At 74.4% G+C, this 56,560-nt stretch carries 52 protein-coding genes (1 of these 52 running past the window's edge); 22 read left to right on the plus strand and 30 right to left on the minus strand.

Annotated elements, in window-relative coordinates; all coding sequences use genetic code 11:
* Positions 1-240 precede the first annotated feature (240 nt).
* The 6 genes from ACFYSC_RS02135 to ACFYSC_RS02160 all read right to left on the minus strand — a co-directional run bounded on the left by ACFYSC_RS02135 (position 241) and on the right by ACFYSC_RS02160 (position 7,308).
* Positions 241-1,248, minus strand: coding sequence for a hypothetical protein (locus ACFYSC_RS02135; protein WP_362928635.1), 1,008 nt, complete (start codon positions 1,246-1,248; stop codon positions 241-243).
* Between the two features lie 117 nt (positions 1,249-1,365).
* Entirely contained in the window at positions 1,366-1,638 is a 273-nt protein-coding gene (locus tag ACFYSC_RS02140) for a hypothetical protein (protein WP_389955366.1), read from the minus strand.
* A 143-nt stretch (positions 1,639-1,781) separates the two neighbouring features.
* On the minus strand, positions 1,782-2,576 hold the full coding sequence (locus ACFYSC_RS02145) for an SDR family NAD(P)-dependent oxidoreductase (protein WP_389955369.1): 795 nt from the start codon (positions 2,574-2,576) through the stop codon (positions 1,782-1,784).
* Positions 2,577-2,937: 361 nt separating this feature from the next.
* A complete protein-coding gene (locus ACFYSC_RS02150; protein WP_389955371.1) occupies positions 2,938-3,468 on the minus strand; it encodes a hypothetical protein in 531 nt (176 codons plus the stop codon).
* A gap of 141 nt (positions 3,469-3,609) precedes the next feature.
* Complete coding sequence (locus tag ACFYSC_RS02155) at positions 3,610-4,164, minus strand: TIGR02611 family protein (RefSeq protein ID WP_362928627.1); 555 nt, start codon at positions 4,162-4,164, stop codon at positions 3,610-3,612.
* A 183-nt stretch (positions 4,165-4,347) separates the two neighbouring features.
* Positions 4,348-7,308 (minus strand): cellulose binding domain-containing protein, encoded by a 2,961-nt coding sequence (locus ACFYSC_RS02160; RefSeq protein WP_389955375.1) that lies wholly within the window; start codon positions 7,306-7,308, stop codon positions 4,348-4,350.
* 219 nt (positions 7,309-7,527) lie between these two features.
* On the opposite strand from ACFYSC_RS02160, the gene ACFYSC_RS02165 reads away from it, so the two are divergent.
* Together ACFYSC_RS02165 and ACFYSC_RS02170 are read left to right on the plus strand one after the other, a co-directional pair.
* Positions 7,528-8,448: an aryldialkylphosphatase gene (locus ACFYSC_RS02165; protein ID WP_389955377.1), complete on the plus strand. Its 921-nt coding sequence runs from the start codon at positions 7,528-7,530 to the stop codon at positions 8,446-8,448.
* Between the two features lie 14 nt (positions 8,449-8,462).
* Positions 8,463-9,341, plus strand: a complete 879-nt coding sequence (locus ACFYSC_RS02170; protein ID WP_389955380.1) for a sugar phosphate isomerase/epimerase family protein — start codon at positions 8,463-8,465, stop codon at positions 9,339-9,341.
* A 140-nt stretch (positions 9,342-9,481) separates the two neighbouring features.
* On the opposite strand, the gene soxR is transcribed toward ACFYSC_RS02170, so the two are convergent.
* Positions 9,482-9,967, minus strand: coding sequence for a redox-sensitive transcriptional activator SoxR (gene soxR / locus ACFYSC_RS02175; RefSeq protein ID WP_362928619.1), 486 nt, complete (start codon positions 9,965-9,967; stop codon positions 9,482-9,484).
* A 130-nt stretch (positions 9,968-10,097) separates the two neighbouring features.
* Positions 10,098-11,099 (minus strand): LacI family DNA-binding transcriptional regulator, encoded by a 1,002-nt coding sequence (locus ACFYSC_RS02180; RefSeq protein WP_389955383.1) that lies wholly within the window; start codon positions 11,097-11,099, stop codon positions 10,098-10,100.
* 165 nt (positions 11,100-11,264) lie between these two features.
* On the opposite strand from ACFYSC_RS02180, the gene ACFYSC_RS02185 reads away from it, so the two are divergent.
* From ACFYSC_RS02185 to ACFYSC_RS02200, 4 genes are all read left to right on the plus strand, one after another.
* Positions 11,265-12,779 (plus strand): alpha-N-arabinofuranosidase, encoded by a 1,515-nt coding sequence (locus tag ACFYSC_RS02185; RefSeq protein WP_389955386.1) that lies wholly within the window; start codon positions 11,265-11,267, stop codon positions 12,777-12,779.
* Between the two features lie 2 nt (positions 12,780-12,781).
* Positions 12,782-14,122, plus strand: a complete 1,341-nt coding sequence (locus ACFYSC_RS02190) for an ABC transporter substrate-binding protein (RefSeq protein ID WP_389955388.1) — start codon at positions 12,782-12,784, stop codon at positions 14,120-14,122.
* Positions 14,119-15,060, plus strand: a complete 942-nt coding sequence (locus tag ACFYSC_RS02195; RefSeq protein WP_389955392.1) for a carbohydrate ABC transporter permease — start codon at positions 14,119-14,121, stop codon at positions 15,058-15,060. The genes ACFYSC_RS02190 and ACFYSC_RS02195 overlap by 4 nt, the downstream gene beginning before the upstream one ends.
* Positions 15,061-15,124: 64 nt before the next feature.
* Positions 15,125-15,961, plus strand: a complete 837-nt coding sequence (locus ACFYSC_RS02200; protein ID WP_362928608.1) for a carbohydrate ABC transporter permease — start codon at positions 15,125-15,127, stop codon at positions 15,959-15,961.
* Between the two features lie 102 nt (positions 15,962-16,063).
* On the opposite strand, the gene ACFYSC_RS02205 is transcribed toward ACFYSC_RS02200, so the two are convergent.
* Both ACFYSC_RS02205 and ACFYSC_RS02210 read right to left on the minus strand, forming a co-directional pair.
* Positions 16,064-16,720, minus strand: coding sequence for a neutral zinc metallopeptidase (locus ACFYSC_RS02205; protein ID WP_389955396.1), 657 nt, complete (start codon positions 16,718-16,720; stop codon positions 16,064-16,066).
* A gap of 223 nt (positions 16,721-16,943) precedes the next feature.
* Positions 16,944-17,165, minus strand: a complete 222-nt coding sequence (locus ACFYSC_RS02210; protein ID WP_389955398.1) for a DUF6158 family protein — start codon at positions 17,163-17,165, stop codon at positions 16,944-16,946.
* A 157-nt stretch (positions 17,166-17,322) separates the two neighbouring features.
* Between ACFYSC_RS02210 and ACFYSC_RS02215 the strand changes: the two genes are divergently transcribed.
* Positions 17,323-18,282 (plus strand): LysR family transcriptional regulator, encoded by a 960-nt coding sequence (locus ACFYSC_RS02215; RefSeq protein ID WP_389955401.1) that lies wholly within the window; start codon positions 17,323-17,325, stop codon positions 18,280-18,282.
* A gap of 44 nt (positions 18,283-18,326) precedes the next feature.
* Positions 18,327-19,766, plus strand: coding sequence for a hypothetical protein (locus ACFYSC_RS02220; protein ID WP_389955404.1), 1,440 nt, complete (start codon positions 18,327-18,329; stop codon positions 19,764-19,766).
* 114 nt (positions 19,767-19,880) lie between these two features.
* On the opposite strand, the gene ACFYSC_RS02225 is transcribed toward ACFYSC_RS02220, so the two are convergent.
* Positions 19,881-20,105 carry a hypothetical protein gene (locus ACFYSC_RS02225; protein ID WP_389955406.1) on the minus strand — a complete coding sequence of 75 codons (225 nt, stop codon included), beginning with the start codon at positions 20,103-20,105 and terminating at the stop codon, positions 19,881-19,883.
* Between the two features lie 450 nt (positions 20,106-20,555).
* On the opposite strand from ACFYSC_RS02225, the gene ACFYSC_RS02230 reads away from it, so the two are divergent.
* Positions 20,556-21,737: an ROK family protein gene (locus ACFYSC_RS02230; RefSeq protein WP_362928764.1), complete on the plus strand. Its 1,182-nt coding sequence runs from the start codon at positions 20,556-20,558 to the stop codon at positions 21,735-21,737.
* Positions 21,734-22,225, plus strand: a complete 492-nt coding sequence (locus tag ACFYSC_RS02235) for a GNAT family N-acetyltransferase (RefSeq protein ID WP_389955409.1) — start codon at positions 21,734-21,736, stop codon at positions 22,223-22,225. The genes ACFYSC_RS02230 and ACFYSC_RS02235 overlap by 4 nt, the downstream gene beginning before the upstream one ends.
* 6 nt (positions 22,226-22,231) lie before the next feature.
* On the opposite strand, the gene ACFYSC_RS02240 is transcribed toward ACFYSC_RS02235, so the two are convergent.
* From ACFYSC_RS02240 to ACFYSC_RS02305, 14 genes are all read right to left on the minus strand, one after another.
* On the minus strand, positions 22,232-22,504 hold the full coding sequence (locus tag ACFYSC_RS02240; protein ID WP_389955412.1) for a type II toxin-antitoxin system RelE/ParE family toxin: 273 nt from the start codon (positions 22,502-22,504) through the stop codon (positions 22,232-22,234).
* Positions 22,501-22,836: a type II toxin-antitoxin system Phd/YefM family antitoxin gene (locus ACFYSC_RS02245; RefSeq protein WP_389955416.1), complete on the minus strand. Its 336-nt coding sequence runs from the start codon at positions 22,834-22,836 to the stop codon at positions 22,501-22,503. Before ACFYSC_RS02245 ends, ACFYSC_RS02240 begins: the two co-directional genes overlap by 4 nt.
* A gap of 40 nt (positions 22,837-22,876) precedes the next feature.
* Positions 22,877-23,839 (minus strand): UDP-glucuronic acid decarboxylase family protein, encoded by a 963-nt coding sequence (locus ACFYSC_RS02250; RefSeq protein ID WP_389955419.1) that lies wholly within the window; start codon positions 23,837-23,839, stop codon positions 22,877-22,879.
* Entirely contained in the window at positions 23,836-24,831 is a 996-nt protein-coding gene (locus ACFYSC_RS02255) for a glycosyltransferase family 9 protein (protein ID WP_389955422.1), read from the minus strand. The genes ACFYSC_RS02250 and ACFYSC_RS02255 overlap by 4 nt, the downstream gene beginning before the upstream one ends.
* Positions 24,822-25,502 (minus strand): SDR family oxidoreductase, encoded by a 681-nt coding sequence (locus ACFYSC_RS02260; RefSeq protein WP_389955425.1) that lies wholly within the window; start codon positions 25,500-25,502, stop codon positions 24,822-24,824. The genes ACFYSC_RS02255 and ACFYSC_RS02260 overlap by 10 nt, the downstream gene beginning before the upstream one ends.
* A 16-nt stretch (positions 25,503-25,518) precedes the next feature.
* Positions 25,519-26,877, minus strand: coding sequence for a D-glycero-beta-D-manno-heptose 1-phosphate adenylyltransferase (gene rfaE2, locus ACFYSC_RS02265; protein ID WP_389955427.1), 1,359 nt, complete (start codon positions 26,875-26,877; stop codon positions 25,519-25,521).
* Positions 26,874-27,437: an SIS domain-containing protein gene (locus tag ACFYSC_RS02270; protein WP_389956312.1), complete on the minus strand. Its 564-nt coding sequence runs from the start codon at positions 27,435-27,437 to the stop codon at positions 26,874-26,876. The genes rfaE2 and ACFYSC_RS02270 overlap by 4 nt, the downstream gene beginning before the upstream one ends.
* Positions 27,438-27,439: 2 nt before the next feature.
* A complete protein-coding gene (locus tag ACFYSC_RS02275) occupies positions 27,440-28,633 on the minus strand; it encodes a glycosyltransferase (RefSeq protein ID WP_389955430.1) in 1,194 nt (397 codons plus the stop codon).
* A gap of 164 nt (positions 28,634-28,797) precedes the next feature.
* The gene (locus tag ACFYSC_RS02280; RefSeq protein WP_389956315.1) at positions 28,798-29,925 is read right to left on the minus strand and encodes a glycosyltransferase family 9 protein; all 1,128 of its coding nucleotides are present in this window, start codon (positions 29,923-29,925) and stop codon (positions 28,798-28,800) included.
* A gap of 98 nt (positions 29,926-30,023) precedes the next feature.
* Positions 30,024-31,154 carry a glycosyltransferase family 2 protein gene (locus tag ACFYSC_RS02285; RefSeq protein ID WP_389955433.1) on the minus strand — a complete coding sequence of 377 codons (1,131 nt, stop codon included), beginning with the start codon at positions 31,152-31,154 and terminating at the stop codon, positions 30,024-30,026.
* Entirely contained in the window at positions 31,151-32,791 is a 1,641-nt protein-coding gene (locus ACFYSC_RS02290; RefSeq protein ID WP_389955436.1) for a carbamoyltransferase, read from the minus strand. The genes ACFYSC_RS02285 and ACFYSC_RS02290 overlap by 4 nt, the downstream gene beginning before the upstream one ends.
* Positions 32,792-32,946: 155 nt before the next feature.
* The gene (locus ACFYSC_RS02295; protein ID WP_389955438.1) at positions 32,947-33,132 is read right to left on the minus strand and encodes a hypothetical protein; all 186 of its coding nucleotides are present in this window, start codon (positions 33,130-33,132) and stop codon (positions 32,947-32,949) included.
* Between the two features lie 94 nt (positions 33,133-33,226).
* Positions 33,227-33,508, minus strand: a complete 282-nt coding sequence (locus ACFYSC_RS02300) for a hypothetical protein (protein ID WP_389955441.1) — start codon at positions 33,506-33,508, stop codon at positions 33,227-33,229.
* 53 nt (positions 33,509-33,561) lie between these two features.
* The gene (locus ACFYSC_RS02305; RefSeq protein ID WP_389955444.1) at positions 33,562-33,963 is read right to left on the minus strand and encodes a DUF1622 domain-containing protein; all 402 of its coding nucleotides are present in this window, start codon (positions 33,961-33,963) and stop codon (positions 33,562-33,564) included.
* A 170-nt stretch (positions 33,964-34,133) separates the two neighbouring features.
* Here ACFYSC_RS02305 and ACFYSC_RS02310 point away from each other — a divergent pair, with 170 nt between their 5' ends.
* Positions 34,134-34,685, plus strand: a complete 552-nt coding sequence (locus ACFYSC_RS02310; protein ID WP_389955446.1) for a hypothetical protein — start codon at positions 34,134-34,136, stop codon at positions 34,683-34,685.
* An 88-nt stretch (positions 34,686-34,773) separates the two neighbouring features.
* Here ACFYSC_RS02310 and ACFYSC_RS02315 read toward each other — a convergent pair whose 3' ends face one another.
* The gene (locus ACFYSC_RS02315; RefSeq protein ID WP_389955449.1) at positions 34,774-35,517 is read right to left on the minus strand and encodes a maleylpyruvate isomerase family mycothiol-dependent enzyme; all 744 of its coding nucleotides are present in this window, start codon (positions 35,515-35,517) and stop codon (positions 34,774-34,776) included.
* A 213-nt stretch (positions 35,518-35,730) separates the two neighbouring features.
* Between ACFYSC_RS02315 and ACFYSC_RS02320 the strand changes: the two genes are divergently transcribed.
* Positions 35,731-37,044 carry an NAD(P)/FAD-dependent oxidoreductase gene (locus tag ACFYSC_RS02320; RefSeq protein ID WP_389955451.1) on the plus strand — a complete coding sequence of 438 codons (1,314 nt, stop codon included), beginning with the start codon at positions 35,731-35,733 and terminating at the stop codon, positions 37,042-37,044.
* A gap of 152 nt (positions 37,045-37,196) precedes the next feature.
* Positions 37,197-38,756 (plus strand): FAD-dependent oxidoreductase, encoded by a 1,560-nt coding sequence (locus ACFYSC_RS02325; RefSeq protein WP_389955453.1) that lies wholly within the window; start codon positions 37,197-37,199, stop codon positions 38,754-38,756.
* A 78-nt stretch (positions 38,757-38,834) separates the two neighbouring features.
* On the opposite strand, the gene ACFYSC_RS02330 is transcribed toward ACFYSC_RS02325, so the two are convergent.
* Positions 38,835-40,055 carry a globin domain-containing protein gene (locus tag ACFYSC_RS02330; protein ID WP_389955456.1) on the minus strand — a complete coding sequence of 407 codons (1,221 nt, stop codon included), beginning with the start codon at positions 40,053-40,055 and terminating at the stop codon, positions 38,835-38,837.
* Between the two features lie 146 nt (positions 40,056-40,201).
* Complete coding sequence (locus ACFYSC_RS02335) at positions 40,202-40,663, minus strand: RrF2 family transcriptional regulator (protein WP_389955458.1); 462 nt, start codon at positions 40,661-40,663, stop codon at positions 40,202-40,204.
* Positions 40,664-40,910: 247 nt separating this feature from the next.
* On the opposite strand from ACFYSC_RS02335, the gene ACFYSC_RS02340 reads away from it, so the two are divergent.
* Positions 40,911-41,327 (plus strand): DUF6223 family protein, encoded by a 417-nt coding sequence (locus ACFYSC_RS02340; RefSeq protein ID WP_389955461.1) that lies wholly within the window; start codon positions 40,911-40,913, stop codon positions 41,325-41,327.
* A gap of 183 nt (positions 41,328-41,510) precedes the next feature.
* Here the strand turns inward: ACFYSC_RS02340 and ACFYSC_RS02345 are convergent, their stop codons facing one another.
* Together ACFYSC_RS02345 and ACFYSC_RS02350 are read right to left on the minus strand one after the other, a co-directional pair.
* Positions 41,511-42,080 (minus strand): TOPRIM nucleotidyl transferase/hydrolase domain-containing protein, encoded by a 570-nt coding sequence (locus ACFYSC_RS02345; RefSeq protein WP_389955463.1) that lies wholly within the window; start codon positions 42,078-42,080, stop codon positions 41,511-41,513.
* 140 nt (positions 42,081-42,220) lie between these two features.
* Positions 42,221-43,132, minus strand: coding sequence for an NmrA family NAD(P)-binding protein (locus ACFYSC_RS02350; protein ID WP_389955465.1), 912 nt, complete (start codon positions 43,130-43,132; stop codon positions 42,221-42,223).
* A gap of 86 nt (positions 43,133-43,218) precedes the next feature.
* On the opposite strand from ACFYSC_RS02350, the gene ACFYSC_RS02355 reads away from it, so the two are divergent.
* The 8 genes from ACFYSC_RS02355 to ACFYSC_RS02390 form a co-directional block, all read left to right on the plus strand.
* Positions 43,219-43,968 (plus strand): TetR/AcrR family transcriptional regulator, encoded by a 750-nt coding sequence (locus tag ACFYSC_RS02355; protein ID WP_389955468.1) that lies wholly within the window; start codon positions 43,219-43,221, stop codon positions 43,966-43,968.
* Between the two features lie 181 nt (positions 43,969-44,149).
* The gene (locus ACFYSC_RS02360; RefSeq protein WP_389955470.1) at positions 44,150-45,082 is read left to right on the plus strand and encodes a TetR/AcrR family transcriptional regulator; all 933 of its coding nucleotides are present in this window, start codon (positions 44,150-44,152) and stop codon (positions 45,080-45,082) included.
* Positions 45,079-47,604, plus strand: coding sequence for a PEP/pyruvate-binding domain-containing protein (locus ACFYSC_RS02365; RefSeq protein WP_389955472.1), 2,526 nt, complete (start codon positions 45,079-45,081; stop codon positions 47,602-47,604). Before ACFYSC_RS02360 ends, ACFYSC_RS02365 begins: the two co-directional genes overlap by 4 nt.
* Before the next feature lie 37 nt (positions 47,605-47,641).
* Positions 47,642-48,562, plus strand: coding sequence for a neutral zinc metallopeptidase (locus ACFYSC_RS02370; protein WP_389955474.1), 921 nt, complete (start codon positions 47,642-47,644; stop codon positions 48,560-48,562).
* 178 nt (positions 48,563-48,740) lie between these two features.
* Positions 48,741-50,285 (plus strand): PucR family transcriptional regulator, encoded by a 1,545-nt coding sequence (locus ACFYSC_RS02375; protein ID WP_389955477.1) that lies wholly within the window; start codon positions 48,741-48,743, stop codon positions 50,283-50,285.
* A 323-nt stretch (positions 50,286-50,608) separates the two neighbouring features.
* Positions 50,609-51,859, plus strand: coding sequence for an NAD(P)/FAD-dependent oxidoreductase (locus ACFYSC_RS02380; protein ID WP_389955480.1), 1,251 nt, complete (start codon positions 50,609-50,611; stop codon positions 51,857-51,859).
* A gap of 296 nt (positions 51,860-52,155) precedes the next feature.
* Positions 52,156-53,373, plus strand: coding sequence for a nitrate/nitrite transporter (locus ACFYSC_RS02385; protein WP_389955482.1), 1,218 nt, complete (start codon positions 52,156-52,158; stop codon positions 53,371-53,373).
* An 82-nt stretch (positions 53,374-53,455) separates the two neighbouring features.
* Positions 53,456-56,560 carry the 5' portion of a nitrate reductase subunit alpha gene (locus tag ACFYSC_RS02390; protein ID WP_389955484.1) on the plus strand. It continues 633 nt past the right edge of the window, so the window shows 3,105 of its 3,738 coding nt (coding positions 1-3,105); the start codon lies at positions 53,456-53,458; its stop codon lies beyond the right edge, outside the window.

Here is a 56,560-nt window from a genome sequence, read left to right on the forward strand (position 1 = left end):
CATGAGCATTCGCCGCGACGTCGTCTGGACCTGATCCCAGGATCCCTTCCCCGTCCGAAACGAGAGGAGGTGTCCCATGAGCATTCGCCGCGACGTCATCTGGAACTGATCCGCGCGTGATCGTCCAGGTGTCATGATCACAGCCGGTCACACCGCCGTCGGCGGCGTGGCCCGCCGTACGAGGGGCCGGCGGCGAACCCTCCCGTCGCCGGCCCCTCCACGCACCGGCGAGGAGAACGGTCAGGGGCGGGTGTAGCTGAGGTAGACCTTGGCCTTCCAGTCGGCGGCGGGGATGTCGGCCAGCACCCGGGTGCTCCTCCCGGTGAGGTCGGCGACGACCGCCCGGTAGGCGCCGCCGGACGGGACGACGGCGATGAGGTGCCTGTCGTCCCACCAGCCCAGCAGGGCCTGGGCGCGGATGTTCACCCTGGCCGACAGCCTTCCCGTGGCGCGGTCCCGGACGCAGACGGGCTCGGTGTAGGTCAGCGGGCACCAGGTCAGGAAGTCCTTCCCGGAGGGCGAGAAGGCGTCCTCTCCCCCGGCGGGCGCGCCCGTCCCGGCGAAGGTGCGCCGGAGACCGCCGTCGAGGCCGTAGAAGCGGGTGCCGCCCTGGTGCCCGGTCACCACCTCGGTTCCGCCGGGCCCCCAGCGGAACCTGGCGGCCCTGTCCGCCCCCTGCACGGTCACCGCCCGCGCGGTCTTCGCGGCGGCGTCGACGACCGCGAACCCGACGGTGTCCCAGCTCGTGCCGTTCTTCCGCTGGACGGTCAGCACCGCCTTGGCGCCGTCGCGCGACCAGTGGGCGAACTTGGCGATGAGCGGCCTGGCGACGGTCTGCACCTTCGAGCCGGTGTTCGCGGTGAGATCGGCGAGGAGCACCGAGTCGTGGTCGTTGACGTAGGTGGTGGGCACCGCGACGGCCCTGCGCCCCTTCGGGGCGACCGTGATCTCCTGGTAGCCGGTCTGCTTGGCGAACCGGCCGTCGCGGCGGAGGTAGGCGACGTTGCCGAGGGTGTAGGAGGTCACCTTGACCGGGTCGGCCGCCTTCTCGTGGACGGTCACGCCCGTCCCGGTCAGCTTGACGTCGACCACCACCGCCGCCGCGGCCGGCGCCGCGTGCGCGGCGGGCGCGAGGACGGCGGCCGGAGCCACGGCGGCGGCCAGGGCGGCGGCATGGCGGGCCGTACGGCGGACCGTTCCGCGGGCCGTACGGCGGGTCGTTCGGCGGAGACCAGCGATCATGGGCACGGCCGCAGCCTAAGCCGGATACACCTCATACTTCGTGATCTATAACGGATCGGTTGGCGTGACAAGGGTCGTCTCAGCGCTCCTCCCCGCCCCTGTCGGCATCTCCCTCGGTGTCTCTCAGTGCTCCTCCCCCACGAGCTCCCCGCACCGGGCGCACCCGGCGGCCGGCGCCGCGCGGTGCCGCCGCTCCTCGTAGAACCGGTGCCCGAGGGCCGCGACGACGAGGACGACGCCGAGCAGCACGAGCATCACCGGCCCGAACCTGTCGTGCCCGATCAATCCGATGACGAGATGGGCCATCCCCGCGGCGACGATGATCGCGCCGACGTTGGTCAGTTCTCTGTTGAGCGTCCACCGGGAGGCGGATCGTCTCCGTTCCGTCTCACTCATGTCCTCAAGGCTCGGCGGCGCCGATTACGGGCCGTGACCGAGCCTGTCACCGACATGTAAAAGATGGCGTGCCTCCGAGCACCGGGGTCCGGCGTCTCCCGGGCGCCGGAACCGGGACTCAGGGCAGGGACTCAGATCGGGGCTCAGGGCAGGATCGCGTCGACGTAGCCGCCGTCCACCCTGAGCGCGCCGCCGGTGGTCGCGGACGCCTGGGGCGAGCTGAGGTAGACGACCATGTTGGCGACCTCCTCGGGCTCGATGAGCCGCTGCAGGAGCGACTGCGGGCGGTGCAGGCGCATGAACTCGCGCTGCGCCTCCTCCCAGGGCAGGCTCCGGTCCACCAGTTCGTAGACGAAGTCCTCCACTCCCCCGGTGTGGGTCGGCCCGACGATCACGGAGTTCACGGTGACGCCGGTCCCGGCGGCGGCCTTGGCGAACCCACGGGACACGGCGAGCAGCGAGGTCTTCGACATGCCGTACTGGATCATCTCCGCCGGGATGGCGACGGCGGAGTCGCTGGCGATGTTCTGCACCCTCCCCCAGCCCCGCTCCATCATCCCGGGCAGGTAGCGGCGGGTCAGCCGTACGGCGCTGAGGACGTTCACGTCGAAGTAGGCGCGCCACTCGGCGTCGGTGATCTCCAGGGGCGGGCGGGAGCCGTAGATGCCGAGGTTGTTGACGAGGATGTCGGCGTCCGGGACCGCGTCGGCCAGCGCGGCCGCGCCCTCCTCGGTGGCGAGGTCCCCGACGACCGTGACGATCCCGGCGTCCGGCACCGTGCCGCGCAGCCGTCCGGCCGCGTCCTCCAGGGAGGAGGCGCCGCGTCCGGTGAGGACGACCCGCGCGCCGGACCGGGCGAGGCCGGTGGCGATGGCGTGGCCGATGCCCTGTGAGGAGCCGGTGACGATCGCGGTCCTGCCGGTGAGGTCGATGCGCACTCTGCCGCCTTCCCTTCGCTCTCGCTCCTCCGGGGCGGCGTCCCCGGACCTCCAGGGTGGCATCCGGCCGGAACGAGCCCTGGCCGGGGGTGGTTTTTCTCCGGTACGGCGAAGCGGGCGGGCGCCTGTGCCCCCGGGTCACGAGCCGGGGCGTACGGCGGGGCGTACGGCGGGGCGTACGGCGGGGCGTACGGCGGGGCGTACGGCGGGGCGTACGGCGGGGCGGGGACGGCCGTGTCGGCCGTCCCCGCCCCGTTCAGGTGTCGCATCACCCGCGCCGTCCCGGAGACCGGTGCCCGGCGGCCGGGCGGACCGGCCGCCGGGCACCGGTCCCGGACGGCGCGGACGACGTGGGCGGCGGCTAGAAGTAGCCGATGCCCTTGATGACCGCCGGGGTCTGGCCGAGGTTCTTGACCTTGAAGCGCAGGCAGGACTGGGCCAGGCGGGCCCGGGTGTTCGCCTGGACGTCCCGCGAGGCCGTCCGGGAGGCGCCCTGGGTGTCCGTCTGGGTGGCGCCCTGGGTGTCGTCCGTCTGGGCGGGGCCGCTCTGGACGGCGTCGTCCCGGTCCGTGCGGGCCAGGCTCCGGACGGCGCGCCGGGAGAGGGTCGCGGCGACCCGCGGCGCGTGGTCGTTGGGAGCGATCTCCACCTTGCCGATGGAGCGGCCCCGGCAGTTGGCGACCCGCACCTCGGTGGGCACGTCGTTGTTCTCCAGCTTGACCAGCACGTTGCCGCGGTAGGCGGCCGTGGGCACGAGCTCAGGTGTGAGCATCACCTCCTGGCCGGGCATGACCCTGGCGCGCAGGTTGACCGAGTCGGCGTGGGCCGCGGTGCCGGTCACCGCGACGATTCCGGCCGCCGCCAGGGCGATCATCGAAGACAGGGCACGCATCGAGTGTCACTCTCCTTTGTGTCCTTGGGGATCAGACTCAGCGAGACTACGGAGTGTGACGCATTGGAATCGTTACGTGACCGTCGGTTCAGGGTAAAGGCTGCCGGGAGATTCGCCGTCGCCCCGGGACCCCGTGCCCGGTCAGCGGGCGAGCAGGCGGCGGGCCTCCTCGACCAGGTCGATGCCCACGCTCAGTTTGAGGCCGTAGTAGACGATGGCGGCGGCGGCGACGGCCGCGGCCAGGACGACGAGGATCCTGACCGTCCAGCCCCGGCGGCCGAGCCAGGCGGTCCACGCTGCGAGGGTCCGCCGGCCGAACGCCAGCAGCCTGCGGGCCCAGTGGAACTCGGTGGCCAGGACGGCGAGGCCTGCGAAGACCACCAGCCAGCCGGGGCCGGGGAACGGGACCATGATGAGGCCGCCGATGACCAGCACGGCGCCGACGACGCCGATGACGAACTTCAGCGTGAGGTGGCCGGTGCGGGTGGACCGGATGCCGTCGAGCCACCCCTGGAGGCCGGAGCGGCGGGCCGGCGCGTCCACGCCGGGGCCGGGGTCCTCGTCCCCGGCCCCGGACGGGGCGCCGGTCCCGCCGCGGAGGTCCGCGGCCCTCGGCGGGCGGGCGGCTCCGCCCCGGGCGTCAGGCGTTCCACCGGAGATCGTCACGTACTCCCCCGTACGGTCGGTTTCGTTCAAGGATAGGGGGAGCTCCTCCGGCCGGGTCGCGCCGTTTCCCGGCCGGAGGCGCGGGGCCGGCCCGCCGCGGCTCTCCGGCCGGTCACCGTCGCCTTCCGACCGGAGAACCCGGAGAACCCGGAGTCGGCCCGCCACGCCTCTCCGGCCGGTCACCATCGCGTTCCGGCCGGAGGGCGCGCGGGGTCAGCCCGTCGTGCAGGTGACGGTGGCGGGGACGCCGTTGGTCCCGGTCCAGGAGGCGCCGAACCCGAACGTGGTGGACGCGCCGCCCGCCAGGTTCGCGTTCCAGCCGGCGTCCTTGACGGTCACGTCCGCGCCGGTCTGGGTGTGGACTCCGCTCCAGAGCTGGGTGATCTTCTGGCCGTCGGGGAAGGTCCACTTGACCGTCCAGCCGTTGATCGCCGAGGTGCCGGTGTTCTTCACCGTGACCTCGCCCTGGAACCCGCCGGGCCAGGAGTTGGCGACCTTGTAGGCGGCGGTGCAGCCGCCGCCGGGCTGGCCGCCGCCGGGCGCCGTGGTGAACGTGACCGGGTCGGAGGCGGCGGAGACGTTGCCCGCCGCGTCCCGGGCGACCACGTAGTAGGTGTAGGAGGTCGCCGGGGACAGGCCGGTGAGGGTGAACGTCGCCGAGGACGGCGAGCCCGCCTTCACGTCGGTCGTCCCGGCCTCCCGGTAGACGTCGTATCCGGTGACGCCGGTGTCGTCGGTGGACGCCGTCCAGGTGAGCGTGGCGCCGGAGGAGGTGATCGACGAGGCGGCCGGCTTACCGGGCTTGGACGGCGGGGCGGTGTCGTCATCGGGCGGGACGGTCCCGGACGGGTCGGCGTACAGGACGCCCCGGCCGTTGGTGCCGAGGTAGACGCGCCCGTAGATCCGCGGGTCGCCGGTGATGGCGTCGCCCATGTTGCCGTACTGGTGCCGGTCGTCGTTGATCCGCACCCAGGTCGCGCCGGCGTCGTCGGAGCGGAACACCCCGGCGGTGCCGTCCACGGTGGCGGCGGTGTAGAGCGCCGGGTACGTCTTGCCCGGCGCGGCCTTGCCGAAGCCCACGCTGACGGCGTTCGTGACGGCGGAGAGCTTGGTGAAGGACGCGCCGCCGTTGACGGAGTGCCACAGGCCGCTCTCGCCGCCCGCGAGCCAGATGTCGCCCTTGACGCCCGGCAGGGCCTTGAACCTGACGTCGCCGGTGGCCGGCAGGCCGGTGGCGGCGGTGGCGGTGAAGGACGCGCCGCCGTTGACGCTGACGTAGAACTTCCCGGCGGCGAAGCCGTAGAAGGTGTTGGGATCCACCCGGTCGGACTCGACCACCGCGCCGGTGGGGATGCCGGTGGAGGCGGTCCAGGAGTTGCCGAAGCCCACCGAGTAGTGGACGGGTATGCCCTTGGGGGCCCAGACGAAGCGGGAGCCGTCGGCGGACGCCGCGACCGTGCCGCCCTCGTTGATCCCGCCCGGCTCGGTGCCCTGGAACCAGTTGGCGCCGCCGTCGGTGGAGAACGCGACGTGGCTGTCGTTCGGCCGGTCGGCGTCGGTGAAGCTGCCCGCCCGGACCATGATCGCCGGCTTGGCCTCGGCGTAGTCGAGGCTGGTCGTGGTGGTGAAGACGGGCGAGGTGAACATCATCGGCGGCACGGCGTCGAGGCTGGCGTGGCGGAAGCCGCCGATGTCGCCGAGCCCGCTGATCAGCGGCGCGCCGGTGGGCGGGCTGACCAGGTCGAGGACGGCGGTCTCCTCCAGCCCCTTGACCATGGGCTTGATGGTGAACTGGCCGCCGGTGTCCCACTTGAGGAGGTCCTCGGTGCCGTAGATGGTGGCGCCGGTGCCGTACATCATGCGGTTGGAGTCGAACGGGTCGATCTCCATGGACTCCGTCATCCAGCCGAGCTTGGGCGCGGTCTCCGGCGGCGCCGGGTTGCCGCCGAAGGTGAGCCAGGGGGACGAGGAGATGTCCATCTTGTAGCGGAGGGTGCGCTCGGGGTAGCTCGCCCAGTCCCAGATGCGGGTCCAGGTCGCGCCGCCGTCGGCGGAGCGGAAGAAGATCACGTCGGGCCACCAGGAGACCTGGGTGGCGACCATCAGGGTGCCGGGGTGCTGGCGGTCGAGGGTGAGCCCGCTGTAGCCGAAGTAGTCGTCGGACGAGCTGGAGGGGATCGGGCTGATCCGGGTCCACGCGCCGGTCGCGGTGTCGAGCTTCCAGACGTCGCCCTTGGCGCCGTCGTACGGCCCGCCGGTGTCGCTGGTGGCGATGTAGAGCGTGTGGTTCCCGGCGTCCAGGACGCCCTTGTGCGCGATGTACCCGGTGGGCTGTCCGGCGACCCGCGTCCAGGTGGCGCCGGCGTCGGCGGAGCTGTAGACGGTGTTGGCCTTGTCGGCGACGCCGACGTAGATCTTCTTCGTCGGGCTGCCCTTGGTTCCCGAGGAGGGGTCGAAGGTCACCCAGACCACGCCGGGCCGGTGGCTGAGGTAGCCGTTCGGGTCGTTCGGGTCCTGGGCGTAGTCGCCCGGGTTGGTGAAGGAGGTGACCTTGGCCCAGGTCACGCCCTTGTCGGTGCTGCGCCACAGGCCGTTGCCGTCGGGCGCCCCGAGGTAGACGACCCGGTTGTCGTTGGGGTCGACGGTCAGGCGCTCGCCCATGCCGCGGCCGGGCATGTTGCCGCCGAGCTTGAACGGCAGCGGGGTGGCCTGCCAGGTCTTGCCCCGGTCGGCCGAGCGCAGGATCGCGCCGTTGTTGGGGTCCCAGCTGTTGGTGTACATCCCGGCGGCGACGTAGACGCGGTCGGGTTCGACAGGGTCGGTGGCGAGGCTGACCACGCCGTTGTAGCCCCACCGGTCGCGGCCCACCCAGTCGAGGAGGGGGATCCAGCTCTTGGTGGCCTGCTCCCAGCGGTAGGCGCCGCCGATGTCGGTGCGGGCGTAGATCAGGTTCTTCTCGGTCTGGTTGAAGATGATCCCCGGCACGAACCCGCCGCCGTCGATCCGGACGTTCTTCCAGTCGTACGGCTGGGCCGCGGCCGCGGCGGCGTTCGCCCGCGCCCCGGCGGGCGCGGGGAGCGCGCCGGCGGACGCCGCGGCTCCCCCGGCTCCCCCGGCGACGGCCGCGCAGGCCACCGAGACGGCGGCGAGCACGCTGAACAGACTTCTTCGCATGTACGGCTTCCCTTCGCTGAGCAATGGTCAGACCGCCATGCACGGTCAGGGGGCGGGGACCCTGACCTTCGACCGCCCATGATGCACGTGCATGAACGCCCAGAGGGTCACACAGCAGCACACATCCCGTCAATAGTTTGGAAGCACAACTAAAAGCGGAAAGGTAAAGCCCTGAGGCTTTCTTCGATTTTCACACTAAATATGGGCTAATGTCCGTTCATGCATGAGGCAAATCTCGTGATGACCGTCAACGGCCCGTGCCCCTCGCCGGACATCGAGGGGGCGGTCCTCCCCCGCGAGCATCTCCGCAGCGACCTGCGGTGCGCGGCGGGCGCGGCCTCCGACCCCAACCGCTGGCTGGACGAGGAGGACGCCGTCGTCGAGGAGCTGCGCGACCTCCGCCGGTACGACGCCCTCGGCCTGGTCGTCGAGCTGAGCTGCATCGGCGCCGGGCGCGACGCCGCGACGCTGGCCAAGGTCGCGGCGTGCAGCCGCGTCGGCGTGGTGGCCGGGACCGGCTTCTTCGCCGGCCCGTTCACGCCCGCCTGGGCGCTCGACGCCGACGTGGACACGCTCACCGCCCACCTGCTGGCCGAGATCCGCGACGGCCTGGACGGCACCGGGGTCCGGCCCGGCGTGATCGGCGAGATCGGCGCCTGGGACGGCGACCCGTCTCCCGCCGAGGAGCGCTGCGCGGCCGCCGCCGCCCGGGCGTCCCTGGCCTCCGGCCTGCCGGTCGCGGTCCACCACCGCGGCGCCCTGCCGCTGCTGGAGATCCTGCTCGGCGAGGGGCTGCCCGCCGATCGCGTCAGCGTCGCCGACGCCGGGACCGACCGCGCGCTCCCCCGCAAGGTCGCCGAGGCCGGCGGCTACGTCTGCCTCTCCTCCCTCGGCTCCTCTCCCGGGTCCGACCGGCTCAGGCACGCCCTCGCCCTCGTCGAGGAGGGACACGCCCACCGGTTGCTGCTCAGCAGCGGCCTGTCGAGGGTCTCGGAGATAGAGCGGTACGGCGGAGCCGGTTACGGCCATCTGTTCCGCACGTTCCTGCCCAGGATGCGCGAAGCTGGGATCACCGAGGACACCATCCGCCTGATCACCCGTGACAACCCCCTCCGCTGGCTGGCCCGTCTGGAACAGTGACACCTGGAGCAGTGATGTCGATCAAGGTCGCGAACGCCCCCGTCAACTTCGGGATCTACCGGGCCGACGACGCGCCGATAGGCCCCGCGACCATGCTCGGCGCGCTGGCCGGCGCCGGATACGACGGGGTCGACTCCGGGCCGATCGGCTACCTCGGCATCGGCGCGGAGCTTCGGGAGCGGCTGGAGCGGGCCGGGATGGGCCTGGCCGGCGGCTGGGTGGACCTGCGTTACGAGGACGCCGGGGCGTTCTCGGCCGGCCTGCCGGGGCTGGAGGCCGCCCTGGCGGTGTTCGCCGGCGCGGCGCCCGCCGACGGCCGGTTCGCGCCGCGGCCCACGCTCGCCTGCCCCGGCCATCCGCCGCGGGTCGCCCGCGACGGCGCCCCGGGCCTGCCCGCCGGCGAATGGACGGGCTTCGCCGCCCGGGTCCAGGAGGCCGCCGACCGCTGCCGCGACCGGGGCCTGGAGCCCGTCTTCCACCACCACCTCGGCACCCTGGTGGAGACCGCCGAGGAGGTCGAGCGGCTGCTGGAGCTCACCGACGTCTCCCTCTGCCTGGACACCGGGCACCTGTGGCTGGCGGGCGGCGACCCGGTGGCGGCGCTGCGCGACTGGGGCGGCCGGATCCGGCAGGTCCACATCAAGGACGCCAGCCGCGCGGCGCGCGACGGGGTGCGGGCGTCCGGCGGCGACCTGGCCGCGGTGGTCGCGGGCGGCGGCTTCCCCGCCCTGGGGGCCGGCGAGGTCGATCTGGCGGGGGTCCTCGCCGGACTGGACGGCTACGAGGGCTGGCTGGTCGTCGAGCAGGACGCGCCCGGCTCCGGCCAGGACGTCCGCCGCATCCTGGACGACCAGCGCGCCAACCGCGACTGGCTGCGCGCCCACGGCGTCTGACCCGCACGATCGTACGGCGGGCCGCGCCGTACGGCGGACGTCCCGGATCCTGCCCGCACGCGACTCCGGCGGCCCGTTCGGCCGGGACGCGCCCTGCGCCGCGCGGGCCGTACGGCGGGCGGAGCCGTACGGCGGGCCGCTCAGACCGCGGGCTCGCACACCTCGCCGGCGCACGGGCGCGGGTTCGGACGGCCGACCATCAGCCGCGAGCCCGGCCCCCGGGCCGCCTCCGCGTCGCCGGGGTTGGCCAGCGCACAGCGGTCCAGGGACAGACAGCCGCAGCCGATGCACTCGGTCAGGCCGTCACGGAGCCGCTGGAGCTGCTTGATCCGGTCGTCCAGCTCCGACCGCCACGTCGCCGACAGCCTCGCCCAGTCGTCGCGGGTGGGGGTGCGCTCCTCGGGCAGCGCCGACAGCGCGGCCTGGATCGTCTTCAGCGGGATGCCCACCCGCTGGGAGACCCGGATGAAGGCGATCCTGCGCAGCGTGTCACGGGCGAAGCGGCGCTGGTTGCCGGCCGTGCGGCGGCTGCGGATCAGCCCTTTGGCCTCGTAGAAGTGCAGCGCCGAGACGGCGACGCCGCTGCGGGCCGCGAGCTGGCCGACGGTGAGTTCGAAGTTGGGCACGGGCCCATCGTAACTCGACCTCCACCATTCTTGAGGTTTCGCCCGGAGCCACGGCGTCCGCGCGGGAGCGGCGGGGCCCTCCTGAGGTTTCGCCCGGGGCCACGGCGTCCGCGTGGGAGCGGCGGGGCCCTCACCTGCCCAGGGTGCTCTCCCTGGGCACGAGCCGGTAGCCGGCCCGCGCCTCGCGAGGGGGCTGGCCCGGCCGGCCGTCGATGCGCTGCCGGAGCAGGTCGACCGCGATACGGGCCAGCTCCGCCTTGTCGGGGGCGACGGTGGTGAGGGTCGGCGTGCTGTAGCGGCCGTCCTCGATGTCGTCGAGCCCGGCCAGCGCGATGTCCTCGGGCACCCGGAGTCCCGCGGCGAGGATCGTGCGCATCGCGCCGAGCGCCAGCAGGTCGTTGAAGCAGAACACCGCGTCGGGCCGCGGGTCCAGGGTCAGCAGGCCGGCCATCGCCGCCGCGCCCTCCGCCCGGTGGTAGCGCTCCACCTTCGCGACCGTCTCGGGCAGCCCGCGGGCGGCCAGCGCCTGGCGGTACCCGGCCAGGCGGAGCGGGGCCGTACCGCTGGCGGAGTTGTCCTGCGCGCCGAGGGCGGCGATGCGGGTGCGGCCGAGGCCGATCAGGTGCTCGGTGACGTCGCGGGCCGCCCGTACGTTGTCGATGGCGACGTGGTCGGCCGGGCCGTCGTGGATCCGCTCGCCGAGCAGGACGAGGGCGGTGTCGTCGGTGCGGGCCGCCAGTTCCTCGGCGCCGATCGCGAAGGGGGTCAGGATGAGCCCGTCGACCCGGTGGTCGCGGACCCCGTCGAGGGCCCGCCGCTCCCGGTCGAGGCCGCCGTCGGTCTGCTCGATGACGACCAGCCACCGGTGCTCGGCCGCGGCGTCGATGACGAACCGGGACAGTTCCGCGAAGTAGGGCGCGTCGAGCTCCGGCAGGGCCAGGGCGATCACGCCGGTGCGGCCGCGCCGCAGGTTCCGCGCCGACAGGTTGGGGCGGTAGTCGAGTTCGGTGAGCGCCTTCTCCACCTTCGCCCGGGTCTCCGGGGAGACGTGGGCGTACCCGTTGACGACGTTGGAGACGGTCTTCACCGACACCCCCGCCAGGCGCGCGATGTCGCGCAGGCTCACTCCCACGGCGTCTTCCGTCCTCCCCGGCCGCGCGGCCCTCCAGGCTCGCGCGAGATGCGAACCCGTCGATCGTAACGCCCGGGTATCGCTGCGGCGGCGACTGTTTACAACGTTGAAACAACGTTGTACAAACGTCCCTATTCACGCAAGCCCCCGTAAAAGAGGTCTGCCTTGCCCCCCTCCGCCCGCCTCACCCTGGACCCCGCCTTCCGGATCGGCCCGGTGGAACCCCGGCTCTTCGGCTCGTTCGTCGAGCACATGGGCCGCTGCGTCTACACCGGCGTCTTCGAGCCCGGCCACCCCCTGGCCGACGCCGACGGCTTCCGCACCGACGTGCTGGAGCTGACCCGTGAGCTCGGGATCACCGTGGTCCGCTATCCCGGCGGCAACTTCGTCTCCAACTACCGCTGGGAGGACGGCGTCGGCCCCGTCCAGGAGCGGCCCGCGCGCCTGGACCTGGCGTGGCGGAGCCTGGAGGGCAACCGCTTCGGCCTCAACGAGTTCATGGCGTGGGCCGCCAAGGCCGGGGTGGAGCCGATGATGGCGCTCAACCTGGGCACCCGCGGCGTGGCCGAGGCGCTGGAGCTGGTGGAGTACGCCAATTACCCCGGCGGCACCGCCCTGTCGGAGCTGCGCCGCTCGCACGGCGTGGACGAGCCGCACGACGTGCGGCTGTGGTGCCTGGGCAACGAGCTGGACGGCCCCTGGCAGATGGGGCACAAGACCGCCGCCGAGTACGGCCGGCTCGCCGCCGAGACCGCGCGGGCGCTCAAGCGGTTCGACCCCGGGCTGTCCCTGGTGGCCTGCGGCAGCTCCAACAGCGGCATGCCGACGTTCGGCTCGTGGGAGGCCGAGGTGCTGGAGGCCACCTACGAGATGGTCGACCACATCTCGCTGCACGCCTACTACGACCCGTCCGACGGCGACGTCGACTCCTTCCTGGCAAGCGGCGCCGACATGGAACACATGATCCGCTCCATCGCCGCCACCGCCGACCACGTCGGCGCGAAGCTGCGCAGCAGGAAGAAGATCATGCTCTCCTTCGACGAGTGGAACGTCTGGTACCAGAGCCGGTTCGGCGGCGAGTCGTCGCTGGACTGGACCGAGCACCCCCGGCTGATCGAGGACACCTACGACGTCACCGACGCGGTCGTCGTCGGCAGCCTGCTGATCACGCTGCTGCGCAACGCCGACCGGGTGAGCGTCGCCTGCCAGGCCCAGCTCGCCAACGTCATCGCCCCGATCAGGACCGAGCCCGGCGGCCCGGCCTGGCGGCAGACCATCTTCCACCCGTTCGCGCTGACCGCCCGGCACGCCCGCGGCCAGGTGCTGCGGGTGGAACCCGAGTGCGCGGTGATCCCCACCGCCAGGTACGGCGACGTCCCGGCGATCTGGGCCACCGCCACGCACGACGAGGCGACCGGCGACACGACGCTCCTCGCCGTCAACCGCGACCGGAACTCCCCGTGCGACCTGGAGGTCACCCTTCCCGAGGGGATGCGGGCGGTTGCGCACCTGGAGCTCGCCGACGACGACCCCTCGGCCGTCAACTCCGCCGAGACGCCCGGCCGCGTCGTCCCCCGTCCCGGCTCCGGCGCCCGCGTCGAGGGCCGCCACGCCTCGCTGCGTCTCTCCCCCGCCTCGTGGAACATCGTCCGCTTCGCCCCCGCTTCCCCCCAGGAGTGACAATGACCAGTCCGCTTTCCCGCCGTTCCTTCCTCAGCATCTCGGGGGCCGCCGGGCTCACCGCCGCGCTCGCCGCCTGCGGAGGCGGCACGAAGATCGGGGCGGACTCCTCCGCGCCCGCCTCGGCCGCGCCGACGTTCTCCGGCGGCGAGTACACCGGGCCCAAGGTGACGCTCGACTACTGGAACGGCTTCACCGGCGGCGACGGCCCGCACATGCGGAAGATGCTGGACGAGTTCAACAAGCAGTTCGCCGGCCGCATCGAGGTCCGCAACGTCACCCGGCGCTGGGAGGACCTGTACCCGGCGATGCCGACGGCCATCTCCGCGGGCAAGGGCCCGGACGTGGCGGTCATCCACATCGACTGGGTCGGCACCATGGCGGCCCGCAAGACGCTCCTGCCGCTGGACGACGTGGTGAACTCGCTCGGGCTGACCGAGTCCGACTACATCCCCGCCATCTGGAAGGCCGGCGTCTACAAGGACCAGCGCTACAGCGTGCCGCTGGACGTGCACTGCCTGGCCGACTACTGGAACACCGAGCACCTGGACAAGATCGGGCTGAAGGAGGCGCCCGCCGACCGGGAGGGCTACGAGAAGGCACTGACGGAGCTGAAGAAGGCCGGTGTCGCCAGCCCGTTCTGGATGCCGAACAAGTGGCCGGCGCACCTGATGTTCATGAGCCTGCTGTGGCAGTTCGGCGGCGACCTCTACAGCGAGGACGGCGTCAAGGCGCTGTGGGGCGGGCCGGAGGGCGAGAAGGCCCTGGCCTGGATGGTCGAGCAGATCGACAAGGGCTACAGCCCCGCCGAGGTCGCCCAGGACAGCCAGTACGCCGCCTTCAAGAACGGCAAGGTCAGCCTCACCTGGGACGGCATCTGGCAGATCAACGACCTCAAGACCAACGCCCCGTCGCTGAAGTGGGGCATGTCCCCGATCCCGAACATCGGCGGCACCGCCGCCATGTGGAGCTCCTCGCACAACTTCGTGATGACCTCCCAGGCCGGCAAGGACCCGAACAAGGTCCAGGCCGCGAAGTTCTTCATCGACCACATGGGCCGCCTGTCGGCCGAGTGGGCCAAGGCCGGCATGATCCCCGCCCGCAACTCCGCCCGCCAGGACGCGGAGATCGCCGACCTGCCGCAGATCAAGCTGGCCGCCGACCCCGAGGTGTTCCACTTCATCCCCGCCATCCCGGGCGTCGGCGACGTGCAGAGCAAGGCCCTGGAGCTGGCCGTCGCCAAGGCCGTGCTGAAGCAGTCGTCCCCCGCCGACGCGCTGAAGGAGGGCGTGGCGGCGGCGGACAAGCTGCTGGCCGACAACAAGCGGAAGTACGGTCAGTGAGCGGCCCGCCTGTCAGGGTGGAGGACCTGTCCGGGGCGGCGTCCCCGGGCGGGTCCCCCCGGACCGCGGGCAGGATGCGGTCCTGGACGCCGTACGCGTTCTGCGCCCCCTACCTCGTGCTGTTCGCCGTCTTCATGATCCTGCCGATCGGCTTCGGGTTCTGGACGAGCCTGCACGAGTGGGACATCAACCTGCCGGCCAAGCCGTTCGTCGGGTTGGAGAACTACACCGACCTGTTCGACCCGGCGAGCGTCGACGGGTCGCGGTTCTGGTCGGCGATGCGGGCCACCGGGATCTTCACCGTCTTCTCCGTCCCACTGCTGATCGTGCTGCCGCTGCTGGTGGCGCTGCTGATGAACGGCCGGTTCGCCGGGCGCAACCTCTACCGGGCCGTCTACTTCGCCCCCTACGTGCTGGGCGTCGTGGTCGTCGGCGTCGTCTGGCAGTTCCTGCTGGACGGCAACATCGGCCTGGTCAACCACTATCTCGGCCTGGACGTGCAGTGGACCACCGCCGTGCCGCCCGCCTGGATCGCCCTCGTCGGGGTGACGGTGTGGTGGACGCTCGGCCTGAACGCGGTGATCTTCCTCGCCGGGCTGCAGGACATCCCCCGGGAGCTGCACGAGGCGGCGATGGTGGACGGCGCCTCGGCCTGGGACCGGTTCCGCGCGGTGACCCTGCCGGGCCTGCGGCCGGTCATGCTGTTCGTGGTCAACACCACGATCCTGGCCTCGGCCAACATGTTCGGCCAGTCCTACCTCATCACCCGGGGCGCCCCCGCCGACCAGACCAAGACCGCGATCTACCTGATCGCCGAGACCGGTCTGCGCCAGTTCGACATGGGCACCGCCTCGGCGATGAGCTTCATCCTGGCCGCCTTCCTGATGGTGGCCAGCGGGCTGGTCTTCGGCGCGTTCCGGGACAGGAGGAAGGCATGATCCGGGCCTTCGCCGGGGGAACCGCGACCGGGGGTCCCACGATCTCCGCGAAGGGGAGGAAGCCGTGACCGGGGACATCCGCCGGCTGCGCCGTACGCTGCTGCACCTGGTCCTGGCGGTGATCGCGGCGCTCTACCTGAGCCCGCTCGTCTACATGGTCGTCACCTCCTTCAAGACCCGTGAGGCCGCCGGCTCGACGGAGCCGCAGTGGATCCCCTCCCCGGTCACGATCGACGCCTACCGGGAGATCCTCGGCAGCGCCGACAGCCCGGCGATGCGCTGGTTCCTCAACAGCCTGGCCGCCGCCACCGGGCACGCGGTGCTCGTCCTGGTCACCGCCACGCCCGCCGCCTACGCGCTGGCCCGGCTCCGCTTCCGCGGCCGGAACCTGCTCTTCGGGACGATCGTGGCCACGCTGTTCGTGCCGCCGGTGGTGCTGCTGATCCCCAACTTCCTGATCGTCAACGAGCTGGCGTGGGTGGACAGCCTGCCCGCGGTGATCGTCCCGGCCGCGGCCGGCGCGTTCGGGGTGTTCTTCCTGCGGCAGTTCTTCATCACGCTGCCCGGGGAGCTGGAGGAGGCCGCGGAGCTGGACGGCTGCAACCGGTGGCAGATCTTCACCTCCATCGCGCTGCCGCTGGCCCGCCCCGCGCTGGTGACGCTGTTCCTGCTGTCGTTCCTGACGAACTGGAACGACTTCCTGTGGCCGCTGTACGTGCTGCTCAGCCCGGAGTCGCTGACCCTGCCCGCCGGCCTGGGCAACTTCCAGAGCGCCAACAGCGTCCGCTACGACCTGCTGATGGCCGGCGCGGTGATCGCCAGCGCCCCGGTGATCGTCATCTACCTCGCCGCCCAGCGCTGGGTGATCGAGGGCATCTCCCGCTCCGGCCTGAAGGGGTGAGAGCCGCTCCCGCCGTACGGCCGGCCGGCCCGGGTCCCCCGGGCCGGATTTCCCAGGCCGGATCTTCCGGGCCGGGAGGACGGGCCGTACGGCGGCGCGGCGTCAGGGCAGGCAGCCGCGCACGCCGTACCTCGCGCCGCGGTTGAAGGAGGAGGTGCGCTGTGCGGCGGTGCCGTGGTCGGTCACGTCGGTCCAGGACGTCTCGTCGCCCAGCCTCCGGTGGATCTCGGCGATCTCCTCCACATCGCCCCGCTCGAACCGCAGCACGCCGTCGGCCGCGGCGCCGTACAGCACGGCGCCGGCCAGGCAGTCGGCCTGGAGCTCGTAGGTGGACATCACCAGCGAGTCGCGCAGCCGCGCCTGCACGGCGTGCCCCCACTCGTGGGCGACGACGAGGTACACCCACGCGTCGCCGATGCGGTAGCCCTGCGCCATGAGGTCGAGGTCCCAGGCGATGAAGTCGTCCTCGATGCAGTACCAGGCGTTGTCGTAGCCGAGACGCCGGCCGCCGCACAGCGGCGGCTTTTTCACGCCCCTGCGGTAGCCGCCGTACACGGCCGGGGGGACGTACTTCCCGGTGAAGAACCGCGACCAGTGGGTCCGCCAGTAGTTGTCGACGACGTAGACCGCCGTGGAGACGTCCCGGCCCATGTCGTCCGCGCTCCGCGCCGCCGCGGCCGGGCCTGCCGGGACGGCCACCGCGGCCAGGGCCGACCAGGCGGCCACGAGGCAGAGCGCCTTCCATCGCCGCACGCGCACAGAAGCCTCCCGCGGACCGGATCCTGCCTCGAAAGTAGGCGCGGATCGGGCGCGGCGGAAGACCGCTGAGCCGTATGGACGAAAGTTCTGCGAAGGGGCCGGGGGCCGGGCACGCCACCGGCCCCCGTCGCGGACGCGCGTCCGCGGCGGGGGCCGGCCGTACGGTCACCGCCGGACGACGGCCACCGCGACCGGCCGTACGGTCACCGGCGGCGGGCGACGGCTACCGCTGCCGGGCGCCCTCGCGTAGCCGCTCCGGATCGACGTCCCGCTCGGGGTGACGGCGCAGGTACTCCTGCTCAAGCTCCCCGGTCCGCGTGGTGTGGTTCGCCAGCGCGTCGTCGGATCCGTGCATGAGCGTCTCGGTCCGCGTCTCGTGCATGTGCCGCAGCTCGCGGAACAGGTCTTCCTCGGAGAGGTCCTTCGGGTCGATTCCCATCGTCATGGGACTCGCCTACCCCGTCACCGCCCTCCCTCACCTCCCGTTCGTCTCCGCCGTGCCGCGCAAACGATCCCGCCCGTCACTTGATTTCACTAAATTCCGTCAGATTTCATGACTCAGCTACATTGCGGGCATACCGCCATCGCTTTACCTTCCCGGTATGGACCTCGAGCTTCGACACCTCAGGATCGTGCGCGCGGTCGCCGAGGCCGGGAGCGTCACCAAGGCCGCCACCCACCTCGGGCTGGCCCAGCCGGCGCTGACCGCCCAGCTCAAGCGGATAGAGCGAGGACTCGGGGGAGCGCTGTTCCAGCGCGACCACACCGGCGCGCGGCCCACGCCTCTCGGGGAGCTGGTGCTGGCCAGGGCGAAGGTGCTGCTGCCCGCCGCCCGCGAGCTCCAGGAGGAGGCGGTGCGGTTCGCCAACACCGGCGGCGCCGCGCCCAGCTACCGCCTGGGCGCCACCAACGGGCCGATCCTGGGCGGCCTGGTCGACCGGCTGGCCGGCGAGTGGCCCTCCACGCCGGTCAGCACCTGCACCTCCTGGTCGGCCAGGGAACTCGCCACGATGGTCACGCTCGGCCGCATCGACTTCGCCGTCGTCGGTGCCTGCGGCGAGAGCCCGCCGCCCCTGGAGGGGCCGGTGATGTGGCAGACGATCGGGCTGGACCCCGTCTTCGTGCTGCTCGGCGAGGACCACCCGCTCGCCGGGCGAGAGGAGGCGGAGCTCTCCGAACTGGCCGGCGAGCGGTGGGCCGTCACCCCCGGCGACGGCTGCTTCGGCGACTGCTTCGCCGCCGCCTGCGCCCGCGCCGGCTTCACGCCCCTGACCATCTACGAGACCGATGTGGCCACGTGCCTGCACCTGGCCTCCGTCGGCCGCGCCGCCGTACTGTGCCAGGCGACCTTCCAGCCGACCCCGGGGCTGACCACGGTGCCGCTCGCCGGCGCACCGCTGCGCTGGCGGCATATCCTCGGCTGGCACCCGGAGGCGGGCACCGCGCGGGTCGCGGACTCGGTCGCCGAGCACGCCAAGGCGGCCCACGCCGACGCGGTACGGCGCAACGCCCGCTACGCCTCCTGGCTGAGCCGCAACCCGCGCTTCGGCACCAGTCCCTGACGGGGCGCGTCACGGCCTCGACCGCCGTCGACCACAATGGTCGGATGAGCGAGGTTCTGACGCTGTGCGAGGGCACGGTGCTGACGCACCTGGCCACCCGGGCCGAACTGGCGGCGGGCCGGCTGGCGGCCGCCGACGACCTGCGGCTGTGGGCGCGGCTGGCCGACGGCGAGGGGCTGCCGCTGACCGGCGGCGGCCGGGTGCGCACCGTGACCGAGGAGGGCGAGCCGTTCCTGACCGGGCCCGCGGGCTGGCTGGCGGACGTGGCGGCCGAGGACGTCGTCGCGCTGCGCCTGCGCGGCGGCCGGCTGGAGCCGTCCGTCGTGAAGCTCGACGCCTTCCCCGCCGACCGGGCGATGCTCGTCGTCCAGGAGTTCGGCGAGCGGGCGCTCGACGCGCTGCGCGGCTTCGCCGAGGGGATCGACCCCTCCCCCGGCGTCCCGATCGACGCGGCGGTGCTGGAGCTGCTGGCCAGGGCGCCGGACGCCTTCGCCGACCCGCTGCCGCCGCTGGCCCCGCTGCTGCGGGGGGCCTCCCTGGAGGTGCGGGGCGGCCGGGTGGGCGTCGTGGGCACCCCCTGGGACCCCGGGTCGGTGGCGGGCCTGTCGCCGCTGGACATCATGCGGCTGACCCTGTCGCGCAGCGCGCTGCGCACCTACGACGAGGGGGCCGACCTGTCGAGGGCCGTCACGTACCTGTCGCGCTCACCGGAGGTGCTGGAGCGGATCGCCGACGAGGTCGAGCGCGAGCCTCTCTCCCCCCGGGTGCTGGAGGCGCTCCCCCGCACCGAGCCGGCGGCGCTGCTGCTGGCCGCCAGGTCCGCCGAGGGCGAGGGGCGGTCGTTCGAGGCGTCCGGACTCGTCGGGGAGGCGCTGTCCCTGGCGCCCGGACTCGCTCCGGCCGAGCGGGACGCGGCCGAGTACGCCGCCTGCCGCACCGATCCCGGCGACCCGCTGCCCGCGCGGGCGGAGCACCTGTTCCGGCAGCTCGTCGTGTACGGCGCCCGCCCGGCCCGACGCCGGCTGACCGACGACCTGGTGGCGCTGAGCGTCCGGGTGGCCGAGCCCGCCCTGGCCGACCTCGCCCTGTTCGAGAACGACGTGGTGGGAGAGTTCCTGGACGCGCGGGGCGTGTGGCTGCGCGACGACGAGGTGGAGCTGCTGGAGTCCTGGCGGCGCACGCCGCTGCGCCTGTGGGAGGTCCTGGAGGTCGAGGGGGAGGAGGTCGCCCTGCGCGACTCCGGGTCCGGGGGGACCGGGACGGTCACGGTGACCGACGAGCTGCTGTCGCGCCAGGCCGTGCCCGGAGACCTGATGCTGACCCGGCTGCTGGGCGACGGCCGGGGACCGCGGGTGTTCGGCCACCCGTTCAAGGTGGCGCCGGAGCGCCGGGAGGAGATGCTGGCGCTGCTGACCGACCCGGTCGACCCCTACGCGGTGGCGGCCTTCTTCCGCCGGGTCCCGCGCCCACCCGGCGCCACCTGACGCGGGGACCGCCCGCCCGGCGCCCTTCGGCACGAGGACGGCACGCCCGGCGCCCTGCGGCGCGGGGACCGCGCGGCCGGCCGAACCGGCCGCGCGGGCGCGAGGAGCACGCCGTCAGTCGTCGTAGCCGTCGTCGTCATCGTCGTTCCAGCCGCGGTTGCCGTACCCGCGGCCGTCGTCGCCGTCGTCGTCACCGGCGACGTACCCCTGGAAGGGCTGTTCGACGGCGACGCGGGCGGCCGTGTCCGCCGTGGCGGGCTGGGCCGCCAGCGCGGCGGGGACGACGAGGCCGGAGCCCGCCACGACGCCGGCGGCGAGAGCGTACCTGATCCTGATCATGTGACCCCCAGGTCCGATCGGTCACGCCCGGGCCACGCCCGGGCCGACGGAGCGCCGCCCCGGCCACCCGGGTATCCCGACCGGCACGGAGACGGCGTACAACTGGGATTCCACCCGGGCCGGAACGGAAATCACCGCCCTTCCCAGGAAAGGGGAAAACCATCGGCCCGGCCGACCTACCATCCGGTAGCGGAGGATGACCGGCGGAGCCGTTTCCGTCACCCTCGGTCACAGGCTCGGGGGAACGCCCGCTCCCCGGCGTCTTGCGGTGTCTCCCCGAACAGAACGGGCCGGTAGATCGCCGTCGTCTCCCGGCCCGCCGTACGGGCCGCACGGCGCCCCGCTTATGGCGACAGCCGTACAAAAGTAGCGATCATTTGGGCATAATGACCGGAAGAGCTGGCCTAAGTCGCCGTGGCCACGCGTGAACGAGGAGTGTTGACTGTGCGCATGCCGAGCGAGGCGAACGGACCCGACGCGGGCGCGGGGGCGCTGCTGAAGATCCTGCGCGACGGTCGGGCCCGCACCCGGGCGGAGCTGGTGCAGCTCACCGGCCTGGCGAGATCGACGCTCGGGCAGCGCCTCGACGCGCTGGTGAGCCAGCGGTGGGTCGTCCCAACCGAGGAGGCCATCTCCTCCGGGGGCCGCCCGGCCGTCGCCTTCACCTTCAACCGCTCGGCCCGCGTCGTCCTCGCCGCCGACCTCGGCGCGACCCACGCCCGGGTCGCGGTCACCGACCTCGGCACCGAGATCCTCGCCGAGCACGCCGCGGAGGTGCCGATAGACCGCGGTCCCGAGGAGACGCTCCGCTGGCTCCAGCGGACCTTCGAGGAACTGCTCGCCGAGAGCGGCCACACCGTCGAGGAGGTCTGCGGCATCGGGGTCGGCCTGCCCGGCCCGGTGGAGCACAGCTCCGGACGGCCGGTCAACCCGCCGATAATGCCGGGCTGGGACGGCTTCCCCGTCCCGGAGTGGCTCGGGGAACGGCTGGGCGCGCCCGTCCTGGTGGACAACGACGTCAACATCATGGCCCTGGGCGAGCACTGGGCCGCCCGCCCCGAGGCCGACCACCTCATCTTCGTCAAGGTCGGCACCGGGATCGGCTGCGGCATCATCAGCGACCGCCGCCTGCACCGGGGCGCCCAGGGCGCGGCCGGCGACATCGGCCACATCCAGGTCTCCCCCGTCCTCGACGTCGTCTGCCGCTGCGGCAACCGCGGCTGCCTGGAGGCCGTGGCGAGCGGCGCGGCCGTGGCGGCCCGGCTGCGCGACGCCGGAGTGGAGGCGACCGGGGGGCGCGACATCGTCCGGCTCGTCCGGAGCGGCAACACCCGGGCCGTCCAGCTCATCCGCCAGGCCGGCCGCGAGATCGGCGAGGTCCTCGCCTCGATCGTGAACTTCTTCAACCCCTCGGTGATCGTGGTCGGCGGCGACATGGCCGAGGCCGGGGAGCAGATCCTCGCCGGTCTGCGCGAGGTCATCTACAGCAGGTCCCTGCCCCTGGCCACCCAGCACCTGACGATCACCGCCAGCGACCTGGGGGACCGGGCCGGGGTGGTCGGCGCCGCCGTCATGGTCATCGAGCACGTCCTGGCCCCCGGCGCGGCCGAGCACGCGGCCGGCCGCCCATGAACCCCGAACCGATCGAGACCGCGCGCCTCACCCTCCTCCCGCTGGCGGTCGAGCACGCCGCCGAGATGGCCGAGGCGCTGGACGACCCCGCCCTGCACGAGTTCACCGGCGGCTCCCCCTCGACCTCCGGGGAGCTGCGGGACCGCTACGCCCGCATGATCGCCGGGCCGGCCGGCGGTGACGACCTCTGGCTCAACTGGGTGATCCGCGTGACGGAGACCGGCCGCCTGGCCGGCTACGTCCAGGCCACCGTGACCTCCGGCCGGGCCTGGGTGGCCTGGGTCGTCGGCACCCCGTGGCAGGGCCGCGGCATGGCGACCGAGGCCACGACCGCCATGGTCGCCTGGCTGCGGGAGCGCGGCGTGCGCTCCTTCGCCGCCGCCGTCCATCCCGCCCACGCCGCCTCCGCGGCCGTGGCCCGCCGCGCGGGCCTCACCCCGACCCCCGCCACCGAGGACGGCGAGACCATCTGGGAGTCGGCCCCCTGACATCCATCACGGACGGTAGGCGTCTCGACGGTGTTTGATCGCCTGGATCGTCACGGTCCTTTTTTCCTCGTCGATGAGGTGGGTCACCCGGTAGGTTCCCCGGCGGGCGACGTGCATCCCCTCGTACGGCTCCTGTAGCGGTTTACCCACCCGCCACGGCTCGTCGGCGATCGCGCCGGTGATCAGTTCCCACGCCGCACCGGCCACCGACTCGGGCAGACCTGTCGCGAGGGCACGCCGGGCCGGTGGTGCGAGAAAGATGGTGTACCGATCGCTCACGCGCTCGCCCTGCCGAGGCGCGCCGCCATGACAGCGGCCATCTCCTCCTCGGTCGTCACGTCGCCTCTCGCCGTGGCGGCCGCCGCCTCCATCAGATCGGCCCGCATCTCAGGGTCAGCGAGGATCTCCAGCGTTTCCTGCAGGGATTCCCATTCGGCCACAGACATGATCACTGCGTGGGGGCGCCCGTTACGAGTGATCGTGAAGTGATCATGCTCCCTGGCGGCTCGGTCGGCCAGTTCGGTCAACCGGTCCTTCGCTTCGCTGATCGGAATCATCTCCATGAAGAACCGATACCTTCTGGCCTGAAGACCGGCCAGAATTCCAGCCATTAACGCCTGAGCCTTTCATCGGGCTGACTGGGCGCGTTCCTCAGCCGACCAGTTCCTCGGTGCGGCGGAGTTCGGTCTCGAACCAGGCGATGGTGCGGCGCAGGCCGTCGGTGACGCCGACCTCGGCCCGCCAGCCCAGGCGGGCCGCGGCCAGGGTGGTGTCGGGGCGGCGCACGGCCGGATCGTCGGCGGGGCGGTCGATGAAGCGGATCCCGGAGGACGAGCCGGTCAGCTCGATGACGGTGCGGGCCAGGTCGAGCATGGTGACCTCGGTGGGGTTGCCGATGTTGACCGGGCCGGAGAAGTCGCTGCCCGCCAGGGCGAGGATGCCCTCGACGGTGTCGTCGACGTAGCAGATGGACCGGGTCTGGGAGCCGTCGCCGGTGACGGTGAGAGGTTCGCCACGCAGGGCCTGGCGGATGAAGGTGGGGATGGCGCGGCCGTCGTGGGGCCGCATGCGCGGGCCGTAGGTGTTGAAGATCCGCACGATGCCGGTGTCGGCGCCGTGAGTGTTGCGGTAGGCGGTGGTGAGGGACTCGGCGAAGCGTTTGGCCTCGTCGTAGACGCTGCGGGGACCGACGGGATTGACGTTGCCCCAGTAGGACTCCGTCTGCGGGTGCTGCTGGGGGTCGCCGTAGACCTCGCTGGTGGAGGTCAGGACGAAGCGGGCGTTCTTCTCCCGGGCCAGACCCAGGGCGTGCAGGGTGCCCAGGCTGCCGACCTTGAGGGTCTCTATGGGGTGACGCAGGTAGTCGGCCGGGGAGGCGGCCGACGCCAGGTGCAGGACGAGGTCCACGTCGCCGGGGACGTGGACGAACCCGGTCAGGTCGCATTCCAGCAGGCGGAAGGCGGGACGGCCCAGGAGGTGGTCGACGTTGCGCGGCGAGCCGGTCAGGAAGTTGTCCATGCAGATCACGGCGGCACCACGGGCCAGCAGGCGTTCACACAGGTAGGAGCCGAGGAAGCCGGCGCCTCCGGTGACCACTGCGCGTCGGATGTTCATCGGACGGTCACCTCCAGCAGGTCGGTCGCGGCGCCGAGGACCTCTTCGACGCCGATTCTCAGCAGGCCGGGGCCGGGACGGCCGGCGTGCGGGTCACCGGGGACACCGGCCCACAGGACCACGTGGGGCCCCGGGGGCGGCCCCCACAGCTCGGGAGGCGTCGGCCCGAACAGCACGACCGAGGGCGTGCCGAACGCGCTCGCCAGGTGCGCCACGCCCGTGTCCCCGCAGACGACGAGGCGGGCCCGTGCCACCAGCGCGGCCAGCCCGGTGACGTCCGTACGGCCCGCCGTCACCGCCTCGTCCGGCAGGCCGGCCGCGGCGGCCACCCGCAGGGCGAGACCGCGTTCGGCGGCGCCTCCGGTGACGAGCACGTCGTGTCCGGCGCGGCGCAGCGCGGCGGCGACCGCGGCGAAGCGGTCCGGCGGCCAGCGCCGGGCGGGGCGGGCGGCTCCGGGGTGGACGAGGACGGGGGCCGGGCCGGAGTGAGACTCCCGCTCCGGAGCGCCGGAGCCCGCGGACGGCGGCGTCAGGGTCAGGTCGGCGGGGTCGGCGGGGATGCCGTGCCAGGTCAGCAGGTCGCACCAGCGGACGCGTTCGTGCACCTGGGCGGGCCAGGGCGGGCCGGGCAGACCGGGGCGGGCGTGGCCGATCAGCCGGGCGGGGCGGGTGGCCAGCAGGGCGGCGGTGCTCTGCGGGCCGCGGCCGTGGAGGTTGACGGCCACGTCGGGACGGCGCAGGGGGACGGGGCCCGTCCCGCTGACGTCGAGCAGGTCGTCGCAGGCGCCGATGAGGGGCAGCAGACCGGCCAGCGGAGCGGGGGCGGCCAGGGTGACGCGGTGGCCGGGGAAGGCGCGGCGCAGGGCCCGCAGTGCGGGCACGGCGGTGAGCAGGTCGCCCAGGCCGAGGCCGCGCAGCACGACCATGACCGGCCGCCCGCCCCCGGCGGCCCCGGGGACGCCGGCGGCGCGGCTTCGGCCGGTCACGGCCATGAGGTCTCCGTGGCGGGGCAGACGACGAGTTCGCGGATCTCACAGCCGGCGGGCTGGGACAGGGCGAAGACCACGGCGGCGGCGACGTCCTCGGGCTGGTTGAGTCCCGCGTCGGGGCCGGGCCTGTACCGGTCCGGACGGTCGTCGAAGAAGTGGGTGCGCATGCCGCCGGGGACGAGCAGGGTGACGCCGACCCGTCCGGCGAGTTCGGCGGCCAGGGCGCGGGTGAGGCCGACCACGCCGAACTTGGAGGCGCAGTAGGCGGTGGCGTCGCTGAGGGCGCGCAGCCCCAGGGTGGAGGCGCAGGTGACGATCCGGCCGCCGGAGGCGGTCAGGTGGGGCAGGGCCGCGCGGATCGTGGCGGCGGTGCCGAGCAGGTTGACCGCGACGACCTTCTCCCACGCGGCGGCGGGCACGTCCGCGAGACGGCCGCAGGCGTCGATGCCCGCGGCGGTGACGACCCCGTCGAGACCGCCTGCCCTCCCGGCCAGCTCGGTCACCGCCCGCTCCACCCGGTCGCGGTCCGCCACGTCGGCGAGGACGTGGTCCACGCCGCCGGTGGGCGGGCGGACGTCGACGACCAGCGGCCGGCCGCCCTCCTTGGCCACGGCCTCGGCCACCGCCCGGCCCAGCCCGGACGATCCGCCGGTGATCAGGATGTTTCCCAGCATGGATGTTCCCCCTCGCTCACCTGGCCGCCCGCGCGGCCTCGATCAGACCGGTCGTGGACCTTCCGGACACCAGCGGGAGGATCACGCTCTCTCCCCCGGTCCGGCGTACGGTCTCGGCCTCCGGCAGGTCCGGCGCCGTGTAGTCGCCGCCCTTGACCCACACGTCGGGGCGGAGCCGTTCGATCATCGCCGCCGGGGTGTCCTCGTCGAACACGGCCACGGCGTCGACGCACTGCAGCGCGCGCAGCACCTCCACCCGGTCCCGCTGGCCGACCACGGGCCGTCCCGGGCCCTTCAGCCGCCGCACCGAGGCGTCGGAGTTGACGCACACGATCAGCGCGTCGCCCAGCGCACGGGCCCGGCGCAGCAGGCTGACGTGCCCGGCGTGCAGCAGGTCGAAGCAGCCGCCGGTGGCGATCAGCCGTCCGCCGGTGGCCCGGACCACCTCGGCCACCTCCAGGGCGGTGCGCGGCCGGTCCCCGGGAGCGGGCGCGGGCGTCCGCACCGCCGCCGCCCCGCCGTTCTCCACGAAACGGGCGGCCTCGGCGACACCGGTCCCGACGGCCTCCTCCACCGGCGCGCCGGAGGCCAGCGCGAGCGCGGCGGCCCCGGAGAACCGGTCGCCCGCGCCGCAGGCGTCCGGGCCCGCCGAGCACACCGGCGGCGGGATCCGGGTGGACCTGCCGCCCCGCCGGGCCAGCACGGCGCCCTCCCCGCCCAGCGTGACGGCCACCGCCTCGGCGCGCAGCGCGCGGACGAGGTGGCGGGCCATCCGGTCGGGCGACAGCCGCGGCTGGGCGCTCAGCGTCCGGGCCTCGGACTCGCTCGGGGTGACCAGCGTGCAGCCGGGCGGGGGCAGCGGCCCCCGCGGATGCGGGTCCCACACCAGCGGCCCGGCCGCCCGGCGCAGGCAGGGGCCCAGGACCTCGGCGACGCCGCGGCCGTAGTCGGACACCAGGACCGCGCCCGCACCGCGGAGCAGCGACTCGACCTGCCCGGCCCGGCGGATGTCGAGGGCCGGGTCCGCCCGGCCGTCGCCGGTGTCGACGCGCAGCAGGGTCTGGCCCCTGGCCCGCACCCGGGTCTTGGTGATCGTGGTGCCCTGCAGCGGCAGCCGTACCACCTCGACCCGGCCGGCCAGCAGGCCCAGCAGGCAGCGGCCGGGGTGGTCGTCGCCGAAGGCGGCGACCAGGACCACCTCCGCGCCGCCCTCGGCGGCCAGCACCGCGGCGAGTCCCGCCCCGCCGGGGCGGCGGTGCTCGCGGCCGCCCGCCACGACCGGCACGGGGGCGTCGGGGCACAGCCTCTCGGCGTCGCCCTCAACGTCCACGTCCAGCAGGGTGTCCCCGATGACGACGATCGGACCCGCGCTCATCCGGTCACCTCCTCCATCGCGCCCTCGACCGCGTCGCAGAGCATGTGGATCACCGCGAGGTGCACCTCCTGCACCGTCGCGGTGTCCCCGGCGGGCACCGCCAGGACCTCGTCGCACAGCACGGCCAGCGGGTTGGGCGCCGGACCGGTCAGCGCCCAGGCCGCGATGCCCGTCCGGCGGGCGGCGCGCGCCGCCGCGAGCACGTTCGGGCTGCGCCCGCTGGTGGACAGGCACATCAGCACGTCGCCGGGCCGGCCGTGCGCCCGCACCTGGCGGGCGTAGACCTCCTCGGCTCCGAAGTCGTTGCCGATCGCGGTCACCGCCGAGGTGTCGGCGTGCAGCGGGATCGCCGCGTACGGCGCCCGGTCGGAGCGGTAGCGGCCGACCAGCTCGGCCGTCAGGTGCTGGGCCTCGGCAGCCGAGCCGCCGTTTCCGCAGGCCAGCAGCCGGCCGCCGCCGCCCAGCACGGCCGCGAGCTTGCGGCCCCAGACGGAGATCGTCGCCGCCTCGGCGTCCACCGCGCGCAGCGCGGCGCGCAGACGGGTCAGGTGCGGGTGCACCGTCATCCCCCCGCCACGGCGACCCGGGCCCCGCGCTCGGCGAGGACGTCCAGGTATACCGACTCGGTGCGGGCCGCCACCCGCGGCCAGCCGTACCGGGTGACGGCTCGCCGCCGGCCCGCCTCGGCGAGGGCCGCGCGCAGCTCGGGCCGGTCCAGCACGTCGAGCAGGGCCCGCGACAGGGCGCGCGGGTCGCGGGGCGGCACCAGCACGCCGCAGCCGGCGACGGTGTCGAGGTGACCGCCGACCGAGGAGGCGACCACCGGCACGCCGCAGGCCATCGCCTCGACCGGGACCATCCCGAACGGCTCGTACCACGGCACGGTCACCAGCACGTCCGCCGAGCGCATCAGCGCCGGCACCTCGGCGCGGCCGACGCTGCCCAGCAGGTGGACCCGGCCGGTCAGCCCGCAGGCCGCGGCCAGGCCGGCCAGCCGTACCGCCTCGTCGTCGCGCGGCGTGCCGCCGACGACGAGCAGTTCGGCGTCCGGCAGCCGGGACAGCGCCCGCACGACGGTGTCCAGCCCCTTGCGGGGCACCATGCGGCCGACGCAGAGCACCCGGGGCGACGGGCCCCGCGGGGCGACCGGCCCGTCGGGGCGGAACAGCTCCAGGTCCACCCCGCACGGCACCACGGCGATCCGCTCGTGGCCGACGCCCATGCGCAGCAGCTCGCTCACCTCGTCGCGGCAGGTCGCCACGATCGCCTGCGCCCGGCGCGCGATGTCGGCCTCGGCGGCGACGCGTCCCGGCGGGCTGGTGTCGGCCGGACCCTGCCAGCGCCGCTTGACCACCCCCAGGGCGTGGAAGGTCTGCACGACCGGCACCCCGAGGTCCCGCGCCGCGGCGAGGGCGGCCAGCCCGCTCATCCAGAAGTGGGCGTGGACCACGTCGGGTGGCCGTCCGGCCCAGCGACGCGCCAGATGGGCGCCGAACGCGGGCATGTACGGCAGCAGCTCGTCCTTGGGCAGGTCCTCGGCGGGCCCGGCCGGGACGTGCTCGACGATCAGCCCGGGTCCCGCTGAGACCTGCTCCGGCTGGCCGGACGCGGTGCGGCGGGTGTGGACGACCACCTCGTGGCCCCGCTCGGCGAGGGCGGCCGCCAGGGCGGCGACGTGGACGTTCTGCCCGCCCGCGTCCACTCCGCCGACGGCCGCGAGGGGGTTGGCGTGCTCCGACACCAGGGCGATCCTCATGACACGATCTCCTTCACGCCTCATGCCACTGACTTCCACGCGGGCGCCTTCAGGCCACGGTCCTCGCGGGCGCCCTCACGGCACGGCCTCCTTCACGGACGCTCCCCTCCCGCGCGCGCCCACGGCACGGTCTCCCTCACGGACGCCCCCTCCCGTGGGCGCCCTCACGACACGGTCTCCCTCACGGACGCCAGGCGGCCGACGGCCTCGGCGACCCGCGCCGGTGACACCGACGACAGGCACGGGTGGCCGGGGACCGGGCAGATGCGGGCCCTGCTCCCCGCGCACGGGGCGTCCTGGTCGCCGAGCAGCACCGACGGCACGCCGTACGGGGCCCAGCGGGCCGCCGGGACCACCGGGGCGAACAGGGTGACCACCGGCGTGCCGACCGCCGCCGCCAGGTGGGCGGGGCCGGTGTTGGCCACCACGACCGCGCTCGCCCCGGCGAGCACGGCGGCCAGCTCGGCGAGGGACGTCCGGCCTCCGAGGTCCCGGACGGCCTCCGAGGTGCTCGGGACGGCCTTCTCCGCACCGGAGCCGTCCGTCCCGATGGGCCCGGCGCCGCCCGCCACCCGCCGGGTCAGCTCGCACTCGCCGGGCCCGCCGGTGACGACGACCCGCCGGCCCGCGCGGACCAGTTCCCGGACCGCCTCGGCGCAGTGGCCCTCCGGCCAGGCCCGGGCCGGCGCGGAGGCCCCGGGGTGGACCACGACGTAGCCGGGTGGCCCGGTGATGTGCCCGACCGGCGGCAGCGGACGCCGTACGGCGAGCCGGCCGTCGTCGCCGGGCGGCGGGCGGAAACCTGCGGCGCGGGCCACCGCGAGCATCCGCTCGGGTTCGGGCACGTCCACGGTCTCGTCCACGATGTGACGGACGTCCAGCAACGAGCCGGGGTAGTCCTCGCTGATCGCGGCGATCCGGGGGACCCCGGCCAGCCGCAGCAGCAGCGCCGGCGGCAGTGACGACTGGTGGAAGGAGGTGAGGATGAGCGCCTGGTCGGGGGCCGCCTCCCGGACGAGCCGGAGCAGGCCGACGACGTGTGAGCCGGTCACCGGCCGCGGGTCGGGGTCGATCCACGGGGCCCGCCATTCCAGCACGCGGTCCACGCCGGGCAGCAGCTCGGCCGCGGCCCGGCCATTGGGCCCGGCCAGCAGCACCACCCGGCGGGCCGACGCCGCCACGGCGCGGACGGCCGGACCGGCGAGCAGCACGTCACCGGCGTTGTCGAGGCGGACGACCAGGACGGTTCCGGCCGGAGCGCCGTCCGCGGAACGGGCCGGGGCGTGGGTCACGGCGGGCGCGGGGCGGGCCGCGCCGTTCACCGCACCGCTCGCCAGGCCGTTCGACGCGCCGTTCACCGCGCCGCTCGCCAGGCCGTTCGACGCGCCGTTCACGGGGCCCGCCACAGCCGGACCCGCAACTCGCCGCGCAGCCGGTGCGCGCAGGCCGCCGGTGGGATGAGGACGCTGGTGAGCAGCATCCGGCCGATCTCGGCGGGGGTGCGCGGCCCCGGGGCGATCCTGGCCCAGGCGAACTCGGCGGTCAGCGCCAGCCAGCCCGCCCCGGCCGCCGCCGCGACCCCCCTGGCCAGCGTGCGTGCCGGACCCCGGCCCCGTTCCGGGAGGACCGGAGTCAGGACCCGCCGGCCATGCGCCCGTCCTGGGACGCCCGGCAGTCCGCGGTTCCACACCGGTCCGGCCGCCCGGCCTCGGCCCCGTGCCGGCCCGGACGCCCGGCCGCGGGCCGGCGCGCCGGGACCGGCGATCCCGGCGATCACGGGCAGCGCGCCCGCGAGGACCGCCAGTCCGCCGAGGCAGGTGATCAGCGCGTGGCGGCGCAGCCGTCCCGCCCCGCCGCCGACGGCCATCCTCCAGGCCGGGCCGTGCAGGCGGCGCATCAGCGCGTCGTCGGCGTTGCCGCGCTGGCGTCGCACGCTCGCCCACGGCCCGTCGTCGCGGAACGGATGGCTGGTGACGCGCTCGCCCCTGACCAGGCGGTAGCCGGCGGCCGTCACCCGCAGCGCCAGGTCGGCGTCCTCGCGGTAGGCGCGCGGGAAGCGCTCGTCGAATCCGCCGACCCGCTCCAGCGCCTCCCGCTGATAGGCCATGTCGGCGGTGATCCAGCGGGAGCGGGCGAGTCCGGCGGTGGCGCGCTCGTCGTCGGTGGGCCGCCCGCCCTCGGGCGGCGGCACGTGGATGCGGCCCTGGCTGCCCGCCACCTCGGCCGGCAGGCCGTCCAGGTCGGCGTGGAGCGTCTTCGCCCAGCCGGGGGCGGGGATCACGTCGTCGTCCAGGAAGGCGATCCAGGGGGTGTCCGCGGCCCGCCAGCCGGCGTTGCGGGCGGCGGCCGGCCCCCTGCCGCCCGAGCGCACCGTCCGCACCCCGTCCGGCACCGGCAGGGGTGCGGTGCGGGCGCCCGCCGGGCGGTCGTCGACGACGATGACGTCCAGGCCCGGGTCCAGCGCGGCGAGCGTCGCGGCGAGGCTCGGCCGGCCCACGGTCGGGACCACCACGGTGATCATGCGGTGAACACCCCCGCCCGGCGCACCAGGAACGGTCCCAGGGCCAGCACGTCCACCGGAGCCGACCCGAAGCACTCCAGCGCGTCCCGCGGATCGTCGACCATCGGACGGCCCGCGGTGTTCAGGCTGGTGTTGACCAGCACCGGAAGCCCGGTCCGCGCCTCGAACTCCTCCAGCAGCCGCGCCAGCAGCGGCTCACTCTCCCGCTCGACGGTCTGGACGCGGGCGGTGCCGTCCACGTGGACCACCGCCGGGATCCGGCCGCGCCACTCGGGCGCCACGTCGTGGACGAACAGCATGTACGGGCTCGGCACCGGTCCCCGGCTGAAGATCCGCCCCGCCCGCTCGGCCAGCACCATCGGCGCGATCGGACGGAACCGCTCGCGGCCCTTGACGTCGTTGAGCCGCTCGGTGTTGGCCACGTGTCCCGGATGCGCCAGCAGGGACCGGCGCCCCAGCGCGCGGGGACCGTACTCGCTGCGGCCCTGGAACCACGCCACGATCCGGTCGGCGGCCAGCTCGGCGGCCACAGCCGCGGCCAGGTCCGCCGGCCGCTCGCAGGAGACGTTCGCCGTCCGCAGCCAGGCCGCCAGCTCCGCCTCGCTCCAGGACCGGCCCAGATCCGCGCCCGGCATGGGCGCGGCCGGCTCCCCCGCCGCCGCGGCCAGGTGCAGCGCGCCGCCCAGCGCGGTGCCGGCGTCCCCGGCGGCCGGCTGCACCCAGACCCGCTCGAACGGGGTGGCCTCGCTGATGCGGGTGTTGGCCACGCAGTTCAGCGCCACCCCGCCGGCCATCGTCAGCGTCCGCAGCCCGGTGCGGCCGTGCAACCACCGCGCGAGGTCCACCAGCACCTCCTCCAGCCTGGCCTGGACGCTCGCGGCGAGGTCGGCGTGCTCGCCCGTCCACTCGCGGTGCGGGCGCAGGGGCTTGGCGAAGGCGCTCCAGTCCACCGGCTCGGTGCGGAACCCGCCGTCCCCGGTGGGGTGGACGAGGGCGCGCAGCTCGGGCAGGAACCGGGGGCGGCCGTAGGAGGCGAGCGCCATCACCTTGTACTCGTCGCTGGAGCGCAGGAATCCCAGGTGTGTGGTCAGGCTCTCGTACAGCAGGCCGAGCGAGTGCGGCAGCTCCTGGGCGGCGAGGATCTCCAGGGCGCCGTTCCGGTAGGCGCCGGCCAGGTGGGAGACCGCCTCGCCCCGGCCGTCGCAGACCAGGACGGCCGAGTCGGTGAACGGCGCGGCCAGGCCCGCGGAGGCGGCGTGCGCGATGTGGTGGGGCACGAAGCGCACCCGTGCCGCGTCCAGTCCGGGCAGCGCGGCGGCCAGGAAGGATGGGGCGCGCCGGGCGTAGGCGGTGCGCAGCTCCTCCCAGCCGGCGTCCTGGCCCGGCCCGCCGGGCACCACGAGGTCGGGGTCGTAGGAGTAGGCCACCGCGTCCAGGTCCTCGGGGCGCAGCCCGGCGCGGTCCAGGCACCAGGCCGCCGCCTGCTCGGGCAGCTCCCACGCCGAGAACGGCACCGGGCGCTTGCCGTGCTTCCGCCGGTTGAAGCGTTCCTCCTCGGCCGCCGCGACCACTTCCCCGTCCACGACCAACGCGGCAGACGGATCATGAAAAATCGCATTTATCCCGAGAAATCTCATTGAGTCGCCTCTCGTGGTGTAGTTACTTAACTACCGAGAGCAGCGCTTCTCAAAACGAACATTCCGGGAAAAGAGGCACCAAGGGCCGCAAACATCACTCTATGTGATTTCGGCCGGGGAGGTTCGGCGGGTCCGCACCCGGACCCGCCGAACCGTCAGCGCCCCTCGGTCTCGTCCGGGTCCCACGCCCCGGACCCGGCGGCGCCCTTGCGATCGTCGATCATCTGCGGCTCGGGACCCTCGTCGTCGACGCCCTCCGGGGCCCCGGCTCCGGCCGTGTCCACCCGGTCGTCGGGCACCTGCGCCGGCGGGTCGTCGCGCTCGGGATCGGTCTCGGTCATGGGTGCTCTCCTGCCCCCTCGGAAGATCCCCCCGAAGCCCGGACGCGGCGTCCGGTCCCCGGGAGGGCGTGGCCGTTCGCACGCGGAGACTTACCTATCCACCCGGTGGGTCCTTATAGCCGGCGGCCGGAGGGAATCGCCGCACCGGCCGGGAGAAACCCGCGACCGCGATCCTGCGGATCACCACCGTGAGCGCCGCGGTGGCGATCGCCGCCCAGGTCTGCGCCTGTGACAGGCGCAGCAGTCCCGCGGCGAGGAGGAAGTCCAGCAGCACCGCGACCGCGGTCCGGGGCCCGCCGGCGGGCAGAACCGCCAGCGCGGCGACCACCCCGGCGGCGACGATCAGGTTGACGGCGGCCTGGACGATCTCCCCCACCCCTGCCTCCCCGTCCTCCCGATCCGTCCCGGCGGCGCCGGCGACGCCGTGCCTCACCGGCTGGACCCCCCGGCGGCGCCGCCGGACGCGACGGGCCGGGCGGAGTCGACCACGCGCCCCTCCCGCTCGATCTCCTTGCCGAGGAAGAAGTTCAGCGCCGTCCGGATGGTCGCGATCGCGGCGAGCTGGCCTATCTGGCCGAAACTCGGTGCCACGGCCGTGCGCAGCACGTCCCCGGCAAGCTGGAACTCCAGCCCGAGGACGAGGAACCGCCCCAGGAACAGGCGCACGCCCACGAACCCCTGCCCCTCCCGCCGTCCCACCGCGGCCAGCAGGAACCGTACGAACGCCACGGCCGCGCCGGAGAAGATGACCAGCGCGCCGGCCGCCTCGACGAGGCGGACGAACAGGTTCACGACCTCCCGAAGCGTCTCCTCGGGCAGGATTTCCGGCATGTGATGCTGTTACCCGCCGCCGGGCGCGCGGACCCCTCGGCACCGGTACGGCGAGGCGGCCCCGGCCTCCCCGCGCGGCGCGGCCTCCCCGCGCGGCGCGGCCGGCCGGCCTGCCGGCCTCGGAGCGTGAGTTCGCCGTCGCCCCGGGAGGCGTGAGATCGTTGCGCCCCATGAGCGGTTCGTTGACGATGCCCCGTTTCCTCCTGCCGGCCGTGCTCGCCGCCGGGCTCACCGCCTGTTCGGCGGGCGGCGGCACGGCCGCTCCCCCGCCGTCCCCGGCGGTCTCCTCTCCCGCCGCGGCGGAGAGCACCCCGGCCGGTGAGCCCTCGGCCTCCGCGTCCGCCGAGCCCACCGCCCCGGACGACTCCGGGGAGACGGACTCGCCCGGGAAGCCGACGGAGGACCCCGGCGTGGCCGCCCGGGACGACGACGCCGGCGACGCGGAGCCGGCCGTCTACCTGCTCGGCGACCTCGGCCTGAACGCGGCGCAGCCGGACACGCTGGACGTGCTGACCGGCGCCGGCGACACCCAGTCCGTCCCGCTCAGCCCGCACGCCGAGGTGCTCGACCAGCGGGGCCGGATCTGCGACAAGGGGAAGGCGCCGCACCGCTGCACCGTGGACCAGCTCAAGAAGGCGCTGGGCGCCCGCAAGGCGATCCGCGCCAAGGTGACGCTCAGGAAGGGCACCGCCGTACTGGTCGAAGAGGTCACCGGGGGCTGAGGACTCCTCAGGCCCGCTGCCGCGGGCCGTCCCGCGGCACCGGTTCCTCAGACCAGGCGGCGCGGGACGTCCCGGGGCCCCGGGTTCCTCAGGCCAGGCAGCGCAGGGCGTCCCGCAGCGCCGGGTCGAGACGCCCCTCGGGCAGCCTGCCGACCGTGGCGTCCACGAACTCCGCCACGGGCAGCCGCTCGCGCCGGCCGTCCATCCGCACCGCGACCAGGTCGCCGCCCGGCTCGGCCCGGACCGGGGAGTCCCGCTCGGTGAGGACGAACGCGCCCACCGCCGCCCGCCACCGGGCGCGCCCGCCGTTCTCGCCGTCCCCCACGGGCGCTCCGACGTCGTCGGCGTGGGTGGCGTACTCGGAGTCGTAGTGGAACGCCTGCAGGCCCACCGGGTACGGCCCGGCCATGGTCGGCAGTTCGGCGTCGCGGCCGAGTTCGCGCATGCGGCGGCGCGTCTCCCCGTTGGCCCGGCGCCACTCGCCGAGCACCTCCTCCACGGGGACGTCGCGGCGGCGCCGTACGCACCATTCGTTGAAGCCGTCGAAGCCGCCGCCGACGCCCTCGCGTCCGAGCGCCGCGCGGAAGCCCGCCAGGTCGTCGTCCAGGCAGGCGTGGTTGTACATCTCCTCCCCGGCCAGGTGCGCGAGGACGTCCCGCACCGACCAGCCCTCGCACCGCGAGGGACGGGCCCATCCCGCGGCGTCGAGCCCGGAGAAGAACCGGTCCAGGCGGGCCGCCTCGGCGTCGAAGATGTCGAAGGGGTCGAGGGAGGCCAGGCGCGCCTCGGCGTCCTCGCGGTCGCCGCGCCCCGAAGCGTGTTCTGTGCTCATGCGGGTCCGGTACCCGCCCGGCCCGCTCCCGAACGGCCCGCCGCCCCGGCCCGGCCCGGCCGGATCCCGTACGGCCCGGCCCTCCGACCGGTCCCGTCATCCGTACGGCCCGCCCCGTGCGGCCCGGCCTTTTCCCGCGCGGAGGCTTGCCCGTGCCCAGAAAGGGCACGCGGCTAGGACAGCAGTTCCGCGACGTGGAAGGACCCACCGGAAATGGCCGACAGGCAGAGAGTCGTCATCGTGGGGGGCGGTTTCGCGGGGTTCACCGCCGCACGCACCCTCGCCCGCATGGCCCGGGGAGCCATCGAGATCGTCCTCGTCAACCCCACCGACTACTTCCTCTATCTCCCGCTGCTGCCCGAGGTCGCCGCGGGCGTCCTCGACCCGCGCAAGGTCGCGATCCCGCTGGCGGGCAACTGCCCGGGAGTGCGGCACCTGCTGGCCGCGGCCGAGTCCGTGGACATCGAGAACAGGCGGGTGACGTGCGTCGACGCCGAGGGCAACCACCGCGACCTGTCCTACGACCGCCTGGTCCTGGCCGTCGGCAGCGTCAACAAGCTGCTGCCCGTCCCCGGGGTCGCCGAGCACGCGCACGGCTTCCGCAGCATCGCCGAGGCCCTCTACCTGCGCGACCACCTGATCCGCCAGATCGAGCTGGCCGACGCCTCCGACGACCCCGAAGAGCGCCGGGCGCGCTGCACGTTCGTCGTGGTGGGCGCCGGGTACACCGGGACCGAGGTGGCCGCCCAGGGTCAGCTCCTCACCCGTGACGCGGTCCGGCGGCGGCCGGGCCTGCGCGACCAGCCGATCCGCTGGATCCTGGCCGACCTGGCCCCGCGCATCCTGCCGGAGCTGGACCGGCGGCTGTCGGACACCGCGCAGCGCACCCTGTCCGAGCGTGGCGTGGAGATCCGCACCGGCACCAGCGTGGCCGAGGCGTACGCCGACGGGGTCAAGCTGTCCGACGGGGAGCACGTGCCGACCCGCTCGCTGATCTGGTGCGTGGGCGTGCGGCCCGACCCGTTCGTGGAGTCCATGGGACTGCCCACCGAGAAGGGCCGGCTGCTGGTGGACGAGTACATGAACGTCCCCGGCCACCCGGAGGTCTTCGCCTGCGGCGACGCGGCGGCGGTGCCGGACCTGACCAACCCCGGCAAGTACACGCCGATGACCGCCCAGCACGCCAGCCGCCAGGGCAAGCAGGTGGCCCGCAACGTCGCCGCCACCTACGGCCGCGCCGAACGGAAGCCGTACAAGCACAACGACCTGGGGTTCGTCGTGGACCTGGGCGGGCTCAAGGCCGCGGCGAACCCGCTGGGCCTGCCGCTGTCGGGCCTGCCGGCGAAGGCGGTGACCCGGGGCTACCACCTGCTGGCCGTACCGGGCGGCCGGGCCCGCATCGCGGGGAACTGGCTGCTGGACGCCCTGCTGCCGCGGCAGATGGTCCAGCTCGACCTGGTGCGGGGCGGTTCGGTCCCGCTGACCAGCTCCTCTCCCGAGCGGCCCGACGGCCTCAGCGGCGGCTGACCCGCCCCGGCGGCGGGGGTCGCGCGAGGACTCGGGAGAGGAGGCCCGCGGACGCGGGATCCACGTGCTCCACACGCGCCGGATCCCCCGCGCCCGGCCCCGCGTCCGCCGTCCCCGTGTGTGACGGGCGGCGACGAGGGCAGGGGCGCGGCATGACGACGCAGTCTTACTGGATGGAATCGGCCCCCGGCCGGCCGCACGCGACCCTGGTACAGGACCTGGAGGTCGACGTCGTGGTCATCGGCGCCGGGATGGCCGGGCTCAGCGCCGCCTGGGAGCTGCAGCGTGCGGGCCGTACGGTGGCCGTGGTCGAGGCGGGCCAGGTCGCGGGGGGCGTCACCGGCAACACCACCGCCAAGCTCACCGCCCAGCACACGCGGATCTACGCCCACCTGGAGAAGTCGGCGGGCGCGGAGGCCGCCCGGCTGTACGCCTCCTCCCAGCAGGCGGCGATCGAGCACCTGATCGCCACGGCGGGCGAGCTGGGGATCGACGCCGAGGTGGAGCGGATGCCCGCGTTCACCTACGCCGAGTCGTCCGAGGGCGCCGAGGAGCTGTGCGCCGAGGCCGAGGCCGCGGCACGGGCGGGGCTGCCCGCGTCGTTCGTCACCGAGACGCCGCTGCCGTTCCCGGTCGCCGGGGCGGTGCGGGTGGACGACCAGGCGCAGTTCCACCCGCGCCGCTACCTCATGGGCCTGGTCGACGCCCTGGTGGCGGGCGGTGCGCTGGTCTTCGAGCACAGCCGGGTGACGGAGCTGTCCGAGAGCGACCCGTGCCGCGTCACCACCTCCGACGGCGTCACCGTCACCGCCCGCGACGTGGTGGTGGCCACGCACTATCCGATCTTCGACCGGGCGCTGCTGTTCTCCCGGATGGAGCCGAGCCGCGAGCTGGTCGTGGCGGCGGCCGTGCCCGCGGACCGGGCGCCCGAGGGCATGTTCGTCACGTCCGAGGACAACACCCGCTCGGTCCGCACCGCCCCGTACGACGAGGGCCGGCGGCTGCTGATCGTCACCGGAGAGACGTTCAAGCCCGGCGCCGGGAGGGTCGGCGACCGCTTCGCACGGCTGGCCTCCTGGGTGGCCGACAGGTTCGGCGCCGAGGAGATCTCCTACCGGTGGGCGGCCCAGGACAACCACACCGCCGACCGGCTGCCGTTCGTCGGCCTCCTGCACCCCGGGGCCCGGCACGCCTACGTCGCCACCGGGTTCGGCGGGTGGGGCATGAGCAACGGGGTCATGGCGGGACGGCTGCTGGCCGAGCTGATCACCGGGGGCGGCTCCCCCTGGGCGAAGCTGTACGACCCCCGCCGGCTGCACCCGGTGCGCGAGGCGGGCGCGGCGCTGCGCATGCAGGCCACTGTGGCGCGGCACTTCGTCGCCGACCGCTTCGGCGCGGGACAGGCAGAGGAGGCCGAGGCCCTCCGGCCGGGCGAGAGCGCGGTGCTCAAGATCGGCGGGGAGCGGTGCGCCGTGCACCGGGACGATTCCGGCCGTCTGCACGCCGTCTCCGCGGTCTGCACCCACCTGGGCTGCGTGGTGGGGTTCAACGACGCCGAACGCGCCTGGGAGTGCCCCTGTCACGGCTCACGCTTCGGCGTGGACGGCGAGGTCCTTCAGGGACCGGCCGTCGAGCCGCTGGCCCCGGTCGAGGGTCTCGCGACCGGTCCCGAGTCCGTCCGGGCGGACGGTCCCGGAGCGGGCCCCGCGTAGGGGCCCGCGGCCGGTGACGGAGGCGGAGGCGCGGTTGGGCAGGCCGGTGACGGGTGGTCCGCCCGGTGCCGGTAGGGCTCAGCCTTCGGCGCCGAGCCACAGGTCGGGGCCGAAGACCTCGTAGTGGACGTCCCGCGCCGCCACGCCCGCGCCGATCAGCGCCGAGCGCGCCGCCCGCATGAAGGGCAGCGGACCGCACAGGTAGGCCGTCGCCTCCGCCGGGACCTCCATCCCGGCGAGGTCCATCCACCCGGAGCGCTCTCCGCCGGCCGCGCCGTCCTCGTACCAGAAGAGGCGCGTCGCGTCGGGCAGCGCGGCGACCAGCCGCTCGGTGTCCTCGCGCAGCGCGTGGTCCGCCGGGGAGCGGTCGGCGTGCAGCACCAGCACGCGCCGCGTGGAGCCGGTGCGGACCAGGTGCTCCAGCATGGCGACCATGGGGGTGCAGCCGATGCCGGCCGAGGTGAGCACGAGCGGGCCGTCGCCGTCCTCCAGTGCCACGTCGCCGAAGGGCGCCGTCAGGGTCAGCTCGTCGCCCTCGCGGACGGCGGCGTGCAGGAGGTTGGAGACCTCGCCGTCCGGGCCGCCCTCGCCGCGCACCCGCTTGACGGTGATGCGCCGGAGGCCGCCGGCGTCCGCACCCGGCAGGCCGTCCTCACTCGAAAGGCCCGACAGGCTGTACTGGCGGAGCTGGCGCACGCCGTCGGGCATGCGCGCCTCGACGCTGACGTACTGGCCGGGACGGGCGGGCGGGACCGGCCCGCCGTCGGCCGGGCGCAGCAGGAAGGACACCACGTCGGGCGTCTCCTCGCGGCGTCCGACGACGCGCCACCGGCGCCGGCTGTCGCCGTCGGCGATGCCCGCCTCGGCGTAGAGGCGGGCCTCCATGGCGATCAGCGAGCCGGCCATCAGCCAGTAAACCTCGTCCCAGGCGGCAACGACGTCCGGGGTGACGGCGTCGCCCAGCACCTCGGCGATCGCGCCGAAGAGGTACTTGTGGACGATCACGTACTGGTCGTCGGTGACCCCGAGCGAGGTGTGCTTGTGCGCGATGCGGGCCAGCAGCGCGTCGGGGCGCTCACCGGGGTTGTCCAGCAGCATCGTGGCGAACGCGGCGATGGAGCCGGCCAGGGCGCGGCGCTGGGCCCCGCTGGCCTGGTTGCCGCGGTTGAACAGGCCGTCGAGCAGCTCCGGGCGCTCGGCGAACATCGTGCCGTAGAACCGGGCGGTGATGTCGTCGAGCGACGCTCCGATGACCGGCAGCGTGCTGCGGACGATCGCTGCGGACTCCGCGGACAGCATTGGACCTCCTGCGACGGGTGCGGGGAGACGCGGCCAACTTAATTTGCATCTCACATACATATTAAAGACCGGGCAGCCGCCCCTCCCCCCGGGCCGGAGGTCACCCGCCATAGGGCCGAAAGTCACATCATCCGGAAATCCCCTGTTCAGCCGGAGGACGCACCGGACGGCGTCCTCGGCGGCAGCAGGCCGAGCAGCACCGGGCCTGTCGGCTCCGTCACCAGCTCGTCGATCGTGACCGGGTCGAGCGCGGCGTAGAACGCCTCCTTGGCCCGTGCCAGCGCCCCGCGCAGCCGGCACGCGGCCCGCAGCGGGCAGGGCACCGCGTCCTCACAGCCGACCACGTCGCCGTCGCCCTCCAGCGCGCGGACGATGGCGCCGACCGACGTCCGGTGGCCCGCCCCGGTCAGCCGCAGCCCTCCCCCGCGTCCGCGCCGGGTGTCCACCAGCCCCATCTCGCTCAGCCGCGCCACCGCCTTGGCCGCGTGGGTGTACGGCACGGCCAGCACCTCGGCGACCGACCGGGTGGTGGGCTGCTCGTCGCCGTCCGCCACGGCCAGCCGCATCACGATGCGGAGCGAGATGTCGGTGAAGGCGGTCAGGCGCATGCAATCACGGTATTCCGTCCCGTCCGCCCCGGCGACCGGCCGGTACGGCACGGGCCTCCCCTACCTCGGACGCGGTAGATCCGCCTGACTCGTACGGCGTCTGCGACAGAGAGAAGCACCTCCGCAGGCGGATGCCCGGCGACGGGTCCGGCGGGCATGGTTCTGGCGTCCGGTCCACCCGAAGCGTCCGGTCACACGAAGCGTCCGGCCGCAGAAGCGTCCGGCCGCAAGGAGAGGGGAGCGCCTCATGTCCGTCCTGTCTGTGGTCGCCACACCGATCTGTACGAGTGCGACGGAATGCGCGGGTCAGGGTGTCGGCACCTTCCTCGGCACTCCTCAGCGGATCTGGGCCAGCGTGGCCGCACTGCTGGCGTTGGGCGCCGTGGTCACGGGTGCCGTGGCCATCGGCCGGCCGGCGTCGCGCTCCGGCCGTCGCACCGGCGACGGCCGCAGGAGAGCAGCCGTCGCGGCTTTGGCCGGGGGCCTCATCGCCGCGGTCAACGGCGCGGTGAACCTGGCGGTCGCCGACGGCGGCCTCGGCACCGGGAACGGAGTGTTCGGAGGCGCCCTGGCCTCGACGTTCGGACTGGCCGCCGCGGTCCTCGGCGGACTGTCCCTGGCTCGCTCCCGCCGTACCGCCGAGCACTCGGCCGCGGACCGCTGAGCGGGCGTCCGAGAAGGTTCAGGCTCCGGTTCCAGGACCGGCGTGGCATCTACGGGGTGCCGCGGTCGGCGGCGTCCCCCGATGTGGAGCGGGTACCGTTGTGCGGCCTTTCCCGTGTCCCTGATCCGGGCCGCCGGAAAGCCCGGATCGTTCCAGGCCTGGTTCCCGCACGTCCCCCGGCGGTCAGCGGCCAGAGAGGCGGGCCAGCAGCCCGTCCAGCGGTCGCGGCACGCGGTCGGGGTCGAGTGCCGCGGCGAGCAGGGCGGAGTAGCGGATCTTGCGGCCGCCGCCCGCGCCCATGAACCGGCGCAGCTGGTCGTGCGTGTCGCGTCCGCGCCACGCGGGCTGCCTCTGCAGGGTGCGGAACGAGCCGAGTTCGCCCTCGGCGTCGAGGACGCGTTCGACCGCGGCGGCGCCGAGGGCGCGGATCAGCTCGTCCTCCAGGTCGGCGACGCACACGAAGAATCCGAGCGCCTCCAGACCGCTCCGGCCGGGGCCCGGCCCGAGACCGGCGCGCTCGAGTGCCCGCCGGAAGTCGCCCTCCTCCCCTGCGTCGCACAGGCCGGCCAGCCGGAGACCGCTACCGGCGGGACCGAACCTGCCGACATGGGCCCCGATGTTCGTGGCCCCGCCCATCGCCACGACGGAGACGCCCTCGGCCGCCAGGTCCAGGCCACGGCGCGCGGCCAGCGCCTCGACGGCCGACCTGTCGCTGACGCCCTCGACCAGGACCACGGTCCGCGTATCGCTCACGGGCCCAGCCTCGCACCGAGTCCGGGGAGCTTCATCCCCTTTTTACGCGGCGGACGCAGTGAGCCCGCGAATCCCTGGACGGCCGGGGTGGCTCCTTGGTCCCGCTGCCCCGTCCGCATCGTGATGGGGCCCTTCGGAGGTCATGAGGCGGTGAGATGGGCGCGGAGGGCTGCGGCTCCCGATTCGGCGAGCCAGTCGGCGAGGGTGCGCAGTCCGGGATGGATGACGCGCAGGGCCTCGATGTCGGCGTGCCAGCGGTCGCCGGCCTGCCAGCGCTTCCTGGTCTCGGCGATCATCGGACCGAGCGCGGCGGCCTCGTCGTCGGTGATCTGCTCGTACCGGACCGGAATGCCGGTGGCCTCGGTGATCGCGGCGGCGGCCTCGACGGGGGTCGGCTGGTCCCCGGCCAGTTCCAGGGTCCGCCCGGCGAACCGGGACGGGTCCGCGAACGCGAGCGCGGCGAATTCGGCGATGTCCTCCAGCGCGATGACCTGCATGGGCTCGTGCGGAGGGAAGAGGTGCCGGTGCACGCCGCCGGAGATGCCGTCGAGGCCGATCGCCCCGCCGAAATAGTTGGTCACGAACCGGACCGGGCGCAGCACGGTGGGCAGTGCGATGCGATCACGCAGGTACTCCTCGATCAGCGTTTTCCCCTCCGAATGCCGTGACGCCGCCGATGCCGAGGCGATGGTGCTGAACACGACCCGCTCGATCCCCGCCGCGGCGGCCGCGTCGATCAGCGCCCGGCCCCGGGCCACCTCGAGATCCGTTTCGGGTCCGGCCGGACCGAGGGACACGGGCGGTACACCGAAGACGGCGGCGACGCCGTCGAGCGCGGGCGGCAGGCTCGCCGGATCGTCGAAGTCGCCGGGTACGAGCCGGGCGCCCGCGGCTTCCAGCGCGGCGGCGGCGGGTGCGGCCGGGTCGCGCACCAGGGCCCGCACCGGCCATCCGCCGGCGAGCAGTCGGCGGGCGGTGACGCCACCCTGCTTGCCGGTGGCGCCGGTGACGAGGATCGGGGAGTCAGGGATGGCCGGTGTCGTGGTGGTCATGGTGCCCTTTCCGGTGACGGTGGAAGATGGTCGGGTGATCCGGAATGCTTCACCCGTTTCAAGGCCACAGACAAGGATTTCGTGACATGGCAGCAGCACCGGACGCGGCGCCCGCCGAGCGCGCGGACGCCCGCCGTAACCGGGAGATCGTGCTCCGCACGGCGACGCGCGTGTTCGCCGAGGAGGGGCTGGAGGTGTCGATCGGCCGGATCGCGCAGCGCGCCGGGGTCGGGGCCGGGACCGTCTACCGGCACTTCCCGAGCAAGGAGATCCTGGTCGAGGCGGTGCTCGCCGAACACGTCAAGGACCTGGTGGCCGCCGCCGACCGTTGGGCCGCCCGCGCCACGCCCGGTGACGCGCTGTTCGGGTTCCTGCTCGAAGTGATCGAGAAGTCGGGGGGCCGCCGGCACATCTGCGATGCGCTCACCGCCGACGGGAGCTGGCCGCGCGCCGTGCTGGCCGGCGCCGCCCAGCGGTTCCACGAGGCGCTGGAGCGTCTGCTGCGTGACGCCGTACAGGCCGGGGCGATACGCGCCGACGTACGAGCCGACGATCTGTCCGCGCTGACCGTCGGCGGCGGCGCTCTGCGTTCGGCGCACCGGGACCGGGAACGCGGCATGCGGCTGGTACGGGTGCTGCTGGACGGGCTGCGCCCCCAGGCCGTCACGAAAGCCGAGACCTTCCGTGACGCGTCCTCCCGCCCCCGTCACGAAACCGCCCCGAGGTACTGCGTGGAATGCGGCGCGCGACTGCGTGTCCACGCCACCGGCAGGCCGCCCCGTTACTGCGGCCCCGCCTGCCGCCAGCGCGCCCACCGGCGCCGTTCCGTCGCATAGCGGTCCGGTTTCGCCCGGCACACCGGCCGGCGCACGTCTTCGCGAGATGACCCGGTGACGCCCCGGGACGCCGCCCGGGCACGGCACGGGGCCGCGGGAGCGGTCCGGCCTCCCTCCCGCCGGGCCGTCCAGGGATGTGCTATCAATTAAATGACCAAACAGTGGAGTTTGGTCAAAATTCTTGGAACGGCTGGTTCTCAAGGACATGACGGCACAGACCAGACCCCATGACGGCTCGCCCGGCGAACCGTCCGGCGACGCGCCCGGCGACACGCACGGCCCGCCGGGCGACTCGCGGAACGGGACCGGAGACGGGACCGGAGACGGGACCGGAGACGGGACCGGAGACGGGACCGGAGACGGGACCGGGGTACGGCCCCGGCGGCCCGGCCGGCCCCCGCGCGACGCCGCCCGGCACCTGGAGCGGGCGCACCGCATCCTCGACACCGCCTGCGACCTCGTCCTCGACCGGGGCTACGACGCCACCACGGTCGGGGACATCGCCCGCCGCGCCGGGGTCGCCAAGGGCACGATCTACCTGCACTGGCGGACCCGCGAGGAGTTGTTCGCCGCGCTGCTGCGCCGGGAGCGGGCCGAGATGGCGGCCGACGTGCGGAAAAGCGTGGAAGACACTCCCGGCCGGCTCCGCGACCTGCTCGGCCTGCTCGCCGCCGGGCTGCTGCGCAGGCCCCTGCTGCGGGCGAGCCTCCTCGGCGACTCGGAGGTGCTGGGCGGGCTCACCCGGGCCAAACGCGACGGCCCGGCGGACGCCGAGCTGCGCGCCGGGCTCGGCCCCTACCTCGCCGAGCTGACCCGGCACGGCGCGCTGCGGGCCGACCTGACGCCCGCCGAGCACGTGACGACCCTCTCGTCCATCCTCTACGGGTTCCTGACCATCCCCCGCCTGCTGCCCGGACCGTACGTCCCGGACGACGAACGGCTGGCGGAGCTCGTCGCCGACGCCTGCGGCCGGACGCTGGAGTCCGGCACGGCGCCCACCGGCGACGACGCCCGCGAGATCCGCCGGGCGACCCTGCGGCACATCGACTTCGTCCTGGAGAGCGCGCGGCGGAAGCTGAGCCTGTCCCTGGGCACCGAGGAGACCCCCCGATGAACGTCATCCCCTTATCCGACGACGCCGCCGACCTCGCGACCGCGGGCGGCAAGGGCGCCTCCCTCGCCCGGCTGGTCCGCGCGGGCCTGCCGGTACCCGGCGGCTTCTGCGTCACCACCGGCGCCTACCGCGACTTCGTCTCCCGCGGCGGCCTGCACGAGGAGATCATGCGCGCCGTCGCCGACCTGCCCGCCGACCGGGCCGCCCGGCGGATCGCCGGACTGTTCGCCTCCCGGGAGGTCCCCGGGGAGACCGCCGCGGAGATCCTCGCCGCCCACGCGAAGCTCGGCGGCGAGGACCACGACGTCCCGGTCGCCGTACGGTCGTCGGCCACCGCCGAGGACCTGCCCGGCATGTCCTTCGCCGGGCAGCAGGACACCTACCTCAACGTCCGCGCCGGCGGCCTGGTGGCGGCGGTCGCGCGTTGCTGGGCGTCGCTGTGGACCGAGCGGGCCATCGCCTACCGGACCGGACAGGGCGTCCCGCACGACGACGTGGCGCTGGCCGTGGTCGTCCAGGAACTCGTGCCCGCCGACGCGGCCGGCGTCATGTTCACCGCCGACCCTGTCAGCGGCGTCCGCGACCGGATCGTGGTCAACGCCTCCTGGGGACTGGGTGAGGCCGTCGTCGGCGGGCAGGTGACACCCGACACCGTCGTGGTCGACCGGTCCACCGGCGAGGTCGCCGAGGAGCACGTCGCCGACAAGGCCGTCATGACGGTCCGCACGCCCGGCGGCACGCGCGAGGAGCCGGTCCCGGACGACCTGCGCCGCCGCCCCGTCCTCGACCGGGCGCTCGCCCTACGGCTGGCCCGGCTCGGCGAGGAGATCGAGGAGCTGTACGGCACGCCCATGGACGTCGAGTGGGCCCTGCACGACGGCACGCTCCACATCCTGCAGGCCCGCCCGGTCACCGGCCTGCGCCGGCCCGTCGAGGAGTGGAACGACTCCCTGAAGGGCGACTACCTGTGGACCTCCGCCAACCTCGGCGAGGCCATCCCCGACGTGATGACGCCCTGCACCTGGTCGGTCGTGCGGCTCTTCATCACCGAGGCCATGTCGGCCTCGGCGATGCCCGGCTTCGACCTGGTCGGCAACATCGGCGGCCGGTTCTACATGAACCTCAGCGTGATGTACTCGTTCGCCGCGGCGCTGGGCATGAAGGGGCGGCTCGGCGCGACCGAACAGGTCTTCGGCAGGCTCCCGGCCGGTCTCGACGTGCCGCCGCTGCCCGCCTCGCGCTGGGAGATCATCAGGGCCGTGCTGCCCATGGCCTTCACGCTGCGCCGCCGGGTGCGGGTCAACCTCGCGCGGATGCCCGCCTTCCTCGCCACGGCCAGGGAACGCAACGCGCGGCTGCGCGGGCGGATCGCCGGGACGACCTCCCCCGCCGAGCTGGCCGCCCTGTGGGAGGAGGAGCTGCTGCCGTACCTGACGGAGGCGTGCCGGGTGCTGGAGGCCGCCGGACGGCAGGGCGGCGCGACCCTGGTCATGACCCGCGACCGGCTGCGCGGACTGGTGGGCGAGGTCGACGCCGAGGCGATGCTCACCGGGGCCGGAGCGGACGGGGAGCTGGCCAGCCTCGGCCCGATCGTCGGCCTGGGCAGGCTGGCCAGGGGTGAGATCGACCGGGAGACGTTCGCCCGCGAGTACGGGCACCGGGGGCCGCACGAGTTCGAGCTGTCGTCCCCCCGGCCCGGCGAGGACCCGCGGTGGATCGACGCGCAGCTCGCCGCCATGTCCGGGGTCGAAGACAGGGAGGAGGAGCTGTTCGCCCGCCGGAGGGAGGCGGGCGAGGCCGCCTGGCGGCGGTTCGGGGAACGCTTCCCGCGCAGGGTCGCCGCCATGCGGCGGAGGGTGGCCCGGTGGAGCCTGGTCGTCCGTGACCGCGAGGCGACCCGCTCCGAGGTGATCCGGGCCTTCTGGGCGGTACGCGACCTCGTGCTGCGGGCCGGGGAGCTCACCGGCCGCGGCGACGACCTGTTCTTCCTGTCGATCCAGGAGGTCGTCGCCCTGCTGCGCGGCGACGAGAGCCCCCTGGACCGGGTCGCGGTACGGCGGGCGACCTACGAGCGCTACGCCGCGCTGCCCGCCTACCCCACGCTGATCGCCGGCCGCTTCGATCCCGAGCGCTGGGCCGCCGACCCCGGCCGGCGGCGCGACCTCTTCGACGCCCGGGGCGGCGGCGTGCCGGTGAGCGAGACGGTCACCGGGTTCCCCGGCGCGCCCGGGATCGTCGAGGGCACGGCCCGCGTCATCGACTCCCCCGAGGACGGCGACCGGCTCGCCCCGGGCGAGATCCTCGTGACGACGCTGACCAACATCGGCTGGACCCCGATGTTCCCCCGCGCCGCCGCCGTCGTCACCGACATGGGCGCGCCCCTGTCGCACGCCTCGATCGTCGCGCGCGAGCTGGGCATCCCGGCGGTGGTCGGCACCGGCAACGCGACCATGCGCCTGCGCGACGGCGACCGGATCAGAGTGGACGGCGAACACGGCACCGTGGAGGTGCTGGCCTCCTGACGGTGGCACGCGACGCCGGGGCTCTAAGCTGCCGGTCATGCGATACCTCCCCCCGAGTGACGCCGGTTCGCGGCGCCCGGCCGCCGCCGTCCGCCTGACCGTTCTCGCGGTGGCCGTGTGCCTGGCCGCGTGCGCGGTCACGGTGCCGTACGGGACGCCCGCGCGGGCCGCCTCCGCCGCGGACCCGCGCGCCGCCACGCGGGTCGTCCCGGCGGCGGCGCCGTACGGGACGACCGCGGCACCGTACGGGACGACCGGCCGGAGCGCCTCGGCCGGGAGCCCGTCCCTGGGCGGGGGGAGGCTGGCGGCCGCGCCGTGTCCGGAGCCTCCGCTCGTCGACGGCGGGATCCCCCGGGGGCGTGAGTACCTCACGGCGGTCATGAGGTGCCTGGACAGGTCGTGGTCCGGTCACTTCGCGCGGGCCGGGCTGCGTTTCCGCGCGCCCGCGGTCCGCTTCTACGAGGAGCCCGCCGAGCGCGTGTGCGGGGTGCCCTGGCCCGCCGGCGCGGCCGCCTTCTACTGCACGGAGAGGGCCACGGTGGTGTTCCCGCTCACCGGGGAGTGGATCGAGGGCCGGACCGACCTGTACCCGCTGAAGGTGGCGGCGCACGAGTACGGCCACCACCTGCAGAGCCTCACCGGCGTCCGGGCCCGCTACGAGGCCCGCGTCCGGGTGGAGCGCGCCCGACGGGCCGAGCTCGGCCGCCGCTACGAGCTGCAGGCCGACTGCCTGTCGGGGGTGTTCCTGGGCAGCGTGCGGCGGTCCCTGTTCCGCACCGCTCGGGACTGGGAGGCGCTGGCGGAGGCGGTCCGGGCCGGCGGCGACAGCGGTGACGACGGCGATCCGCGCACCCACGGCACCGGCGCGCACCGGGGCCGCTGGTTCGACCGCGGTCTCCACGCGGTCTCTCCGTCGGCCTGCGACACCTGGGCGGCGCCGTCGTCCGCGGTGTCGTGACCTGCGGTGTCGTGACCGGCGGGGCCGCCGCCGTGGCGGGCGACGGCGTGGCGGACCTCCGCATGGCGGGCACAGGCCGTACAACGGGCACAGACCATACGACAGGCACGGACCGTACGGCGGGCACGGGCCCGGCGGGCGCAGGCCGTACGACGGGCGGGGGCGGGGGTGGTGGCGCGTGCTGAGGCTGGACCGGCTGGTGAACGTCCTCGGCGGGTACGGCGCCCGCCTGTGCTGCGCCCCGGCGTCGCGGGCGGTGGAGCTGCGCAGCGTGGCGGTGCACGACCCGACCGAGCCCTCCCCCGCGACCGGCGACGTGTTCCTGTCGGTCGGCGTGGACTCCGCGGCCGGCGCCGTACGGCTGGCACGGGCGGCACGCGCCGCCGCGGTGCTGGTGCGCGGGCGTCCGCCGCTGGACGAGGAGGCCCTGGCCGCCGCCCGGGACGGCGGGATCGCCGTGCTGCTGGTGGAGCCGGAGGTGTCGTGGAGCCAGCTTGCCGGCGTGGTGTACGGGCTGGTCGTCGAGGGCCGGGAGACCGACGCCGGGCGGGGGGCCGCCGACCTGTTCGCCCTGGCCGACGCGCTGGCGTCCGAGGTCGGCTCCGCGGTGACGATCGAGGACCAGATGTCGCGGGTGCTGGCCTACTCCGGTTCGCAGCAGGCCGCCGACCCGGCGCGGCTGGAGACGATCCTGGGCCGGCGGGTGCCGGAGGCCGTACGCGGGCTGTTCGAGCGCGGAGGCGTCTTCGCGCACCTGACGACCTCCGACGAGCCCCTGTTCGTCGAGCCCTCGCCGGAGCACGGCCTGCGGGGGCGGATGGTGGTCGCGGTCCGCGCCGGACGGGAGCTGCTCGGCTCGATCTGGGTGGAGTGCGAGCGCCCGCTGTCCGACGGCCGCCGGACGGCCCTCGTGGACGGGGCGCGGGCCGTCGCGCTGCACCTGCTGCGCTCCCGGGTCGGCGCCGACCTGGAACGCCAGGTGGAGTCGGACCTCGTGATCCGGCTGCTGGAGGGCACGGCCGAGGGGCCCTCCCTGGTCAGCCGGCTGGGCCTGCCCGGCGGCCTGTTCCGGGTGATCGCCCTGCAGGCCCACGTCGCCGAGGAGCGGCACGCGGCGATCCTGCTGGCCTTCGAACGCGCGACCACGGGGTTCGGCTGGTCACGGCCGGGACGAAGCGCCCTGTTCGGCAACACCCTGTACACGGTGCTGCCCTGCGGCGGCGATCCCGGGCCCGCCCGCGTCTGGATCGCCTCGATCGTGAACGTCCTGCCGCGACGGGTCACCGTGTTCGCCGGCGTCGGCGGGGCCGCGGACCTGGGCCGGCTGCCCGCGAGCCGGCAGGAGGCCGACGAGAGTCTCGCCTTGCGGGCCGCCCGGCCCGATGGTGACCTGGCGGTCGTCTACGACGAGTCGTGGGACGGGATCCTGTTGCAGCGCCTGCGGGCGGCCGCCTCCGCCGGGCGCGTCCCGGCCCGCGGGCCGGTCGCCGAGCTGACCCGGCACGACGCCGAACACGGCACCCGGTACGTCGCGACGCTGCGCGCCTGGCTGGAGGAGCAGGGGGATCCGGTGGCCGCCGCGGGCCGTCTGGGCGTCCATCCCAACACCGTCCGCTACCGGATGCGCAGGATGAGGGAGCTCACGAACCTGCAGCTGGAGCTGCCGGAGAAGCGGCTGGCGATGATCATCGCGCTGGCCGCCGGGCAGGACGAGCGTCCCTGACCCCGGGACGGCGGCCCCGGCCTTCCGGCGTCCGCGGCTTCCGGGGACGCCCCGGCGGTTCCCGAAGACGCCCCGGCGGTTCCCCGGAACGCCGACGGCGGCCCCGGCGTTTGTCACGGCCGGACAAACCCGGCATCCCCGGTTGTCCGACGCGCACAGGCCGTCACCGCCCCGGGCACGTCATGCTCGTGTCATGCGGGCTGGGCCCGCGTCGGGCGTACGGCGAGCGCACGCCCGGCGGATACCGGACGTACGGCGGGCAGACCCCGGACGCACGGCGAGCCGACGAGCCGGAGCCGGCGAGTCGAGGGGAGAGGGTTGTCATGGGCATCGAGGGCGGACCGCGCACGGCTGTGGTGATCGGCGCCGGTGTGGTGGGACTGTCCACCGCCTGGTTCCTGCAGGAACGCGGTGTGGAGGTCACCGTGGTGGACCGCGACGGGGTCGCCGCGGGCGCGTCGTGGGGCAACGCGGGCTGGCTCTCCCCCGGGCTGGCCATCCCGCTGAACGAGCCCGGGGTGCTGCGCTACGGCATGCGCTCCCTGCTCGACCCGAGCGCCCCGCTGCACGTGCCGGCCACCCTGGACACGGGGCTGTGGTCCTTCCTCACCCGGTTCACCGCCAACTGCACCTGGCGGTCGTGGGGCCGCGCCGTGAAGGCCAACCTCCCGTTCAACGAGGAGTGCCTGGAGGCGTTCGACGTGCTCACCGCCAACGGCGTCGAGGCGCCCACGGTCGAGGCGCCGATCCTGGCCGGGTTCGCGACCCCGCGCCAGGCCGTGGGACTCCTGCACGAGCTGCGCCGCATCAACCGGTCCGGGCTGCACATCGACTACGAGGTGCTCGACCGCGACCGCCTCGCCGCGTACGCGCCGCAGCTCTCCTCCGGGGTGCGGGCCGGGATCCGGCTGGACGGCCAGCGTTACGTCGACCCCGGGGAGTTCGCCCGCTCGCTGGCCCGTTCCGTCGTCGCCCGCGGCGGCGTCATCAGGTCCGGCTTCCGGGTGACCGGGGTGCGCGACGACGCGGGCCGGCTCACCGTCCGGTCCGGCGCGGGCGACGACGTCACCGCCGACGCCGTCGTCCTGGCCACCGGGGCCTGGCTGAACGTGCTCGGCCGGGAGTGGGGGGTGCGGACGCCGGTGCGCGCCGGACGCGGCTACTCCTTCACCGTGCCGACCGCCGAGCCGGTTCCCGGGCCGGTCTACCTGCCCGCCGTGCGCGTGGCCTGCACGCCGTACCAAGGCGGGCTGCGCGTCGCCGGGACGATGGAGTTCCGCGACGCGGACGCCCCGCTGGACGCGCGGCGCGTCGAGGCCATCATCGAGTCGGCCCGGCCGTTGCTGGCCGGCGTCTCCTGGGAGGAGCGGACCGACACCTGGGTCGGTCCCCGCCCCGTCACGCCCGACGGGCGTCCGCTGGTCGGCGCGACCCGCGCGCCGGGCAGGTTCGTCGCAGGCGGGCACGGCATGTGGGGGTTCACCCACGGGCCGGTGACCGGGCGCATGCTCGCCGAGCAGATCACCACCGGCAAGCAGCCCGAAGCCCTGCGCGACCTCGACCCCACCCGCTGAGGAACCGCGCGCTGGGAACCTCCTCACTGGGAATTCACATGCTGAGCGACCCCACCCGCTGAGGGCCCCTCACGTGCCGGGCGGCCCCGCCGCCGTCCGTGCCGCCCGTTGAGGACCCCACCGCCCGCGCCGCCGCCCGGCGCGGGCGGCGGCGTGAGAACTTTTACCGTCTCCTGGCCGGTATGTGCCATTGGGCGGAGGCGATGGGACCAAAGACCCTGATGTTCGGACGTGCCCTCCGGAGAAGGTGATCTCCGAGTGCTCGCCGCCATGAGGGATCGGAGGGTTTCGCCGCGATGAGGACCACCTCGCAGACCGCCGCGCGGGCGACCGGAGCCGGGAGAGGCGCGGCGACCGCGCTGACGCTGGCGACCGTCGCGTTCGCGGTGAACTTCTGGGCCTGGGCCCTGCTCAGCCCGCTCGGCCCGGCCTACCAGGAGCTTCTCCGCCTGAGTCCGGGCGAGGTGTCGGTCCTGGTCGCCGTCCCGGTCATCGTCGGCTCGCTGGGCCGGATCCTGCTCGGCGGGCTGACCGACCGCTACGGCGGGCGCGCGGTCTTCGCGGCGGCGAGCCTGCTGGGCGTCGCGCCGGTGGTGTTCCTGGCCTTCGCCGAGAACTACCCGGCGCTGCTGACCGGCGGCTTCCTGCTCGGCATGACGGGGGCGACCTTCGCGATCGGCGTGCCGTACGTCAACGCGTGGTTCCCGCCGGAGCGCCGCGGGCTGGCGCTGGGGATCTTCGGCATGGGCAACATCGGCACCGCGATCTCCGGCTTCGCCACCCCGCGCCTGGCGGACGCCTACGGCCGCCAGACGCCGTTCTTCGTGGTCGCCGCCGCGCTCGTCGTGGTCGGCGTGGTCTTCTGGGCGGTGGGCCGGAACGCCCCGGGAACCCGGCCGTCGGCCGAGCCGTTCACCGCCCGGTTCCTCGCCGCGGCGCGGCTGCGCGTCACCCGCGAACTGGCGGCGATGTACGCGCTGACCTTCGGCGGGTTCGTCGCCTTCGGCGTCTACCTGCCGCTGTACCTCAGGGCCGGTTACGGCCTGACCGTCGCCGACGCCGCGGCCCGGGCAGCCGGGTTCGTGGTGCTGGCCACCCTCGCCCGCCCGGTGGGCGGCTGGCTGGCCGACCGGCTGGGGGGCCGCCCGGTGCTGGCCGTGGCGCTGGCGGTCGTGACGGCGTGCGCGGTCGTGGTGGCCTTCACCCCGGCGATGCCGCTGGCCACGGCCGCCTTCCTGACCATGGCCGCGGCGCTCGGCGTGGGCAACGGCGCGGTGTTCGCCCTGCTGGGGCGGATGGTCCCGGGCCCGATGGTCGGCAGCGCGACCGGCGTGGTCGGCGCGGCCGGCGGGCTCGGCGGGTTCCTGCCGCCGATCGTGATGGGGCTGATCTACCAGGCGACCGGCTCCTACGCCATCGGCCTGATGCTGCTGGCGACGGTCGCCGCCGCCGCTTTCGTCTACTGCCGCTTCGCGCTCAGTGTGAAGCCGGGCGCGAAGGAGACCGCCGTATGACCGCCGTGGACCGCCGCTTCGCGTCCGGCGCGAAGGAGCCGAACGAGCCGAACCAGCTGAAGAGGCCGAGGGAGAGCACCGCATGAGCGCCATGGACGGGCCCGTCAGCGACGCCCTGCTCCGGCTGGGCAGCCACCTGCGTCCCGGAGAGGTGTCCGCGGACCTGCGGACGCTGTACAAGATCGGCGGCCGGCAGGGCGACGCCTTCTACCGCGACCGGTGGAGCCACGACCGGGTGGTGCGCTCGACGCACGGGGTGAACTGCACCGGCTCCTGCTCGTGGAAGGTCTACGTCAAGGACGGGATCATCACCTGGGAGGCGCAGCAGACCGACTACCCCGGCGTCGGCCCCGACCGGCCCGCGTACGAGCCGCGCGGCTGCCCTCGGGGCGCCGCGTTCTCCTGGTACACCTACTCCCCCACCCGGGTCCGCTTCCCCTACGCCCGCGGCGTGCTGGTGGAGATGTACCGGGAGGCGAAAGGGCGGCTCGGCGACCCGGTGGCCGCCTGGGCCGACGTCGTCTCCGACCCGGTACGGCGCCGCCGTTACCAGTCGGCCCGGGGCAAGGGCGGCCTGGTCCGCGTCACCTGGGACGAGGCGACGGAGATGATCGCCGCCGCGCACGTGCACACCATCAGGACGTACGGCCCCGACCGGGTCGCCGGGTTCTCCCCCATCCCCGCGATGTCCATGGTCTCCCACGCCGCGGGCGCCCGGTTCGTCTCGCTGATCGGCGGGACCATGCTGTCGTTCTACGACTGGTACGCCGACCTGCCGGTCGCCTCCCCGCAGGTCTTCGGCGACCAGACCGACGTGCCGGAGTCGGCCGACTGGTGGGACGCCGCCTACCTGATGCTGTGGGGCTCCAACGTGCCGGTCACCCGCACCCCCGACGCGCACTACATGGCCGAGGCCCGCTACCGCGGGCAGAAGGTCGTGGTCGTCTCCCCCGACTACAGCGATGCGACCAAGTTCGCCGACGAGTGGCTGGCCCCGCACCCGGGCACCGACGGCGCGCTGGCCATGGCCATGGGGCACGTGATCCTGAAGGAGTTCTTCGTCGACCGGCGGACGCCGTACTTCGACGACTACGTCCGGCGCCACACCGACCTGCCGTTCCTGGTCGCGCTGGAGGAGCGCGACGGCTCGTTCGTGCCGGGGAAGTTCCTGACCGCCGCCGACCTCGGTGGGGAGGCGCCCGCGCGGGCGGAGGCGGCCGAGGGGGCGGACACGGCCGAGACGGCGGAGGCGGCCGAAGCGGCGGAGGCGGCCGAGGCGGCGTTCAAGACGGTGCTCTGGGACCTCGCGGCCGGCGGTCCGGCCGTGCCCAACGGCTCGCTCGGCTTCCGCTACTCCGCCGGGGGCGAGGGCCGCTGGAACCTCGACCTGGGCGACATCGACCCGGCGGCGTCCCTGCACGGCCTGCCCGGGGCCGAGGCCGTCCCGGTCGCGCTGCCCCGCTTCGACCGGCCGGGCGGCGACGGGGTGCTGCGCCGCGGGGTGCCCGTGCTGCGGGTCGCCGGCCGCCTCGTCACCACGGTCTTCGACCTCCTGCTCGCCCAGTACGGCGTGACCCGCCCCGGCCTGCCGGGTGACTGGCCGTCCTCCTACGAGGACGCGGCCGAGCCGTACACCCCGGCCTGGCAGGAGGCGGTGACCGGGGTGCCGGCGGCGCGGGCGGCGCGGATCGCCCGGGAGTTCGCCCGCACGGCCGAGGAGTCCGGCGGCCGCTCGATGATCATCATGGGAGCGGGGACCAACCACTGGTTCCACTCCGACACGATCTACCGCTCGTTCCTGGCGCTGACCACGCTGACCGGCTGCCAGGGCGTCAACGGCGGCGGCTGGGCGCACTATGTGGGGCAGGAGAAGTGCCGGCCCATCACCGGCTGGGCGCAGCTGGCGTCCGGGCTCGACTGGTCGCGCCCGCCCCGGCAGATGATCGGCACCGCCTACTGGTACCTGCACACCGACCAGTGGCGCTACGACACCTACACCGCCGACGCCGTCTCCTCCCCGCTCGGCGACGGCTCGTTCGCCGGCAGGGCCACCGCGGACCTGCTGTCGCAGTCGGCGCGGCTGGGCTGGATGCCGTCGTATCCGACGTTCGACCGAAACCCCCTGGACCTGGCCGACGAGGCCGACGCGTCGGGGCTGGAGGCGGGGGCGTACGTCGCCGGGCGGGTCGCCTCGGGCGACCTCGGCTTCGCCTGCGAGGACCCCGACGCGCCGGGCAACTGGCCGCGGGTGCTGACCGTGTGGCGGGCCAACCTGCTGGGCTCGTCGGCCAAGGGCAACGAGTACTTCCTCCGCCACCTGCTGGGCACCGACTCGGCGGTGCGGGCGGAGGAGGCCGCGCCGGAGCAACGGCCCGGCGACGTGCGCTGGCGCGAGGAGGCCCCGCGGGGCAAGCTCGACCTGCTGCTGTCGCTGGACTTCCGCATGACGTCCACGACGCTGTTCTCCGACGTCGTGCTGCCCGCCGCGACGTGGTACGAGAAGCACGACCTGTCCTCGACCGACATGCACCCGTTCGTGCACGCCTTCTCCCCCGCGATCGACCCGCCCTGGCAGACCCGCACCGACTTCGCCGCGTTCACCGCCGTCGCCGAGGCGTTCAGCGCCCTGGCCCGCACCCACCTCGGGGTACGGCGGGACGTGGTGGCGGTGCCGCTGCTGCACGACACCCCCGACGAGCTGGCCACCCCGCACGGCCGGGTGCGCGACTGGCGGCGGACCGGTGAGACGCCCGTGCCCGGCCGGGACTTCCCGAAGATCGTGACGGTCGAGCGCGACTACGGCGCCGTCGCGGAGAAGATGGCGGCGCTCGGCCCCCTGGCGGACCGGCTCGGGGCGACCACCAAGGGCGTCACCTACGACGTGGCCGAGGAGGTGGACCGGCTGCGGCACGTCAACGGCGCCGTCCGCGGCGGAGTGGCCGACGGCCGGCCGTCCCTGGCCCGCGACGTGGACATGTGCGAGGCGATCCTCGCCCTGTCGGGCACCACCAACGGGCGGCTGGCCGCGCAGGGGTTCGCCACGCTGGCCCGCCGTACCGGGACTTCCTTCGAGGGGCTCGCCGACGAGCACAAGCGGATCACCTTCGCCGACACCCAGGCCCGCCCGGTGCCGGTGACCACCTCGCCGGAGTGGTCGGGCAGCGAGACCGGCGGACGCCGCTACTCG

Origin of the sequence: Streptosporangium sp. NPDC004379 (assembly GCF_042873875.1) — a bacterium.
In the GTDB taxonomy this organism is placed as follows: domain Bacteria; phylum Actinomycetota; class Actinomycetes; order Streptosporangiales; family Streptosporangiaceae; genus Streptosporangium.

Bases quoted from the DNA above. Each gene is read 5' to 3' on its own strand.
- ACFYSC_RS02140 (WP_389955366.1), bottom strand. From the start codon at position 1,638: ATGAGTGAGACGGAACGGAGACGATCCGCCTCCCGGTGGACGCTCAAC.
- ACFYSC_RS02150 (WP_389955371.1), bottom strand. From the start codon at position 3,468: ATGCGTGCCCTGTCTTCGATGATCGCCCTGGCGGCGGCCGGAATCGTC.
- ACFYSC_RS02160 (WP_389955375.1), bottom strand. From the start codon at position 7,308: ATGCGAAGAAGTCTGTTCAGCGTGCTCGCCGCCGTCTCGGTGGCCTGC.
- ACFYSC_RS02165 (WP_389955377.1), top strand. From the start codon at position 7,528: ATGCATGAGGCAAATCTCGTGATGACCGTCAACGGCCCGTGCCCCTCG.
- ACFYSC_RS02170 (WP_389955380.1), top strand. From the start codon at position 8,463: ATGTCGATCAAGGTCGCGAACGCCCCCGTCAACTTCGGGATCTACCGG.
- ACFYSC_RS02190 (WP_389955388.1), top strand. From the start codon at position 12,782: ATGACCAGTCCGCTTTCCCGCCGTTCCTTCCTCAGCATCTCGGGGGCC.
- ACFYSC_RS02210 (WP_389955398.1), bottom strand. From the start codon at position 17,165: ATGACGATGGGAATCGACCCGAAGGACCTCTCCGAGGAAGACCTGTTC.
- ACFYSC_RS02215 (WP_389955401.1), top strand. From the start codon at position 17,323: ATGGACCTCGAGCTTCGACACCTCAGGATCGTGCGCGCGGTCGCCGAG.
- ACFYSC_RS02220 (WP_389955404.1), top strand. From the start codon at position 18,327: ATGAGCGAGGTTCTGACGCTGTGCGAGGGCACGGTGCTGACGCACCTG.
- ACFYSC_RS02225 (WP_389955406.1), bottom strand. From the start codon at position 20,105: ATGATCAGGATCAGGTACGCTCTCGCCGCCGGCGTCGTGGCGGGCTCC.
- ACFYSC_RS02230 (WP_362928764.1), top strand. From the start codon at position 20,556: ATGCCGAGCGAGGCGAACGGACCCGACGCGGGCGCGGGGGCGCTGCTG.
- ACFYSC_RS02235 (WP_389955409.1), top strand. From the start codon at position 21,734: ATGAACCCCGAACCGATCGAGACCGCGCGCCTCACCCTCCTCCCGCTG.
- ACFYSC_RS02245 (WP_389955416.1), bottom strand. From the start codon at position 22,836: ATGGCTGGAATTCTGGCCGGTCTTCAGGCCAGAAGGTATCGGTTCTTC.
- ACFYSC_RS02250 (WP_389955419.1), bottom strand. From the start codon at position 23,839: ATGAACATCCGACGCGCAGTGGTCACCGGAGGCGCCGGCTTCCTCGGC.
- ACFYSC_RS02255 (WP_389955422.1), bottom strand. From the start codon at position 24,831: ATGGCCGTGACCGGCCGAAGCCGCGCCGCCGGCGTCCCCGGGGCCGCC.
- ACFYSC_RS02260 (WP_389955425.1), bottom strand. From the start codon at position 25,502: ATGCTGGGAAACATCCTGATCACCGGCGGATCGTCCGGGCTGGGCCGG.
- rfaE2 (WP_389955427.1), bottom strand. From the start codon at position 26,877: ATGAGCGCGGGTCCGATCGTCGTCATCGGGGACACCCTGCTGGACGTG.
- ACFYSC_RS02275 (WP_389955430.1), bottom strand. From the start codon at position 28,633: ATGAGGATCGCCCTGGTGTCGGAGCACGCCAACCCCCTCGCGGCCGTC.
- ACFYSC_RS02285 (WP_389955433.1), bottom strand. From the start codon at position 31,154: ATGATCACCGTGGTGGTCCCGACCGTGGGCCGGCCGAGCCTCGCCGCG.
- ACFYSC_RS02290 (WP_389955436.1), bottom strand. From the start codon at position 32,791: ATGAGATTTCTCGGGATAAATGCGATTTTTCATGATCCGTCTGCCGCG.
- ACFYSC_RS02295 (WP_389955438.1), bottom strand. From the start codon at position 33,132: ATGACCGAGACCGATCCCGAGCGCGACGACCCGCCGGCGCAGGTGCCC.
- ACFYSC_RS02305 (WP_389955444.1), bottom strand. From the start codon at position 33,963: ATGCCGGAAATCCTGCCCGAGGAGACGCTTCGGGAGGTCGTGAACCTG.
- ACFYSC_RS02310 (WP_389955446.1), top strand. From the start codon at position 34,134: ATGAGCGGTTCGTTGACGATGCCCCGTTTCCTCCTGCCGGCCGTGCTC.
- ACFYSC_RS02315 (WP_389955449.1), bottom strand. From the start codon at position 35,517: ATGAGCACAGAACACGCTTCGGGGCGCGGCGACCGCGAGGACGCCGAG.
- ACFYSC_RS02320 (WP_389955451.1), top strand. From the start codon at position 35,731: ATGGCCGACAGGCAGAGAGTCGTCATCGTGGGGGGCGGTTTCGCGGGG.
- ACFYSC_RS02325 (WP_389955453.1), top strand. From the start codon at position 37,197: ATGACGACGCAGTCTTACTGGATGGAATCGGCCCCCGGCCGGCCGCAC.
- ACFYSC_RS02330 (WP_389955456.1), bottom strand. From the start codon at position 40,055: ATGCTGTCCGCGGAGTCCGCAGCGATCGTCCGCAGCACGCTGCCGGTC.
- ACFYSC_RS02335 (WP_389955458.1), bottom strand. From the start codon at position 40,663: ATGCGCCTGACCGCCTTCACCGACATCTCGCTCCGCATCGTGATGCGG.
- ACFYSC_RS02340 (WP_389955461.1), top strand. From the start codon at position 40,911: ATGTCCGTCCTGTCTGTGGTCGCCACACCGATCTGTACGAGTGCGACG.
- ACFYSC_RS02350 (WP_389955465.1), bottom strand. From the start codon at position 43,132: ATGACCACCACGACACCGGCCATCCCTGACTCCCCGATCCTCGTCACC.
- ACFYSC_RS02355 (WP_389955468.1), top strand. From the start codon at position 43,219: ATGGCAGCAGCACCGGACGCGGCGCCCGCCGAGCGCGCGGACGCCCGC.
- ACFYSC_RS02365 (WP_389955472.1), top strand. From the start codon at position 45,079: ATGAACGTCATCCCCTTATCCGACGACGCCGCCGACCTCGCGACCGCG.
- ACFYSC_RS02370 (WP_389955474.1), top strand. From the start codon at position 47,642: ATGCGATACCTCCCCCCGAGTGACGCCGGTTCGCGGCGCCCGGCCGCC.
- ACFYSC_RS02380 (WP_389955480.1), top strand. From the start codon at position 50,609: ATGGGCATCGAGGGCGGACCGCGCACGGCTGTGGTGATCGGCGCCGGT.
- ACFYSC_RS02385 (WP_389955482.1), top strand. From the start codon at position 52,156: ATGAGGACCACCTCGCAGACCGCCGCGCGGGCGACCGGAGCCGGGAGA.